The sequence below is a fragment of the Mesorhizobium sp. P160927 genome (assembly GCF_057766385.1).
On sequence record NZ_JBYMDW010000001.1, the window covers coordinates 3,739,783 to 3,794,789 of the forward strand.

The 55,007-nt window shown below is 62.4% G+C and carries 57 protein-coding genes and 1 pseudogene (2 of these 58 only partly in view); 30 read left to right on the plus strand and 28 right to left on the minus strand.

What is annotated here, in order from left to right:
* Window positions 1-2,829, plus strand: partial view of a YhdP family protein gene (locus tag AC3CB8_RS18130; protein WP_352726498.1) — the 3' portion only. The gene continues 552 nt to the left of window position 1, outside the view; the window shows 2,829 of its 3,381 coding nt (coding positions 553-3,381); its start codon lies off the left edge, out of view; its stop codon occupies window positions 2,827-2,829.
* A gap of 93 nt (window positions 2,830-2,922) precedes the next feature.
* On the opposite strand, the gene tyrS is transcribed toward AC3CB8_RS18130, so the two are convergent.
* Window positions 2,923-4,176 (minus strand): tyrosine--tRNA ligase, encoded by a 1,254-nt coding sequence (tyrS, locus tag AC3CB8_RS18135; RefSeq protein WP_023773206.1) that lies wholly within the window; start codon window positions 4,174-4,176, stop codon window positions 2,923-2,925.
* Window positions 4,177-4,519: 343 nt separating this feature from the next.
* On the opposite strand from tyrS, the gene AC3CB8_RS18140 reads away from it, so the two are divergent.
* Both AC3CB8_RS18140 and AC3CB8_RS18145 read left to right on the plus strand, forming a co-directional pair.
* Complete coding sequence (locus AC3CB8_RS18140) at window positions 4,520-6,163, plus strand: ArnT family glycosyltransferase (protein ID WP_352563116.1); 1,644 nt, start codon at window positions 4,520-4,522, stop codon at window positions 6,161-6,163.
* Window positions 6,164-6,404: 241 nt separating this feature from the next.
* Window positions 6,405-7,016, plus strand: coding sequence for a phosphatase PAP2 family protein (locus AC3CB8_RS18145; RefSeq protein WP_245273892.1), 612 nt, complete (start codon window positions 6,405-6,407; stop codon window positions 7,014-7,016).
* Window positions 7,017-7,105: 89 nt separating this feature from the next.
* Here AC3CB8_RS18145 and AC3CB8_RS18150 read toward each other — a convergent pair whose 3' ends face one another.
* Window positions 7,106-7,780: an alpha/beta hydrolase gene (locus tag AC3CB8_RS18150; protein WP_015318172.1), complete on the minus strand. Its 675-nt coding sequence runs from the start codon at window positions 7,778-7,780 to the stop codon at window positions 7,106-7,108.
* Between the two features lie 253 nt (window positions 7,781-8,033).
* Here AC3CB8_RS18150 and AC3CB8_RS18155 point away from each other — a divergent pair, with 253 nt between their 5' ends.
* From AC3CB8_RS18155 to sufA, 8 genes are all read left to right on the plus strand, one after another.
* Window positions 8,034-9,194 (plus strand): cysteine desulfurase family protein, encoded by a 1,161-nt coding sequence (locus AC3CB8_RS18155; protein ID WP_023773202.1) that lies wholly within the window; start codon window positions 8,034-8,036, stop codon window positions 9,192-9,194.
* Window positions 9,195-9,217: 23 nt separating this feature from the next.
* Window positions 9,218-9,367, plus strand: a complete 150-nt coding sequence (locus tag AC3CB8_RS18160) for a hypothetical protein (protein WP_023783858.1) — start codon at window positions 9,218-9,220, stop codon at window positions 9,365-9,367.
* A gap of 41 nt (window positions 9,368-9,408) precedes the next feature.
* Window positions 9,409-10,926: a Fe-S cluster assembly protein SufB gene (gene sufB / locus AC3CB8_RS18165; protein ID WP_352563118.1), complete on the plus strand. Its 1,518-nt coding sequence runs from the start codon at window positions 9,409-9,411 to the stop codon at window positions 10,924-10,926.
* 29 nt (window positions 10,927-10,955) lie between these two features.
* Entirely contained in the window at window positions 10,956-11,711 is a 756-nt protein-coding gene (gene sufC, locus AC3CB8_RS18170) for a Fe-S cluster assembly ATPase SufC (protein WP_023773200.1), read from the plus strand.
* Between the two features lie 40 nt (window positions 11,712-11,751).
* On the plus strand, window positions 11,752-13,020 hold the full coding sequence (gene sufD, locus AC3CB8_RS18175; protein ID WP_352563119.1) for a Fe-S cluster assembly protein SufD: 1,269 nt from the start codon (window positions 11,752-11,754) through the stop codon (window positions 13,018-13,020).
* A gap of 5 nt (window positions 13,021-13,025) precedes the next feature.
* Complete coding sequence (locus tag AC3CB8_RS18180; protein ID WP_023795090.1) at window positions 13,026-14,270, plus strand: cysteine desulfurase; 1,245 nt, start codon at window positions 13,026-13,028, stop codon at window positions 14,268-14,270.
* 5 nt (window positions 14,271-14,275) lie between these two features.
* Window positions 14,276-14,668 (plus strand): SUF system Fe-S cluster assembly protein, encoded by a 393-nt coding sequence (locus AC3CB8_RS18185; RefSeq protein WP_023773197.1) that lies wholly within the window; start codon window positions 14,276-14,278, stop codon window positions 14,666-14,668.
* A gap of 100 nt (window positions 14,669-14,768) precedes the next feature.
* Window positions 14,769-15,149: a Fe-S cluster assembly scaffold SufA gene (gene sufA / locus AC3CB8_RS18190; protein WP_023773196.1), complete on the plus strand. Its 381-nt coding sequence runs from the start codon at window positions 14,769-14,771 to the stop codon at window positions 15,147-15,149.
* A gap of 454 nt (window positions 15,150-15,603) precedes the next feature.
* Here sufA and AC3CB8_RS18195 read toward each other — a convergent pair whose 3' ends face one another.
* Complete coding sequence (locus tag AC3CB8_RS18195; protein ID WP_023773193.1) at window positions 15,604-16,101, minus strand: GFA family protein; 498 nt, start codon at window positions 16,099-16,101, stop codon at window positions 15,604-15,606.
* Window positions 16,102-16,191: 90 nt separating this feature from the next.
* Between AC3CB8_RS18195 and AC3CB8_RS18200 the strand changes: the two genes are divergently transcribed.
* The gene (locus AC3CB8_RS18200) at window positions 16,192-16,515 is read left to right on the plus strand and encodes a TfoX/Sxy family protein (protein ID WP_023783860.1); all 324 of its coding nucleotides are present in this window, start codon (window positions 16,192-16,194) and stop codon (window positions 16,513-16,515) included.
* Between the two features lie 186 nt (window positions 16,516-16,701).
* On the opposite strand, the gene AC3CB8_RS18205 is transcribed toward AC3CB8_RS18200, so the two are convergent.
* Both AC3CB8_RS18205 and AC3CB8_RS18210 read right to left on the minus strand, forming a co-directional pair.
* On the minus strand, window positions 16,702-17,619 hold the full coding sequence (locus AC3CB8_RS18205) for a pseudouridine-5'-phosphate glycosidase (RefSeq protein ID WP_023783861.1): 918 nt from the start codon (window positions 17,617-17,619) through the stop codon (window positions 16,702-16,704).
* Between the two features lie 77 nt (window positions 17,620-17,696).
* The gene (locus AC3CB8_RS18210) at window positions 17,697-18,641 is read right to left on the minus strand and encodes a carbohydrate kinase family protein (protein ID WP_023783862.1); all 945 of its coding nucleotides are present in this window, start codon (window positions 18,639-18,641) and stop codon (window positions 17,697-17,699) included.
* A 281-nt stretch (window positions 18,642-18,922) separates the two neighbouring features.
* On the opposite strand from AC3CB8_RS18210, the gene recA reads away from it, so the two are divergent.
* Both recA and alaS read left to right on the plus strand, forming a co-directional pair.
* Window positions 18,923-20,023, plus strand: coding sequence for a recombinase RecA (recA, locus tag AC3CB8_RS18215; protein WP_013895892.1), 1,101 nt, complete (start codon window positions 18,923-18,925; stop codon window positions 20,021-20,023).
* A gap of 271 nt (window positions 20,024-20,294) precedes the next feature.
* Entirely contained in the window at window positions 20,295-22,961 is a 2,667-nt protein-coding gene (gene alaS / locus AC3CB8_RS18220) for an alanine--tRNA ligase (RefSeq protein WP_352563120.1), read from the plus strand.
* 241 nt (window positions 22,962-23,202) lie between these two features.
* On the opposite strand, the gene AC3CB8_RS18225 is transcribed toward alaS, so the two are convergent.
* Both AC3CB8_RS18225 and AC3CB8_RS18230 read right to left on the minus strand, forming a co-directional pair.
* The gene (locus AC3CB8_RS18225) at window positions 23,203-23,826 is read right to left on the minus strand and encodes a glutathione S-transferase family protein (protein ID WP_352563121.1); all 624 of its coding nucleotides are present in this window, start codon (window positions 23,824-23,826) and stop codon (window positions 23,203-23,205) included.
* A gap of 16 nt (window positions 23,827-23,842) precedes the next feature.
* On the minus strand, window positions 23,843-25,054 hold the full coding sequence (locus AC3CB8_RS18230) for an NADP-dependent isocitrate dehydrogenase (RefSeq protein ID WP_352563122.1): 1,212 nt from the start codon (window positions 25,052-25,054) through the stop codon (window positions 23,843-23,845).
* 211 nt (window positions 25,055-25,265) lie between these two features.
* On the opposite strand from AC3CB8_RS18230, the gene AC3CB8_RS18235 reads away from it, so the two are divergent.
* Window positions 25,266-26,183, plus strand: a complete 918-nt coding sequence (locus tag AC3CB8_RS18235; RefSeq protein WP_352563123.1) for an RNA methyltransferase — start codon at window positions 25,266-25,268, stop codon at window positions 26,181-26,183.
* On the plus strand, window positions 26,176-27,045 hold the full coding sequence (gene murI / locus AC3CB8_RS18240; protein WP_352563124.1) for a glutamate racemase: 870 nt from the start codon (window positions 26,176-26,178) through the stop codon (window positions 27,043-27,045). Before AC3CB8_RS18235 ends, murI begins: the two co-directional genes overlap by 8 nt.
* Here murI and AC3CB8_RS18245 read toward each other — a convergent pair.
* Complete coding sequence (locus tag AC3CB8_RS18245; RefSeq protein ID WP_352563125.1) at window positions 26,989-28,371, minus strand: RNB domain-containing ribonuclease; 1,383 nt, start codon at window positions 28,369-28,371, stop codon at window positions 26,989-26,991. The genes murI and AC3CB8_RS18245 overlap by 57 nt on opposite strands.
* Before the next feature lie 159 nt (window positions 28,372-28,530).
* Between AC3CB8_RS18245 and AC3CB8_RS18250 the strand changes: the two genes are divergently transcribed.
* On the plus strand, window positions 28,531-28,713 hold the full coding sequence (locus tag AC3CB8_RS18250; RefSeq protein ID WP_015318153.1) for a DUF3008 family protein: 183 nt from the start codon (window positions 28,531-28,533) through the stop codon (window positions 28,711-28,713).
* 84 nt (window positions 28,714-28,797) lie between these two features.
* Here the strand turns inward: AC3CB8_RS18250 and AC3CB8_RS18255 are convergent, their stop codons facing one another.
* Window positions 28,798-28,992: a hypothetical protein gene (locus AC3CB8_RS18255; protein ID WP_352563126.1), complete on the minus strand. Its 195-nt coding sequence runs from the start codon at window positions 28,990-28,992 to the stop codon at window positions 28,798-28,800.
* Window positions 28,993-29,366: 374 nt separating this feature from the next.
* Here AC3CB8_RS18255 and rpsD point away from each other — a divergent pair, with 374 nt between their 5' ends.
* The 4 genes from rpsD to AC3CB8_RS18275 all read left to right on the plus strand — a co-directional run bounded on the left by rpsD (window position 29,367) and on the right by AC3CB8_RS18275 (window position 32,307).
* Complete coding sequence (gene rpsD, locus AC3CB8_RS18260) at window positions 29,367-29,984, plus strand: 30S ribosomal protein S4 (protein ID WP_023773182.1); 618 nt, start codon at window positions 29,367-29,369, stop codon at window positions 29,982-29,984.
* A 148-nt stretch (window positions 29,985-30,132) separates the two neighbouring features.
* Window positions 30,133-31,020, plus strand: coding sequence for a tRNA 2-thiocytidine(32) synthetase TtcA (ttcA, locus tag AC3CB8_RS18265; RefSeq protein ID WP_352551722.1), 888 nt, complete (start codon window positions 30,133-30,135; stop codon window positions 31,018-31,020).
* Complete coding sequence (locus AC3CB8_RS18270; RefSeq protein WP_023773181.1) at window positions 31,010-31,837, plus strand: inositol monophosphatase family protein; 828 nt, start codon at window positions 31,010-31,012, stop codon at window positions 31,835-31,837. The genes ttcA and AC3CB8_RS18270 overlap by 11 nt, the downstream gene beginning before the upstream one ends.
* 62 nt (window positions 31,838-31,899) lie before the next feature.
* Window positions 31,900-32,307, plus strand: coding sequence for a hypothetical protein (locus AC3CB8_RS18275; protein ID WP_352563182.1), 408 nt, complete (start codon window positions 31,900-31,902; stop codon window positions 32,305-32,307).
* Window positions 32,308-32,324: 17 nt separating this feature from the next.
* On the opposite strand, the gene AC3CB8_RS18280 is transcribed toward AC3CB8_RS18275, so the two are convergent.
* The 5 genes from AC3CB8_RS18280 to purL all read right to left on the minus strand — a co-directional run bounded on the left by AC3CB8_RS18280 (window position 32,325) and on the right by purL (window position 37,427).
* Window positions 32,325-33,611 carry a multidrug effflux MFS transporter gene (locus tag AC3CB8_RS18280; protein ID WP_023773179.1) on the minus strand — a complete coding sequence of 429 codons (1,287 nt, stop codon included), beginning with the start codon at window positions 33,609-33,611 and terminating at the stop codon, window positions 32,325-32,327.
* Window positions 33,612-33,757: 146 nt separating this feature from the next.
* Window positions 33,758-34,093 carry a Grx4 family monothiol glutaredoxin gene (gene grxD / locus AC3CB8_RS18285; protein WP_013895877.1) on the minus strand — a complete coding sequence of 112 codons (336 nt, stop codon included), beginning with the start codon at window positions 34,091-34,093 and terminating at the stop codon, window positions 33,758-33,760.
* A gap of 151 nt (window positions 34,094-34,244) precedes the next feature.
* Window positions 34,245-34,478 (minus strand): BolA/IbaG family iron-sulfur metabolism protein, encoded by a 234-nt coding sequence (locus tag AC3CB8_RS18290; RefSeq protein ID WP_015318146.1) that lies wholly within the window; start codon window positions 34,476-34,478, stop codon window positions 34,245-34,247.
* Between the two features lie 122 nt (window positions 34,479-34,600).
* Window positions 34,601-35,188, minus strand: a complete 588-nt coding sequence (locus AC3CB8_RS18295) for a hypothetical protein (protein WP_352563128.1) — start codon at window positions 35,186-35,188, stop codon at window positions 34,601-34,603.
* Between the two features lie 7 nt (window positions 35,189-35,195).
* A complete protein-coding gene (gene purL / locus AC3CB8_RS18300) occupies window positions 35,196-37,427 on the minus strand; it encodes a phosphoribosylformylglycinamidine synthase subunit PurL (RefSeq protein ID WP_352563129.1) in 2,232 nt (743 codons plus the stop codon).
* 246 nt (window positions 37,428-37,673) lie between these two features.
* Between purL and AC3CB8_RS18305 the strand changes: the two genes are divergently transcribed.
* The gene (locus tag AC3CB8_RS18305; protein WP_015318143.1) at window positions 37,674-37,838 is read left to right on the plus strand and encodes a hypothetical protein; all 165 of its coding nucleotides are present in this window, start codon (window positions 37,674-37,676) and stop codon (window positions 37,836-37,838) included.
* Between the two features lie 78 nt (window positions 37,839-37,916).
* On the opposite strand, the gene AC3CB8_RS18310 is transcribed toward AC3CB8_RS18305, so the two are convergent.
* Window positions 37,917-39,326, minus strand: a complete 1,410-nt coding sequence (locus AC3CB8_RS18310) for an aminotransferase-like domain-containing protein (protein ID WP_352563130.1) — start codon at window positions 39,324-39,326, stop codon at window positions 37,917-37,919.
* 94 nt (window positions 39,327-39,420) lie between these two features.
* Between AC3CB8_RS18310 and AC3CB8_RS18315 the strand changes: the two genes are divergently transcribed.
* Window positions 39,421-39,672 (plus strand): DUF1127 domain-containing protein, encoded by a 252-nt coding sequence (locus AC3CB8_RS18315; protein WP_352563131.1) that lies wholly within the window; start codon window positions 39,421-39,423, stop codon window positions 39,670-39,672.
* An 8-nt stretch (window positions 39,673-39,680) separates the two neighbouring features.
* Here the strand turns inward: AC3CB8_RS18315 and AC3CB8_RS18320 are convergent.
* From AC3CB8_RS18320 to purC, 6 genes and pseudogenes are all read right to left on the minus strand, one after another.
* A pseudogene (locus AC3CB8_RS18320) lies at window positions 39,681-40,353 on the minus strand (Pr6Pr family membrane protein).
* Window positions 40,354-40,360: 7 nt separating this feature from the next.
* On the minus strand, window positions 40,361-40,768 hold the full coding sequence (locus AC3CB8_RS18325; protein ID WP_023773174.1) for a hypothetical protein: 408 nt from the start codon (window positions 40,766-40,768) through the stop codon (window positions 40,361-40,363).
* Window positions 40,765-41,430, minus strand: a complete 666-nt coding sequence (locus AC3CB8_RS18330; protein WP_488377333.1) for a glutathione S-transferase family protein — start codon at window positions 41,428-41,430, stop codon at window positions 40,765-40,767. Before AC3CB8_RS18330 ends, AC3CB8_RS18325 begins: the two co-directional genes overlap by 4 nt.
* 64 nt (window positions 41,431-41,494) lie before the next feature.
* Window positions 41,495-42,163: a phosphoribosylformylglycinamidine synthase subunit PurQ gene (gene purQ / locus AC3CB8_RS18335; protein WP_015318137.1), complete on the minus strand. Its 669-nt coding sequence runs from the start codon at window positions 42,161-42,163 to the stop codon at window positions 41,495-41,497.
* A gap of 209 nt (window positions 42,164-42,372) precedes the next feature.
* Window positions 42,373-42,615, minus strand: a complete 243-nt coding sequence (gene purS, locus AC3CB8_RS18340) for a phosphoribosylformylglycinamidine synthase subunit PurS (protein WP_352563183.1) — start codon at window positions 42,613-42,615, stop codon at window positions 42,373-42,375.
* A gap of 42 nt (window positions 42,616-42,657) precedes the next feature.
* Window positions 42,658-43,452 carry a phosphoribosylaminoimidazolesuccinocarboxamide synthase gene (gene purC, locus AC3CB8_RS18345; RefSeq protein WP_013532127.1) on the minus strand — a complete coding sequence of 265 codons (795 nt, stop codon included), beginning with the start codon at window positions 43,450-43,452 and terminating at the stop codon, window positions 42,658-42,660.
* A gap of 275 nt (window positions 43,453-43,727) precedes the next feature.
* On the opposite strand from purC, the gene AC3CB8_RS18350 reads away from it, so the two are divergent.
* Both AC3CB8_RS18350 and AC3CB8_RS18355 read left to right on the plus strand, forming a co-directional pair.
* A complete protein-coding gene (locus AC3CB8_RS18350; RefSeq protein ID WP_015318134.1) occupies window positions 43,728-44,048 on the plus strand; it encodes a DUF1476 domain-containing protein in 321 nt (106 codons plus the stop codon).
* 110 nt (window positions 44,049-44,158) lie between these two features.
* Entirely contained in the window at window positions 44,159-44,932 is a 774-nt protein-coding gene (locus AC3CB8_RS18355) for an HpcH/HpaI aldolase family protein (RefSeq protein WP_023773170.1), read from the plus strand.
* Here AC3CB8_RS18355 and AC3CB8_RS18360 read toward each other — a convergent pair.
* Together AC3CB8_RS18360 and AC3CB8_RS18365 are read right to left on the minus strand one after the other, a co-directional pair.
* On the minus strand, window positions 44,839-46,137 hold the full coding sequence (locus tag AC3CB8_RS18360; RefSeq protein ID WP_352726495.1) for an acyltransferase family protein: 1,299 nt from the start codon (window positions 46,135-46,137) through the stop codon (window positions 44,839-44,841). The two genes, AC3CB8_RS18355 and AC3CB8_RS18360, sit on opposite strands and share 94 nt — an antisense overlap.
* Window positions 46,138-46,309: 172 nt before the next feature.
* Entirely contained in the window at window positions 46,310-46,858 is a 549-nt protein-coding gene (locus AC3CB8_RS18365) for an RBBP9/YdeN family alpha/beta hydrolase (protein ID WP_023773169.1), read from the minus strand.
* A 244-nt stretch (window positions 46,859-47,102) separates the two neighbouring features.
* Between AC3CB8_RS18365 and AC3CB8_RS18370 the strand changes: the two genes are divergently transcribed.
* Entirely contained in the window at window positions 47,103-47,915 is an 813-nt protein-coding gene (locus AC3CB8_RS18370) for a VOC family protein (RefSeq protein WP_023773168.1), read from the plus strand.
* Window positions 47,916-47,971: 56 nt separating this feature from the next.
* On the opposite strand, the gene purB is transcribed toward AC3CB8_RS18370, so the two are convergent.
* Genes purB through AC3CB8_RS18385 form a run of 3 tightly spaced genes read right to left on the minus strand, consistent with a single transcriptional unit; the run spans window position 47,972 to window position 50,586 of the window.
* Window positions 47,972-49,282 carry an adenylosuccinate lyase gene (gene purB, locus AC3CB8_RS18375; protein ID WP_352563133.1) on the minus strand — a complete coding sequence of 437 codons (1,311 nt, stop codon included), beginning with the start codon at window positions 49,280-49,282 and terminating at the stop codon, window positions 47,972-47,974.
* A gap of 60 nt (window positions 49,283-49,342) precedes the next feature.
* The gene (locus AC3CB8_RS18380; RefSeq protein ID WP_023783875.1) at window positions 49,343-49,807 is read right to left on the minus strand and encodes a hypothetical protein; all 465 of its coding nucleotides are present in this window, start codon (window positions 49,805-49,807) and stop codon (window positions 49,343-49,345) included.
* A 56-nt stretch (window positions 49,808-49,863) separates the two neighbouring features.
* Window positions 49,864-50,586, minus strand: coding sequence for a DUF2259 domain-containing protein (locus AC3CB8_RS18385; protein ID WP_023783876.1), 723 nt, complete (start codon window positions 50,584-50,586; stop codon window positions 49,864-49,866).
* 145 nt (window positions 50,587-50,731) lie between these two features.
* Between AC3CB8_RS18385 and AC3CB8_RS18390 the strand changes: the two genes are divergently transcribed.
* Window positions 50,732-50,986: a DUF2171 domain-containing protein gene (locus AC3CB8_RS18390; RefSeq protein WP_023773164.1), complete on the plus strand. Its 255-nt coding sequence runs from the start codon at window positions 50,732-50,734 to the stop codon at window positions 50,984-50,986.
* A gap of 17 nt (window positions 50,987-51,003) precedes the next feature.
* Here AC3CB8_RS18390 and AC3CB8_RS18395 read toward each other — a convergent pair whose 3' ends face one another.
* The gene (locus AC3CB8_RS18395; RefSeq protein ID WP_352563134.1) at window positions 51,004-52,026 is read right to left on the minus strand and encodes a P1 family peptidase; all 1,023 of its coding nucleotides are present in this window, start codon (window positions 52,024-52,026) and stop codon (window positions 51,004-51,006) included.
* Entirely contained in the window at window positions 52,026-53,099 is a 1,074-nt protein-coding gene (locus AC3CB8_RS18400; RefSeq protein WP_352563135.1) for a branched-chain amino acid ABC transporter substrate-binding protein, read from the minus strand. Before AC3CB8_RS18400 ends, AC3CB8_RS18395 begins: the two co-directional genes overlap by 1 nt.
* Before the next feature lie 178 nt (window positions 53,100-53,277).
* Between AC3CB8_RS18400 and AC3CB8_RS18405 the strand changes: the two genes are divergently transcribed.
* The 3 genes in view from AC3CB8_RS18405 to AC3CB8_RS18415 are tightly spaced (at most 4 nt apart) and all read left to right on the plus strand, a layout consistent with a single transcriptional unit that may run on beyond the window.
* Entirely contained in the window at window positions 53,278-53,805 is a 528-nt protein-coding gene (locus AC3CB8_RS18405) for a flavin reductase (protein WP_023773161.1), read from the plus strand.
* Window positions 53,802-54,731: an AAA family ATPase gene (locus tag AC3CB8_RS18410; protein WP_023795101.1), complete on the plus strand. Its 930-nt coding sequence runs from the start codon at window positions 53,802-53,804 to the stop codon at window positions 54,729-54,731. The genes AC3CB8_RS18405 and AC3CB8_RS18410 overlap by 4 nt, the downstream gene beginning before the upstream one ends.
* A 4-nt stretch (window positions 54,732-54,735) precedes the next feature.
* Window positions 54,736-55,007 carry the 5' end (the start) of a vWA domain-containing protein gene (locus tag AC3CB8_RS18415; RefSeq protein ID WP_352563136.1) on the plus strand. It continues 979 nt past the right edge of the window, so 272 of the gene's 1,251 nt are visible here — the first part of the coding sequence; its start codon is at window positions 54,736-54,738; its stop codon lies beyond the right edge, outside the window.

Below are 55,007 nucleotides of genomic sequence, written 5' to 3' on the forward strand. Positions count from 1 at the left end.
CTGTCGGACGCGGTGTTCGGCGACATCCATCGTGCGCTCGACGCCGTGCGGGAGGATTCGATGCGCCGGATCGATCTCAGCAATGTCGAGTTCGTGCTCCCCGACGCTGGATCGATCAAGCTGATCAAGATCGCCGACGCCACCGTGGTTCAGTCGGGGCCGGGTGGCATGGAGTTCACCTCCGAAGCCGACGTCGACGGCAGGACAGTCACCGTTGTAGCCTCCGCCACCCGTAATATCGCGGCGCACCGGGTGACGGCGTTGGATGCCAGCATCAATCTGGCGGATGCCGGCGCCACCGCTGCCGGCTCCGGCAAGCTTGGTGCCGTCGCGCTGAAGTTGACAGGATCGGAAGGGTCAGGTGCCACCGCATCACGCTTGACGGCCGCCCTTTCGTCCACCGGGTCCGTGCTGGATCTCGGCACACGCGGGCTGCTGCCGGCGGATGCCGATGTCAATGCGACGCTTGTCCATGGCTCCAACAAGATCCAGGTGGACAGGCTGCTCTTGAAAACCGGCAGGTCTTCATTCGATTTCGGCGGCTCGATCGGGCCAAAACCAGCAACCGGGGTGGCTGGTGAGGAACCCTCCTACCGTTACGATCTGACCAGCGACGGTTCGACCCTGGCTCCATCGGAATCGCCTGAGCCCGCGCTGATGTTCCTGGCGCGCATCGCCGGCATCTACCAGCCGCAAAGCCATAAACTGGTGGCCGAGCAGATCGCGGTTCGGTCCGCCGGGTCCGGCGAGGTGCTTGGCACCGCGGCCGTGGAATTCGCGGAGGGCAAGGCTCCCGGGATCAATCTGGCGCTCAACATCCATGACATGCCGGTCTCGCACGTCAAACAGCTGTGGCCGTGGTTTTCGGCGCGCAATGCGCGGCTCTGGGTGCTGAACAATCTGTTCGGCGGCCGCGTGGTCGACGGCAGCCTGCAGTTCCAGGTGGTGCCGGATCGCCTCGGCAATGGCGTGCCGCTTTCCGCCGACGAGGTCTTCGGCCGCTTCCAGATCGAAGGCGCGCGTTTCGACACTGCCGGCCGCATTCCGCCGATCCGCGACGCGGTGGGCGTGGTCGGATTCCACGGCAACGATGTCGACGTATCCTTGTCGTCGGGCACCGTCTTCATGCCGAGTGGCCGCACGGTGGCGGCCAGCAACGGCACGCTGACGGTCAAGGCCGCCAACCGTCCGCCGGTCATCGGCGCACTTGACATCGATGTCGAGGGGGAGGCGCCGGCCGTCGCCGAGCTTGCCTCCTACGAACCGATCAACGCCATGCGCCATGTCGGCATCCTGCCTGAGGATCTTTCCGGCAGCGTCACCGGCCACGTCAAGGCGGACATTCCGCTGCAGTCGGGCGTCGATACCGCGAAGCTCGATTGGCTGGTGTCGCTCGACTACACCGGCCTGTCCCTGGCCAAGCCGTTCGAGGGACAGGCCGTGACGGACGCGGACGGCTCGATCACGGTCGACCCGCAAAAGGCCGTCATTTCGGCCAAGGCATCGCTGAACGGCATTCCGGCCGAACTCGATCTCGTCGAGCCGTTGGCGGATGATGGACCGGCGCGCAGCCGCAAAGTCGCCCTTGTGCTCGACGACAAGATCCGCGCCGCCGCCATGCCCGGCCTGACGCCGCTGCTTGGCGGAACGGTGAAGGTCGCGATCGACAAGAGCGGCAACGGCAACCAGAACGTTTCGGTCGACCTGACCAATGCCAGGCTGGACATCCCCTGGGCTGGCTGGAGCAAGGGGGCGGGGGTTCCCGCCAGCGCCAACTTCGTCATGACCAAGTCCGGCGACACCACGACGCTGGCCGACTTCGACCTCGGTGGCAAGACATTCTCCATCGATGGCGGCATCGTGCTGGTCAACGGCGCGCTGTCGTCGGCCAAGTTCAGCAGGGTCACCCTGAACCGGGGCGATGATGTTTCCGTGTCGGTGAAGCGATCGGGCAAGGGCTATGCGGTCGGCATCAATGGCAATGCGCTTGATGCTCGTTCGCTGATCAAGCAGTTCACATCCGATGTGGACACCGCGACCAAAACGACAGGAACTGACAACATTTCGGTCAGTGCGGACGTCAATCAGCTCACCGGTTTCCACGACGAGCAACTCTCCAACCTGAAGCTCGACTACAGTGCGGCCGGTTCGCGGGTGAACGGACTGAAGGTCAGCGCGACGGCGAGTTCGGGCGCCGCCATCGCCATCAGCAACACCACCGGCGACGGCAGGCGTTCGCTCAATGTGCAGTCGGCGGACGCCGGCGCCATCCTGCGGTTCCTCAACATCTATGAGCACATGGAAGGCGGATCGATCACGCTGGCGCTGACCGGGGCCAGCGACGGGCCGATGAAGGGCAAGGTCGACACCACCAACTTCTTTGTCGTCAACGAACCCAAGCTCGCCTCCATCGTCTCGACCACGCCGGCCGGCGACAGCCGCAGCCTCAACCAGGCGGTAAAGGGCAAGCTCGACACGTCGCGGGTGAAGTTCGAGCGCGGCTACGCCGAAATCGACAAGGGCAGCGGCTATCTCCGGCTGACCAATGGCGTGCTGCGCGGCCCGCGCATCGGCACGACCTTCCAAGGCATCCTCTACGACCAGAACAACAATATGGATATGACCGGCACTTTCATGCCGGTCTACGGCCTCAACCGCATCTTTGGCGAGCTGCCCATCGTCGGCGCGCTTCTGGGCAACGGCCGCGACCGCGGCCTAATCGGCGTCACCTACCGCCTCAGGGGAAATGCGAACAAGCCGGTGCTCGACGTCAATCCGCTGTCGGTGATCGCGCCGGGGATATTCAGGTCGATCTTCGAGTACCGCTAGAGTAATTCCAGGAAAAGTGTGAACCGGTTTTCCGTCCGGAACTGCGCCAAGACAAATAGTGGGAGCCGTTTCCAGGAAACGGCTCCAAGGGCCTCATGCCGGCCTGACCAGGATGTGTTTTTTCCTGCCCAATGAAAGCTTTATGACGTTTTCCGGACTCAGATCCTGAAGCGTCACCATGCGGCGATCGTCGCTGACCGGCTGGTCGTTCAGGCGCACGGCGCCGCCTTGGATATGCCGCCGTGCCTCGCCATTGGATGATGCCAGCCCGGCGCTGACCAGTAGCGACAGGATGCCGACACCGGCTTCGAGCGCGGCCTTGTCCGCCTCGACGGTCGGCAAAGTGTCGGCCAGAGCGCCTTCCTCGAAAGTCTTTCGCGCCGTCTCGCTGGCCTGTTCGGCGGCCGCGCGGCCATGCAGATGGGCGGTGATCTCGGTCGCGAGGATCTTCTTTGCCTCGTTGATCTCGGAGCCGCCCAGTCGCTCGAGCCCTGCGACCTCGTCCAGCGGCAATGTGGTGTAGAGTTTCAGGAACCGGGCAACGTCGGCATCCTCGGTGTTGCGCCAGTACTGCCAGAACTCGTAAGGGCTCAGCATCTGCGGATCGAGCCAGACCGCACCCGACGCCGACTTGCCCATCTTGGCGCCGGACGAGGTGGTGAGCAGCGGCGTGGTCAGCGCATAGAGTTGCGCATCTTCCATACGGCGACCGAGATCGATCCCGTTGATGATGTTGCCCCATTGGTCGGAGCCGCCCATCTGCAGGCGGCAGCCGAGGCGCTTGTAGAGTTCGACGAAATCATAGGCCTGCAGGATCATGTAGTTGAATTCGAGGAACGACAGCGATTGCTCGCGATCGAGCCGCAACTTGACGGAATCGAACGCAAGCATGCGGTTGACGGAAAAGTGCCGGCCGACATCGCGCAGGAAATTGACGTAGTTGATCTCCATCAGCCAGTCGGCATTGTTGACCATGACCGCATCGTTCGGACCACTGCCGAATTTGAGGTAGGGCATGAAGTTGCGGCGGATGCCGGCAAGATTGTCGTCGATGTCTTGCGGCGTGAGCAGCTTGCGCGCCTCGTCCTTGAAGGAGGGATCGCCGATCATCGACGTGCCGCCGCCCATCAGGGCGATCGGCCGATGGCCGGTCTGCTGCAGCCAATGCAGCATCATGATCTGGATCAGCGAGCCGGCATGCAGGCTTCTGGCGGTGGCGTCGAAGCCGATATAGGCCGTCACCGTTTCCTTGGCGAAGAGTTGGTCGAGACCGGCATCATCCGAGGTCTGGTGGATGAAACCGCGCTCGCTCATGGTGCGCAGGAAATCGGATTTGAAGGCAGGCATGGTTTTTTCCCGAAAGCGTATGCCCGGTCCAGCCGGGCATATGTGAACGCGCGCGTTTAGCACCCAAGCGCGATCAGCAAAAGTGGAATCCGGTTTTGCGTCGGATCGCGCGCCAACAAGGAGCCCGCGATCAGCAAAAGTGGAATCCTGTTTTGCGTCGGATCGCGCGCCAACAAGGAGCCCGCGATCAGCAAAAGTGGAATCCTGTTTTGCGGCCGGCGCGGAGGGAATTTGCCAATCCTTGCCTCATCCATGCCGCTGGCGTAATGAGGCGCCGCGCAAGGGCAGCGCCCGCACGCCGCGACGGGGTCATCCCGCAGATCAGATCCGGAAAGCTCCCGCGATGAACAGAAACTACCTCTTCCTCTTCCTGTTCAGCTTGGTCATGAGTATCAGCGGCTTGGCGAGCCTTCCGCCGATCGACCGCGATGAATCCCGCTTTGTCCAGGCGACCAAGCAGATGGTCGAAACCGGCGACTATATCGACATCCGCTTCCAGGATGTCTCGCGCTACAAGAAGCCGATCGGCATCTACTGGCTGCAATCGGCTGCTGTCGCATTGAGCGGCGAGGGCGCGGCCGCGCCGATCTGGGTGTACCGCCTTGTCTCGATGCTCGGAATCGCGCTCGCTGTCCTGGGCATCGGCTGGACGGGCACAAAATTGTTCGGCGCCAATGCCGGCCTTGCCGCCGGCCTGATGATGGCGGCGATCTTCGCAACCGCGTTCGAGGGACGCGACGCCAAAACCGATGCCATGCTTCTGGCCTGTTGCGTGGCCGCGCAGGGCGCGATGGCACAAGTCTACCTTGCGTCGCGCCGCAACGAGCCGGTGGCCGGCCATCTGCCGTGGATATTCTGGTTCGCGCAAGGCGTCGGGATCCTCATCAAGGGGCCCGTGGCCCCGCTTCTGTCACTGCTGACGGCGGCCGCGCTGTTTGCTTTCGAACGCGACTGGCGCTGGCTTTTGAAGCTGAAGCTGGTGCGCGGCGTCGCGCTCGTTTTGCTCATCGTGCTGCCCTGGGTCGCTTTTATCGGCTGGAAGAGCGGCGGCGCCTTTTTTCAGGAAGCCGTCGGCAAGGATATGCTGAACAAGGTCGCGTCGGGCGAGGAATCGCACGGCCTGCCGCCTGGCTTCTACATGCTGACCTATTCGCTGTTCATGTGGCCGTTCGGCCTGATCGCGGTCGGCGCTGGCCTGCAGGCCCTCAACCGAGTGCGCGACGATTTCAGGCTGCGCTTTTGCCTGGCATGGTACATTCCGTTCTGGCTGGTGTTCGAACTCATCCCGACCAAACTGCCGCATTACGTCCTGCCGGCCTATCCCGGCATGGCGCTGCTGATCGGCTGGGTGCTGACGTTGTCGCCGCAGGACGCCAATGCGCCGCTCAAGCGCTGGCAGCAGTGGTTGTGGTGGTCGACCGCGTTCGGTCTGGTGGTGGTCAGCCTCGGGCTGGCGGCGGTTTGTGTCGGGGCACCGATCTACATTACGCACAGCTTCTCGTGGTGGAGCATTCCTGCGGCAGCGTCAGCACTCGGCGCCGGCTATCTCGCATTCTCCAGGCAGTTACAGGTGCCGCTGCCTCGCATCGGAGCCACCGCCGCCTGCGCGGGCATCACCTATGCCTTGCTGTTCGGGGTCATCGCGCCGTCGCTGAAACCGATGTGGCTGAGCCCGGCGATCAGGCAAGCCGTGCTTGCCAACCAGGCATGCGACACAACGGTGCTGGCCTCGGCGCGATATCAGGAGCCGAGCCTGGTGTTTCTGGTCGGCACGAAAACGGTGCTGACCGATGTCGGAGGCGTGGCGGAGCACCTGCTCGCCGATCCTGCCTGTGCCTTGGGGCTGGCCCCCATCGGGGATGAGCAGAAGCTCAATGGCATGCTGTCGGTGCGAGGCAAATCGGTGAACCGCGTCGCTGAAATCGATGGCCTCAACTATTCGTCGGGAGACAAACTGTCGCTCGGCCTTTATCGTGTAGCCCAATGACGGCTGGGTCGATGACAGAGTCCAGTTTCCAATGCTCGTGAAATCACGCCCACCAGTTACCAACTCCCCCCTCGGGATAGGACGCCGGTCCCTCGGCAATTTTCGCGACACCCTACGGATCGCAAGGCGGCGCCTCGCCGTTCGGCCCGCTCGCTATCCAAACATCTCATGGTGGGCGTGGGGACTGGTCTGGGTCTTTCTGACGGCAGCGGCCTTTGTTCGTCTCGATACGCCGGCGGGGGTGGCTCATGGCCAATGGTCGGCGGGTGCCGCCAGGCTTGCCGAATTCTTCACGCAGTTCGGGCTGGGCGGCTGGTATCTCATCCCGTCCGCGCTTCTGCTTGTCGCGGCCAATCTGACGGATTGGCGAAGCCTTCCGCGGCGCGCGCAGATGCTGGTCTACAGCTGGACTTGTCTGGCTTTTCTGGTGCTGAGCGCCGTTGGCCTGTCGGGCCTGACCGTCAATGTCCTGAAATATGCCATTGGCAGGGCGCGCCCGCTCTACTTCCAGGATTTTGGCGTCCTTGCACTGCACCCCTTTGCCTTCGATGCGCGCTTTGCTGGCTTTCCGTCCGGCCATGCCACGACGATGGGCGCCGTCTTCGGTATCCTGCTGCTTTTGTTTCCGCGGCGTTGGTACATCGCCCTGGTGGTCACCGGCTGCATCGCCTCGACCAGGATCTTCGTCGGCGCGCACTATCCGAGCGACACCGTCGCCGGCTTCGGCCTCGGCTGTGCCTTCGCGCTGGCGTGCGGACTGGTCTTTGCCAGGCTCGGTTTCATCTTCCGGCCGACAACTTCAGGTTTGCCGGTCCGCAAATCATCGTTCCGGCTTATTGCTCCAGAAAAATAAGTCGCTGCCGGACCGCGGCACGCCATGTGGCGAGGAGGCGGATATTGACCGCCCGCCCATACCCCCGCGAATACGCCCGGCCTGACGTCTTAACGCAGCCGCTTCGGCCTCGGATCGGACAATTCTCCCGCCAGCCGTCGATCGAGATAATCGGAGCATTCCTCGATCAAGAGATCGGCGTCGTTGGCGAAAAAGTGGTTGGCGCCGGGCAGGGTCTTCTGCGTGATGGTGATGCCCTTCTGCGTATGCAGCTTGTCGACCAGTCCTTGCACATCCTTCGGCGGCGCCACCTTGTCGGCGTCGCCATGAATGATCAGGCCCGAAGACGGGCAGGGCGCCAGGAAGGAAAAATCATAGGTGTTGGGCTGCGGCGCGATCGAGATGAAGCCCTCGATCTCGGGCCGGCGCATCAGGAGCTGCATGCCGATCCACGAACCGAAGGAATAGCCGGCGACCCAGCAGCTCTTGGAATCCGGATGCAGCGACTGCACCCAGTCGAGCGCCGCCGCCGCGTCCGACAACTCTCCGGTACCATGGTCGAACTCGCCCTGGCTGCGGCCGATGCCACGGAAATTGAAGCGCAGCGTGGTGAAATCACGCTTCTGGAACATGTAGAAGAGGTCGTAGACGATCTTGTTGTTCATCGTGCCGCCGAACTGCGGGTGCGGATGCAACACGATGGCAATCGGCGCGCTCTTTTCCCGCGAGGGCTGGTAGCGTCCCTCCAGGCGGCCGGCCGGACCGGTGAAAATGACCTCAGGCATGAAATACTCCACGTGACATACAAGTGCGCGGTGCCGGGAAACTCTTCCTCTGGCCCCGCTTGCACAGACCTTGACGCAGGGCGAGCGTCTTCATAGAAGCTAGTTTAGAACTGTTCAAAACTGGCTGGCCGAAACGCAATCGCCCGGTCGCGCTCGCCGCAAGCCGCGTAAATAGGACGGCTTGCCTTGGAATTTCAAGGAAATAACGCCATACGTCCGCGGAATGGCTTCTGACGGGAAGAACTGGACAAAAATGGCCGCGACACGCGCCTATCTCGACTATAATGCCAGTGCGCCGCTGCTTTCAGCGGCGCGCGAGGCCATGGTCGCGGCGTTTGATGCGGCCAACCCTTCTTCGGTGCATGCCGAGGGGCGCGCCGCACGCAGGCTTGTCGACAATGCCAGGCGCGACGTGGCGGCACTGGTCAACGGCAAGGCCGAACATGTCGTCTTCACTTCAGGTGCGACCGAGGCCGCCTCGACGCTTCTGACGCCGGACTGGCGGATGGGGCGCGGCGCCATTCGCATGAGCCGGCTCTACGTGTGCGAGGCCGACCATCCGTGCCTGCTGAATGGCGGACGTTTCCCGCCAAGCCAGGTAACGCGGATCGGTGTCGACGCCGATGGCATCCTCAACCTCGACGCCTTGACGTCGGCGCTCGCCGGTCACGACAAGGCCGATGGCTTGCCGTTGGTCGCGATCCACGCCGCCAACAACGAAACCGGCGTTATTCAGCCGATCGATCGCATTGCCGAAATCGTCAAGTCGGCGGGCGGCATTCTTGTCGTCGATGCCGTGCAGGCCGCTGGCCGCGTTTCGGTCGACATGGCGGCTGGATATGCCGACTATGCGATTGTGTCCTCACACAAGATCGGCGGCCCCAAGGGCGCCGGCGCCATCGTTGCCGCGGCCGACCTGATGATGCCGACGCCCCTGATCAATGGCGGCGGCCAGGAAAAAGGCCACCGTGGCGGCACCGAGAACCTGCTTGGCATTGCCGGGTTTGGCGCCGCTGCACGAGAAGCCCTGGCCGGACTGAAGGCCATCGGTGCTATGCGTCAGCGTCGCGACGAGGCCGAAGCCATCCTCAAGACGCTGGTGCCGGACGTGGAAATCTTCGGAACGGGCGCGCCAAGGCTTGCCAACACGACATTCTTCGCTATTCCCGGCATCAAAGCCGAAACCGCCCAGATCGCCTTCGATCTGGCAGGCGTAGCGGTTTCCGCCGGCTCCGCCTGCTCGTCGGGCAAGGTCGGGCCGAGCCATGTGTTGAAAGCCATGGGGCACGGCGACAGCCTTGGCGCCATGCGCGTCTCGGTCGGTGCCGCGACCGGCGCCGAGGACATCGAACTGTTCCGCACCGCGCTGGCAAGCATTGCCGCGCGTCGGGCGGGTAGAGAGAAGGCCGCCTAGGGGGCATCGGACCGGAAAATCCGATGCTTGAGAAAAAAGGATTTGGGCCCTTTGGCCCGGTCGAGCCGTGCGTTTCATGCTGGCCGGGTGAATTTCCGGTCGAGGCGCACTATATTGAACTTACGCTGCCGCGGATGCTGCTCGGGCGTCCTTTTGGCGGTGCCATAGTTTGAAAACTGTCGGGCCTTGACCCCGGCGTGGATGGAGAACGCATATGCCTGCTGTGCAGGACACGATCGATCGGGTCCGAAAGATCGACGTCGACCAATACAAATACGGATTCCAGACCGAGATCGCCGTCGACAAGGCTCCCAAGGGCCTGAGCGAAGACATCATCCGTTTCATTTCGGCCAAGAAGGACGAACCGTCCTGGATGCTGGAATGGCGCCTCGAAGCCTATCGGCGCTGGCTGACGCTGGAAGAGCCGACCTGGGCGCGCGTCAACTATCCCAAGATCGATTTCCAGGACATCTACTATTACGCGGCGCCCAAGAGCACGCCCGGACCGACTTCGCTCAGCGACGTCGATCCTGAGATCTTGAAGGTGTACGAGAAACTCGGCATTCCATTGAAGGAGCAGGAGATCCTCGCAGGCGTCCAGAAGACCGACGCCTCGGAGTTCGAGGAAGCGAGCGACAATGTCTACAAGTCGGGCCGGGTTGCCGTCGACGCTGTGTTCGATTCCGTGTCCGTCGTCACCACCTTCAAAAAGGAACTGGCACAGGCCGGAGTCATCTTCTGCTCGATCTCCGAAGCCGTGCGCGAGCATCCTGAACTGGTGCGGAAATATCTCGGCTCGGTCGTGCCGACCTCCGACAATTACTACGCCACACTGAATTCGGCCGTGTTCACGGATGGGTCCTTCGTCTTCGTGCCGAAGGGGGTGCGCTGCCCGATGGAGCTATCGACCTATTTCCGCATGAACGAGAAGAACACCGGACAGTTCGAGCGCACGCTGATCATCGCCGAGGAGGGGGCTTACGTCTCCTATCTCGAGGGCTGCACGGCGCCGCAACGCGACGAGAACCAGCTTCATGCGGCGGTGGTCGAACTGGTCGCGCTCGACGATGCCGAAATCAAATATTCGACGGTGCAGAACTGGTACCCCGGCGACTCCGAGGGCAAGGGCGGCATCTACAATTTCGTCACCAAGCGTGGCGATTGCCGTGGCGACCGTTCGAAGATTTCGTGGACGCAGGTCGAGACCGGCTCGGCAATCACCTGGAAGTATCCGAGCTGCATCCTGCGCGGCGACGATTCGCAAGGCGAGTTCTATTCGATCGCCGTCTCGAACGGGTACCAGCAGGTCGATAGCGGCACCAAGATGATCCATCTTGGCAAGAACACGTCGAGCCGCATCATCTCCAAGGGCATCGCCGCCGGCTTCTCGCAGAACACCTATCGCGGCCAGGTCTCGGCGCACCGCAAGGCGACCAATGCCCGCAACTTCACCAACTGCGATTCATTGCTGATCGGCGACCAGTGCGGCGCCCACACCGTGCCCTACATGGAAGCCAAGAACTCGACGGCGCAGTTCGAGCACGAAGCGACGACGTCGAAGATTTCCGAGGACCAGAAATTCTACGTCATGCAGCGCGGCATTCCCGAGGAGGAAGCCATTGCGCTGATCGTCAACGGCTTCGTCAAGGACGTCATCCAGCAGCTGCCGATGGAGTTCGCCGTCGAGGCGCAGAAGCTGATCGGCATCTCGCTGGAAGGTTCCGTGGGCTGACGCCCAGATAAATATTCAGGAAACAAAGAATGCTTGAGATCAAGAACCTGCACGCCCGCATCGTCGATGACGGCACCGAGATCATCCGCGGCCTGAACCTGACGGTGAAAGCCGGCGAGGTCGCCGCGATCATGGGCCCGAACGGCTCCGGCAAGTCGACGCTGTCGTACATCCTCGCCGGCCGCGAGGACTATGAGGTGACCGAAGGCGACATCCTCTACAACGGCCAGTCGATCCTCGAAATGGATCCGGCCGAGCGCGCTACATCGGGAATTTTCCTCGCCTTCCAGTATCCGATGGAGATACCGGGCGTCGCGACCATGGAATTTCTCAAGGTGGCCATGAACGAGCAGCGCAAGGCGCGTGGTGAAGAGCCGCTGAAAATCCCGGAATTCCTCAAGCGCGTGAAGGAAGCCGCCGCCTCGCTCAACATGGACATGGCGATGCTGAAGCGGCCGCTCAATGTCGGTTTTTCCGGCGGGGAGAAGAAGCGTGCCGAGATCCTGCAGATGAAGCTTCTGGAGCCGAAACTCTGCGTGCTCGACGAGACCGATTCCGGCCTCGACATCGATGCGCTGAAGATCGTCTCGGACGGCGTCAACGCGTTGCGCGCGCCGGACCGGGCGTTCCTGGTCATCACCCACTACCAGCGCCTGCTCGAGCACATCGTGCCCGACAGCGTGCACGTGCTCTACAAGGGCCAGGTCATCAAGTCGGGCGACAAGTCCCTGGCGCTCGACCTCGAAGCCAATGGCTATGCCGGTGTGATCGGCGAAGCCGCGTGAGATGCCAGGTCATTTTGTGCCAAAAGACGGGGCAAAGCTGATGAATATGCATTCACAACCGCAGCGCACACCGGCCGAGACCGCGTTGATCGACGCGTTCGGCGACAGGCTGTCGCTGTTGCCGGGCGACGGCGCGGTAATGCTGAAGCGCGACGACGCCATCGAAACGATCAAGCACGGCTTGCCGACGAGACGCATCGAATCCTGGCATTATACCGACCTGCGCCGCCTTTTGAGCGCGGTGCCGGAGTTCGACCCGGCCGCGGCGGCGAAAGCGATTGCGCCAATCGTTGAAGGTTCGACGGTTCTGAGCCTGTTGAACGGCGTATCGAGCGCCAAGGCGCCGGTTGTCGAGGGCGTCAGCGTCCAGCGCCTGTCGGAAAAGCTGATTGACGGCAGCATCGCGCCGGGCCTGGATCCCTATGGCAATGACGATGCCATCGGTGCGCTGAACACGGCTTTCGTCGCCGACGGTTACTTCATCGACATCGCCGATGGCGCCGAACTGGAAAAGCCGTTCGAGCTGCAGAATTTGCAGGCCGGCGGCCAGACCCATGTGCGCTTGGCCGTTGGCGCCGGCGCCGGCGCCAAGGCCGTCATCGTCGAGCGTCAGGCAGGTGATGGCGCGGCGCTGGTCAGTTCTGTCAGCCAACTCGTGCTCGGCGAAGGCGCCGAGGTAACGTGGCTGATCGTGCAGGAGCAGCCGGAGACGGCGACGCATCTGGCACAGTTCAAGGCCCATATCGGCAAGAACGCGAAACTGACGCTGTTCGTCATGAACGCCGGCGGCAAGCTTGTGCGCCAGGAGATCATGGTCAGGACGACAGGCGAAGGCGCCGACTTCCAATTGCGCGGCATCAACCTGCTCGCCGGCGACACCCACACTGACGTGACCATGGTGCTCGACCACGCCGTGCCGCACACGACCTCGACGGAGATCGTCCGCAATGTGGTGACCGGCAAGGCGCGTGGCGTCTTCCAGGGCCGCATCAACGTCCATCAATATGCGCAGAAGACCAACGCTAAGATGGCCTGCAACACGCTGTTGCTGTCGGACGACGGCGAGTTCTCGACCAAGCCCGAACTCGAGATTTTCGCCGACGACGTCGTCTGCGGCCACGGCGCGACGGTGACCGAGATCGACCACGACCATCTGTTCTACCTGATGGCGCGCGGTGTCGACGAAAAGAGCGCGCGCGGTCTGCTGGTCAAAGCCTTCGTCGCCGAGGTGATCGAGGAACTGGACGACGAGACGATTGTCGAGGCGCTGGAAGCGAAGCTCGATGAGTGGTTTGTGACGCACGGGTGAAGCTGATGAACGCACCGGGCAAGATTGGAGATTTCTACGACGTCGAGGCGATCCGCCGCGACTTCCCGATCCTGTCGCGGGAAGTCTATGGCAAGCCACTGGTCTATCTAGACAATGGCGCCTCCGCACAAAAGCCGCGGGTAGTGCTCGACACGATCCAGCACGCCTACAGCCAGGAATACGCCAACGTCCACCGCGGCCTGCATTTCCTGTCCAATGCCGCCACCGACGCGTACGAAAAGGCGCGGGAAACGGTGCGCCGTTTCCTCAACGCGCCAAGCACCGATAACATCGTCTTCACCTCCAACACGACGTCGGCCATCAACACCGTCGCCTATGGCTATGGCATGCCCAATATCGCCGAGGGCGATGAGATCGTGCTGTCGATCATGGAGCACCATTCCAACATCGTGCCCTGGCACTTCATCCGCGAGCGGCAGGGCGCCAAGCTGGTCTGGGTGCCGGTTGACGATCTCGGCGTCTTCCATATCGAGGAATTCGAGAAACGGCTGACCAGCCGCACCAAGCTCGTCGCCATCACGCAAATGTCGAACGCGCTGGGCACGGTGACACCGATCAAGGAGATCGTGCGCATCGCGCATGCGCGTGGAATTCCGGTGCTTGTCGACGGCAGCCAGAGCGCGGTGCACATGGCCGTGGACGTCCAGGATCTCGATTGCGATTTCTTCGTCTTCACCGGCCACAAGGTCTATGGTCCCTCGGGCATCGGTGTGCTCTACGGCAAGAAGGATAGTCTCGCCGGCATGCGGCCCTTCATGGGCGGCGGCGAGATGATCGAGGAGGTGACGGAAGACATCGTCACCTACAACGACCCGCCGCATCGCTTCGAGGCCGGCACGCCGCCGATCGTCCAGGCGATCGGGTTGGGCGCCGCGCTCGACTACATGGACTCTGTCGGTCGTGAGCGCATCGCCGCGCATGAGGAAGACCTCAAGACCTACGCCCACGAACGCCTGCGCGCCATCAACTCGCTGCGCATCTTTGGCGACGCACCCGGCAAGGGCGCCATCATCTCCTTCGAACTAAGGGGTATTCATGCTCATGACGTGTCGATGGTGATAGATAGGCAAGGCGTGGCGGTCCGTGCCGGCACCCATTGCGCCCAGCCGCTGTTGAAACGCTTTGGCGTAACCTCCACATGCAGGGCATCGTTCGGCATGTATAATACCAGGGCCGAAGTCGACGCTTTGGCCGAGGCGCTTGAAAAAGCGCGCAAATTCTTCGGATGACGACCATGGATGATGTGAGCACCACCACCGAAGCTACGCCGGAAGCCGCCGGCAACAGCGTCGTTTCCGCCTCGGCCATCCCCGCCGATGAGCTGGCACGGCTGACCGACGACATCGTCTCGGCGCTGAAGACGGTCTACGACCCGGAAATCCCGGCCGATATCTACGAGCTTGGCCTCGTCTACAAGATCGACGTCGAGGACGACCGCTCGGTCAAGATCGACATGACGCTGACCGCGCCCGGCTGCCCTGTGGCCGGCGAAATGCCTGGCTGGGTGGAAAATGCCGTCGGCGCCGTCGAGGGCGTCTCCGGCGTCGAGGTCAATATGACCTTCGACCCGCCCTGGACGCCCGACCGCATGTCGGAAGAGGCGCAGGTGGCGGTGGGCTGGTACTAGCGCCGAACCTGGCACACTTGCGCCAGTGGTAAAACTTCACCATTTTAGGTGAGGAATCATTCGGCAGGCCTTGAACCTGCATGGAATGGAGAAGGAAAACATGGGACGCTTTGCCGTCATCACGATGACCGATAAGGCCGCCGACCGGGTGCGCGAGATCGTCGCCACGCGCGAAAACGCGCATGGCATCCGCCTTGGCATCAAGAAGGGCGGCTGCGCCGGCATGGAATATACGGTCGACCTGGTGACCGACCCCAACACCAAGGACGACCATATCGAGCGCGATGGCGCCCATGTCTATGTGGCGCCGGAAGCCGCCCTTTTCCTGTTCGGCACCGAGATGGATTTCGAGCAGACGACGTTGCGCACCGGCTTCACCTTCCACAACCCTAACCAGAGTTCGGCCTGCGGCTGCGGCGAATCCGTCGAACTGAAGCCGGCCGATCTCAAAGCGCTGGCCGAGGCGCGCGCCACGGCCTGAAGCGCGGCCAGCGCACCATTGTATAATTTGCCGGTGTCAGAATTTGATGGCTTTTGAGGCGAATTTCCATGGACAGCCAAATCGTACCACTGGTTTTCGCATCGCTATTAATAATGGCGTTTGCCTATTTCGCGTACCACCGTGTTTACCGATACGCTAAGCGTAATCTATTTTTGGACATGAATTTGAGTAACAGAGAGATACGGATGTCTCTTGATTTACATATATTGTGTAAACCTATACCAGTAAATATTATGCTCATGTACGTTGCGTTCGAGTTGTGTATTCCAGCCGTTACCGGTTTGTTTGGAATTTACGCGTTCAAGGCAGATAGAATCGATATGGCTGTACTGCTTGGAATTTCAACCATTTTTGGTTTGATAGCCGCTTTTGGCGGGCTCTACAGGATGATCAAAGCGCTCTAGGAACATGATTCTTCTTGTAGTGGAAATCGCTACTCAACCCACATGCCGGTCCGCTTGTGCCAGTCGGCGATCGATTCCTCGGGATAGACCTCGAACACCTTGTCGCTCGGTCCGACATCAGGCTCGACCCAGTTCGCCTTGTATTTCAGCATCAGATGCACCTTCTCCGGCGGCTTGGGCAGGTCGATGTCGATCGCCGACGCGAAGGGATGCACCAGCTCTGGCCAGGTTGGGTCGTAGAGCCAGAGCGCCGACCCGCATTTGCGGCAAAAATTGCGCTCCCCGGTCGAGATCTCGCAGTGGGGATGCTCGTCATCCTCGATCTCGGCGCGATAGACGCCGAGATTGCTCTTGCCTCTGATGTTCAGCGTGTCGTTGACGGCGCCGAGATTGATGGCGAAGCCGCCGCCGCCCTGCTGCTTGCGACAGATCGAGCAGTAGCACAGCATGAATGGCACGGGTGTGTGGCTTTCCACCTCGAAACGCACGGCGCCGCAGCGACAGGACCCCTTGAGCAGCACAGGCATGGCAAAAACTCCGACAGGATAGTCACAACCTGTCAGCATGATTTTGGTTGCGGCGATGACAAGGCCAAATGCCGGTGACATGATCGCGGCATGGACAATGAGCGCATAGCAGAACTGTTCGACGGCCTCGGTCCGGTCAGCATCCGAAAACTATTCGGCGGCAAGGGCATCTATTTCGACGGCGTCATCGTCGCCATCGTGCTGCGCGGCGAATTGCTGCTGAAAGCCGACGAGCAGAGCGCATCGGAGTTCCAAGCCGCGGGCTGCCGGCAATGGACCTACACCGGCTCTCGCCACGGCAAGCTTGTCGCAATGCCCTATTGGAGCATTCCCGACAGCGCTTTCGACGATCCCGACGAAATGACGGTGTGGGCGCGACGCGCCTATGAGGCTGGGCGGCGGGCGGGGAAGTAGGCTCCCGCCAGCGCGAGGCCACCCCCTCATCCGGCCGCTTCGCGGCCACCTTCTCCCCGCCGGGAGAAGAGGTTTGCGTTGAAGCTGCAAGCTCCTCTCCCCTCGGGGAGAGGTCGGATTGCCCCGAATTGCTCCCGGTAATTCGACCTTGGCAAACCGGATGAGGGGGGACTTTCTTGGCAGACCCTACAGCGCCTTGGCGATCTCAGCCGCCAGCCTTGCATTGTTCTCGACCAGCGCGATGTTGGTCTTCAGGCTGCGGCCGCCGGTGAGTTCGAGGATTTTTCCCAGCAGGAACGGCGTCACGGCCTTGCCGGTGACGTTGAGGGCTTCGGCCGCCTTTTGGGCGGCTTCGATGTAGCCCGCCATTTCTTCAGCGGGGATTTCGTGGGATTCCGGCACGGGATTGGCAATCAGCATGCCGCCGCCCGAGCCCAGAGCGAGGCGTGTCCGGTAGAAATGCGCGATATCTTCCGGTCTGTGCAAGGTCAATGGCGCCCGGAACGGTGACTGCCGCGACCAGAAGGCCGGCATCGTCTCGCAGCCATGGCCGACCACGGGCACGCCGCGGGTCTCCAACACTTCCAGCGTCTTTTCGATGTCGAGGATCGCCTTGGCGCCGGCCGAGACGACGATGACCGGTGTACGCGCCAATTCATCGAGGTCGGCCGAGATGTCGAAGCTCTTTTCCGCCCCCTTGTGCACGCCGCCAATGCCGCCGGTGGCGAACACCTTTATCCCGACCATATCAGCGGCGATCATGGTAGCGGCGACGGTGGTGCCACCGGTGCGGCCTTGCGCGACGGCGAAGCCGAGATCGGCGCGCGACAGCTTCATGGCGTCACCGGTCATCGCCAGCGATTCGCGTTCGCCGTCCGAAAGCCCGATCTTGATGCGGCCGTTGACCACCGCGATGGTTGCAGGCACCGCGCCGCCGTCAGAGATGATCTTTTCGACATTGGCCGCCATGGCGCCATTGTCGGGGTAGGGCATGCCATGGGTGATGATGGTACTTTCGAGCGCCACCACCGGGCGCCCGGCGGCCAGGGCCTGCGCCACCGGTACGTGGATATCGATGAAGGGGCGAGCGGTCTCTGGCGTCATTCTCTGATCTCCAATCCGGAGTGCGGCGCATCCATCAGGAAAGCGTGGCTTCGATGCGCGTTATGAATTTGCCGGTCTCATGCCACTTCCCTGGCATCCGGCACAAGGGCCAGCGCTTCCGCGAAGCTCGCCGCGGTGAATTCGGGCACTGCATTGGCGCTTTCGATGGCCAGCGTTGCCGCGGCGACGCCCTCGCGCACGGCCTGGCGCAGTGGCAGGCCGCGCAGCAGTGCTGCGACCGTCGCACCTGCCAGCGCGTCGCCGGCGCCGGTGACATCGGCGACTTTTCTGGGGACAGGCGGCAGGATCGAAAAGGCGCCTGCCTCGTCGAAACCCAGCACAGGGCCGTTACCGGCCGTGACCACGCCGCGGGCAAGGCCGCTGCACCGCAACCCATCGACCATTTCCCGCTCGGCGGCCCCTGCATTGACGCCTGCCAGCACGACGGCCTCTCGCCGGTTCATGAAGAGCTGGGCCAGCCCGCCGAGAACCGGTATCAGCCGCGTTACCTTCGCCGGCGAAATCGCGATGGCGAAAACCGGTTTGCCGGCGGCGAGCGACAGCAGCCGCTCCAGGGCGGCCGACGGCAAATTGGCGTCGCACAGGATGGCATCGGCGGCGGCCACCTCCTGGCGTATCTTGGAACGCCTGATCTGTTTGGGAAAAGCCAGGTCATACAGCGCCATGTCGGCAAAGCCGACGATCAATTCGCCCTCGCGATCGATCAATGCCGTGTAGCTCGGCGTGGTACGGTCGAGGAACACCGCCGAAAGATCAGCGATGCCTGCCTCGGCGATGGCCCGTGAAACCGTATCGGCCGACGCATCGCCGCCCCGCATCGACAACAGGGAGGCCGACACGCCGCGCCGCACCATGCTGCGCAACGCATTGAAGACGCCCCCGCCGACATCCTCGCGCATCGTGCCGGGGTTGGAGGCGGCCGGCACGTAGGGACCGTACACCTGGCCACGCCGGTCGATATGGGCGCCGCCCACGGCTAGTATCTTCGGGGATTTCACCATGGCGGCGATATGACCTTTGTTGTTGCAGCCGCACAAGCGCTAGAGTGCGCGACAGAGCTCCGCATGCGGGTCGGCGATTCGGCCGGGCGATACGATCGAGCCGTCTGGCCCAATGCGCAGCCCGTTCATGCCCGGGATTGCGAGACAAAAAAAGAACAAATCGCAATATCGCTTGTTTTTCAGTTGGTTGTCACCCCTTGCCAAATGAGAACAAAAAAGGTACAAAATGGCAGGGATTACGGATTGTCCGGCCTTCATTGACGACCAAGGGGTGATGTATCATGGCTCAGAATTCTTTGCGGCTGGTAGAGGATAAGGCAGTGGACAAATCAAAGGCTCTGGATGCGGCGCTGTCGCAAATCGAGCGGGCTTTCGGCAAGGGCTCGATCATGCGGCTCGGCGCCAACGAGCAGGTCGTCGAGATCGAGACGGTGCCGACCGGCTCGCTCGGTCTCGACATCGCGCTCGGCGTCGGTGGCTTGCCGCGCGGCCGTATCATCGAGATCTATGGGCCGGAAAGCTCCGGTAAGACGACCCTGGCCCTGCACACCGTGGCTGAAGCCCAGAAGAAGGGCGGCATCTGCGCCTTCGTCGATGCCGAACACGCGCTCGATCCGGTCTACGCCCGCAAGCTCGGCGTCGATCTTGAAAACCTGCTGATCTCGCAGCCCGACACCGGCGAGCAGGCGCTGGAGATTTGCGACACGCTGGTGCGTTCCGGCGCCATCGACGTGCTGGTGGTCGATTCGGTGGCGGCGCTGACGCCGCGTGCCGAGATCGAGGGCGAGATGGGCGATTCGCTGCCGGGCCTGCAGGCCCGCCTGATGAGCCAGGCGTTGCGCAAGCTGACCGCCTCGATCTCGCGCTCCAACACCATGGTCATCTTCATCAATCAGATTCGCATGAAGATCGGCGTCATGTTCGGTTCGCCCGAAACCACGACCGGCGGCAACGCACTGAAATTCTACGCTTCGGTTCGCCTTGACATCCGCCGTATCGGCTCGGTCAAGGATCGCGACGAGGTCGTCGGCAACCAAACCCGCGTCAAGGTGGTCAAGAACAAGCTGGCGCCGCCCTTCAAGGTGGTCGAGTTCGACATCATGTATGGCGAGGGCGTCTCCAAGACCGGCGAACTGGTCGATCTTGGCGTCAAGGCCGGCGTGGTCGAGAAATCGGGCGCCTGGTTCTCCTACAATTCGCAACGTCTCGGCCAGGGCCGCGAGAATGCGAAACTGTTCCTGCGCGACAATCCCGACACCGCGCGCGAGATCGAGCTGGCGCTCAGGCAGAATGCCGGATTGATCGCCGAAAAATTCCTCGAAAATGGTGGCTCCGAGGGCAATGGCGACGACGGTTTTGAGGACGAAGCCGGCGCGATGTAGGCAACGGCCGGAGTTTGGCCATAAATCCAGCCTATTACCCGATGCTTAAGTAACAGAGTTCTGTAGTAACGCGTTCCAAACCGCCGGCCATCGCGCTGGCGGTTTTCGTTTGGGCGGCCCCGCAAGTGCCGGTGCAAAGCGCGAATTGGCTTAATTCCGTGTTTCTGGACAGGGTCAAGAGCTACGGCTAAAAGGCCAACTCCATCTTCTAGAAAATACAGAGCCATCTCCCGCCGGTCCGGCCGGCGGCTCTCTTGAAAAGGCAGTATCCATGAGTGGCGTCAACGAGATCCGGTCGACCTTTCTCGACTATTTCCGCAAGGAGGGCCACGAGGTCGTGGCCTCGAGCCCGCTGGTGCCGCGCAACGATCCGACATTGATGTTCACCAATGCCGGCATGGTGCAGTTCAAGAACGTCTTCACCGGTTTGGAGAAGCGACCCTATTCGCGTGCCACCACAGCTCAGAAAAGCGTTCGCGCCGGCGGCAAGCACAACGATCTCGACAATGTCGGCTATACCGCGCGCCACCTGACCTTCTTCGAGATGCTGGGCAATTTCTCTTTCGGCGATTACTTCAAGGAGCGTGCCATCGAGCTTGCCTGGAACCTCATCACCAGGGAGTTCGGGCTGAAGAAGGACAAGCTGCTGGTCACCGTCTATCACACGGACGACGAGGCGGCCGGCTTCTGGAAGAAGATCGCTGGTTTCTCCGACGATCGCATCATCCGCATCCCGACCTCGGACAATTTCTGGGCGATGGGCGACACCGGTCCTTGCGGACCATGCTCGGAAATCTTCATCGATCGTGGCGGGCACATCTGGGGTGGGCCTCCCGGCAGTCCCGAGGAAGACGGCGATCGCTTCCTTGAATTCTGGAACCTGGTGTTCATGCAGTACGAGCAGGTGACGAAAGAGGAGCGGGTCGACCTGCCGCGCCCTTCGATCGACACAGGGATGGGCCTGGAGCGCATGGCATCCATCCTGCAAGGGGTGGAGAGCGTCTTCGAGACCGACCTGTTTCGTCATTTGATCGATGCGGCGTCCTCGGCACTTGGGCGCGCGCCCGACGCCGAAACGGTCGCGTCCTACCGCGTCATTGCCGACCATCTGCGCTCGTCCTCCTTCCTGGTCGCCGACGGCGTGCTGCCGTCGAACGAAGGCCGCGGCTATGTGCTGCGCCGCATCATGCGCCGCGCCATGCGCCATGCGCAGTTGCTGGGGGCGAACGAGCCGCTGATGTGGAAGCTGGTGCCGGCGCTGGTGCGCGAGATGGGCCAGGCCTATCCCGAACTGGCACGCGGCGAAACGATGATTGCCGAGACCCTGAAACTCGAGGAGACCCGCTTCCGCAAGACGCTGGTGCGTGGCCTCGGGCTGCTCTCCGAGGCGACGGAGAAGCTCGGCGCCGGCGACATGCTCGATGGCGAAACGGCGTTCAAGCTCTACGACACCTATGGTTTCCCGCTCGACCTGACGCAGGATGCGCTGCGACAGCGCGGCATCTCGGTCGACCTTGCCGGTTTCACCAATGCGATGGAGCAGCAGAAGGCGGAGGCGCGCAAGCACTGGGCCGGGTCCGGCGAGGCCGCCACCGAGACGGTTTGGTTTTCCGTGCGTGAAAAGACCGGCGCCACCGAATTCCTCGGCTACGAAACCGAGCAGGCGGAAGGCCTCATCGAGGCGCTGGTCAAGGATGGCAAGACCGTCGACAGCGCCGGCAAGGGCGATGCGGTCGCCGTGGTCGTCAACCAGACGCCCTTCTATGGCGAGTCCGGGGGCCAGATGGGTGACACCGGCATGATCTCGGGCGAGGGCTTCTCGATCGAGGTTTCCGACACGCAGAAGAAGGCCGATGGCCTTTTCGTGCATCTCGGCAAGGTGGTCGCAGGCATGGTCAGGGCGGGTGCCGCGGTCGAACTGAAGGTCGATCATGCCAGGCGCTCCAGGCTGCGCGCCAACCACTCCGCGACGCACCTGATCCACGAGGCGTTGCGCGAGGTGCTGGGCACCCATGTCGCGCAGAAGGGCTCGCTGGTCGCACCCGAGCGTCTGCGCTTCGACATCTCGCACAACAAGCCGATCTCCGCGCAGGAGCTGGAAGAGGTCGAGCGCATGGCCAACGAGATCGTCGTGCAGAATGGCCCGGTGACCACGCGCCTGATGTCGGTCGACGACGCCATTGCCGAGGGCGCGATGGCGCTGTTCGGCGAGAAGTATGGCGATGAGGTGCGCGTCGTGTCGATGGGCACGGGCTTGCATGGCGCCAAGGCCAACCGGCCTTATTCGGTCGAGCTCTGCGGCGGCACGCATGTCAGGGCGACCGGCGATATCGGCCTGGTGCGCATCGTCTCGGATGGTGCTGTCGCCGCCGGCGTGCGCCGCATCGAGGCGTTGACCGGCGAAGCCGCGCGCAGGCATCTCGATGAGCAGGACCGACGCCTGAAGACCACGGCGGCGACGCTTAAGATATCGCCCGCGGATGTGCCAGCGCGCGTCGAAGCGCTGCTCGAGGAGCGCAAGAAGCTCGAGAAGGACTTGACCGAAGCGCGCAAGAAGCTGGCGCTGGGCGGCGGGTCGCCTGCCGATGCTCCTGCCGCCAACGAGATTGTCGCTGGCGTCGGCTTCCTCGGCAAGGCGGTGTCAGGTGTCTCGCCGAAGGACCTGAAACCGTTGGCCGACGCGGGCAAGACTTCGTTGGGCTCTGGCGTCGTCGTGTTCGTTGGCGCCGGCGAGGACAACAAGGCGAGCGTCGTGGTCGCAGTCACCGATGATCTCGTCAGCCGCTTCAGCGCCGTCGACCTTGTTCGCGTGGCCTCCGCCGCATTGGGCGGGCAGGGCGGCGGCGGCCGCCCCGACATGGCCCAGGCCGGCGGCCCGGATGCGTCGAAGGCCGATGATGCGATCGCGGCAGTGAGGGCGGCGCTGGAAGCAGCGTAGCTACCCACGCGTGGGGCTAGGCGAAATCCTTTCTCTTAGGGCAGCGCCGCCCCTCGTCTGGCTGCCGCCATCTTCTCCCTGTTGAACGGGGAGAAGGGCGCTTTCGTCGCGGCCTTCGCCAATCGCCCTCGTTGCAGGAGAGCGCCGGCAATGCGACCAGCCTCTTTCTCCCCGTTCACGGAGAGAAAGGCCCGGCAGGGCAATGAGGGGCGGCGCTGACGTGGAGGAAGCTCACCTCGAATTACGCTTTTTCGGTACGCACGAAGCTCAGGCGGCCAGCCATTCGCAAATACAAATCCCAGATGCCTGCAAACTGCGTCAGCAAGTTGTGCCCTTCTGGAACCTTGACGAAGTAGGCGATGATCGGCGCCGCGTGCAGATCGGCAAGCGTCAGCTGGTTGCCGAGCAACCATGGGCCTTGTGCCTTCAGTGACGTCAACACCTTGAGCACCGTCTCGGCTTGCCGAAGGCCATTGGCGATCAAAGCCACGTCCGGCTCCGTCTTCTGCAGCCGCTCGACGGCGACGTCCCATACCATCGCCCTGTAAGCATAGGCGTCGAGTATGCCGATGATCTGGTTCATGGTTGCGCGGGCGAGCGGATCGGTCGGCTGGAGAGCAGGGCCCGCAAAACCCTCGTCGACGTAGCGAGCGATCGCGCTCGCCTCGAACAGGCGGAAAGTATCATGCTCGAAGGCCGGGATGCGGCCGAAGGGATGGTGTTTGCCGTACCATTCCGGCACGCCACCTTCTGCAAAGATGTCGACCGGCACTATGTCGTAGGCAATGCCTTTCTCCTCGAGCGCAAGCCGGACGATGCGTACATAGACGCTGTAGTCCGCGCCGTAGACGACCGGCTTGCCCATTTGTCCTCGAGGTGGGTTAGGCCATCGCTTTCTGCAAATTCTCGTCGATCTTGTCGAGGAAGCCGGTGGTCGAGAGCCAAGGCTGATCGGGGCCGATCAAGAGCGACAGGTCCTTGGTCATGAAGCCGCTCTCGACAGTCTGGATGCAGACCTTTTCCAGCGTCTCGGAAAAACGCTTCAGTTCGACGTTGTCGTCGAGCTTGGCGCGGTGCGCGAGGCCTCGCGTCCAGGCGAAGATCGACGCGATCGAATTGGTCGAGGTTTCCTCGCCCTTCTGATGCTGGCGATAGTGGCGCGTCACGGTGCCGTGCGCGGCTTCGGCTTCCACCGTCTTGCCATCCGGCGTCATCAGCACCGAGGTCATCAGGCCGAGCGAACCGAACCCTTGCGCCACCGTGTCGGACTGGACGTCGCCGTCATAGTTCTTGCAGGCCCAGACATAGCCTCCCGACCATTTCAGGCTCGAGGCCACCATGTCGTCGATCAGGCGGTGCTCGTACCAAAGCTTCTTCGACTTGAACTCGGCCTCGAATTCAGCCTCGTAAACTTCCTGGAAAATATCCTTGAAGCGGCCGTCATAGGCCTTGAGGATGGTGTTCTTGGTCGACAGGTAGACCGGATAGTTGCGCAGCAGGCCGTAGTTCAGCGACGCCCGGGCGAATTCGCGGATGGAATCGTCGAGATTGTACATGGCCATGGCGACACCGGCGCCGGGCGCGTCGAACACGTCGTGCTCGATGACCTGGCCGTCCTGGCCGACGAACTTGATCGTCAGCTTGCCCTTGCCGGGAAAGCGGAAATCAGTGGCGCGATACTGGTCGCCGAAGGCGTGGCGGCCGACGATGATCGGCTTGGTCCAGCCGGGCACCAGGCGCGGCACGTTCTTCATGATGATCGGCTCGCGAAAGATGGTGCCGCCCAAAATGTTGCGGATGGTGCCGTTCGGCGATTTCCACATCTTCTTCAGCTTGAATTCCTCGACGCGCTGCTCGTCGGGGGTGATGGTCGCGCATTTCACGCCGACACCGTATTTCTTGATGGCGTTGGCCGAATCGATGGTCACCTGGTCGTTGGTGGCGTCGCGATGCTCGACGCCCAGGTCGTAATATTCGAGCTTGAGGTCGAGATAAGGGTGGATCAGCTTGTCCTTGATGAACTGCCAGATGATGCGGGTCATCTCGTCGCCGTCGAGTTCGACGACCGGGTTCGCCACCTTGATCTTCGCCATGGAAAGAATGCCTCGTTGCTGGGAATGGGACGGCCTTGCCCGCGTGGCGTCGGCCGGGGATGCCGCCCGTATATCAAAGCGCTTTTGGCCACGCAAACGGCGACGGTCACGAATGTGAGGCCACGGCGCCGTCATTTGCGAATGCTTCATTTTCGCGGCCGAATATGGCAGGGGACGCTGAAATGCCGCAAACAGCAGTTCATTGACAACCATGCCCATCACCAAAGACCCCGATAGCACCGCAGCCGCCGGCCCGGCGATCATCCTTGTCGAGCCGCAGCTCGGCGAGAATATCGGCATGGTCGCCCGCGCCATGGCCAATTTCGGACTGTCGGAACTGCGTCTGGTCAATCCGCGCGATGGCTGGCCGAGCGAGAAGGCGCGTGCCGCCGCCAGCCGTGCCGACCACGTCATCGATGCCGTCAAGGTTTTCGACGATCTGGCCTCGGCACTTGCCGACCTGAACTTCGTCTTCGCCACCACCGCCAGGCAACGCGACGGCTTCAAATCCGTGCGCGGCCCAGTGGAAGCGGGCAGGATGCTGCGCGCCCGTCACGGAATGGGGCAGCGCACCGGCATCCTGTTCGGTCGCGAGCGCTTCGGCCTCTACAATGACGAGGTTGGCCTCGCCGACGAGATCGTCACTTTCCCGGTCGATCCTGATTTCTCCTCGCTCAACATCGCCCAGGCGGCCTTGCTGATGTCCTACGAGTGGATGAAGTCGGGCCTGGAGGACGAGACCAGGACGAACTTTACCGGCCCTGACATGAAGCCGGCCAGCAAGGAAGAATTGCACGGCCTGTTCGCCTATCTCGAAGGCGCGCTCGAGGCGCGCGGATATTTCAGGCCGGCGCCGAAGAAGCCGAAAATGGTCGACAATCTGCGCGCCGTGCTGACGCGGGCAGGCTTTGCGGAACCGGAGCTCAAGGTGCTGCGCGGCATAATCTCTTCGCTCGACCGGTTCTCACCGGCGATGCCGCGCGGCGATGGGTCACCTGGCGATGACCCGAGGCGTTTGCCCGCGGCCGCCGCGCGCGCCCGCAAGGCGGAGGCGGCTGGCCGGGCACCGGACGCTGGCGACGACACGGACACGCCGCCGCTGGGCGGCAAGGGAACCGACAATGACTGACCAGCCGATCCTGATGTTCGATTCCGGCGTCGGCGGTCTGACCGTTTTGCGCGAGGCACGCGTCCTGATGCCCGACCGGCGCTTCATCTATGTCGCCGACGATGCCGCTTTTCCTTTTGGCGCCTGGGAGGAGCCGGCCCTAAAGGAGCATATACTCGGCCTATTCGCCAAACTGCTCGACCGGTTTGCGCCGGCTATATCAGTTATCGCCTGCAACACCGCCTCGACACTGGTGATCGACGCGCTGCGCGAAAGATTTCCCGGCCATCCCTTCGTCGGCACGGTGCCAGCGGTCAAGCCGGCGGCCGAGCGCACGCGCTCCGGGCTGGTCTCGGTGCTGGCGACGCCGGGCACGGTGAAGCGCCAGTACACGCGCGACCTGATCAGCAAATGGGCGCAGAAATGTCATGTCCGCCTGGTCGGCAGCGACAGGCTGGCTGGCCTGTCCGAAGCCTATATGCGCGAGGGCTTCGTCGACGAGGAGGTCGTGCGCGCCGAGATCGCGCCATGCTTCATCGAGCGGGACGGCAGGCGCACCGACATCGTCGTGCTGGCCTGCACGCACTATCCCTTTCTGGTCAATCGCATGCGCAAGACCGCCCCCTGGCCGGTCGACTGGATCGATCCGGCCGAGGCGATCGCACGGCGCGCCCTTTCGCTGCTGCCGCCCATCGATGGCGCGCTGCCGCAAACCGAGCCTGACATCGCGGTTTTCACCTCGGGCAAGGCGGACTTTGCAGTCAGCCGCCTGATGCAGGGGTTCGGGCTGACCGTGCACTTGGACAGTGGCAAAACCGCCCGCCACTCAAACAGGTTCGAAGACGATGCTGCGTTGATCCGGATCGGCCAGGACCAGCCTTAGCGTCAGACCATCGCCCTGTCTGAGCCCCGAGGCCTTCACGGTGGCAACGACAGCCATGTCGGCAAGCTGAATGCGCATGCCATGGTCGACGAAGTCGGTGACGACGGCTTTGAACGTCTCGCCCTCGCGCCCCTCCAGCATTACCGCCTCGGCAAGGTCGATGGCCGCGTGGTTGATCTGCGAAGCGCGACTATCCGCACGTCCCATCGCCTTCGGCAATCTGGCGAACGCCTCGGTGACAGGCTGGGGCACGGGCTGGCCGTTGGCGATAGCCAGCGCACAGCGAACGACATAGCGGTCGCCAAGGCGCCTTAGAGGCGCCGTTGCGTGGGCATAGGTCGCGGCCATCGCCTCATGCCAGGGGACAACGCCGTCCTGATACGGTTGATAAGATGCGCCGGGGCTCGCATGGCGGATTTCCAGCATCAGCGCCGCCTGATGCGGATCGGTCGGATCGAGGGTTCGCTGATAGTCCCTCAAGTTGGCGGAAGCCGGCCAGGACAATCCGAGAGCCTGTGCGGCGTTGCGCAGCCTTTGAACCTTGAAGGAATCCGGCCCCGACATCACCCGAAACAGGCCGGTATGATGCGCAAGCATGGCATTGGCAATCGCCATGTTGGCGGCCAGCGAAAGCGCGGCGTTGTCCTGCTCGGATTGCAGCAGTGGTCTGAACGAAAGCCGGAATGTGCCGTCGGCGAGCCTTTCCACCTCCTGCTCGGGTGGGTCGACGCGGGAAGCCCCACGGCGCTGTTCGTTCGCGGCCATGCGCCGCGCCATTTCGGCGAAGCCGGCCGGGACATCCGAGGCCTTCACCCTGTCATAGGCGAGCTTCGCGCGGCTTTGAATGATTGCCCGCTCCGCGCCGTCCAGCTTCGTCGCGCCGTCCTGCGCAACCCGAACCGTGAAGATGACAGCCGGACGGGGTCCATCCGGCAACAGGCTTGCCGCGCCCTCGGCAATCACCGGCGGGTAGAGCCCGGCCTTGCCGTCCGGCAAGTAAAGCGTCTCGCCCCGCGTCCAGGCTTCGCGATCGATCGCGTCGCCGTCCTCGACGAACCAGGCCACGTCGGCGATGGCGTAATGCAGCAGAAGATCGCCACCGCTCGCCTCGATCGAGAACGCCTGGTCAAGATCGGTGGAAGCAGCCGGATCGAGCGTGACGAACGGCATATCAGTCCGATCGGCATGCTGGTTGGGCACACGTATGGCCGCCGCCTCCGCCGCGGCAAGCACATCAGCCGGAAATCCGTCCGGCACGTGGAATTCGGCGCGTATTTTCGTCAGTCCAGTGGCGAGAACCTGTGAGGGATCGGTCAGGGATTTCATTTAGCCGTCCTACACTGGGGCTCCGGACACGGGAAGGATGCTGACGAAAATCGCCGAGCGGGGCCTCGGACTGGCACCAAGTGGACCGGGAGCCGCGCCGCTGGCGCTGGAACCGCTGCCGAAGCATGGCGTTTCTCCTGACAGCAAAGGAGACCCGCCATGCCAGCCACTTCGAAAGCCCAGCAGAAAGCCGCCGGCGCCGCACTCTCCGCCAAACGCGGCGAGACCAAGAAAAGCGAACTCAAGGGCGCCTCCAAGGGCATGTATGAATCGATGAATGAAAAGCAGCTCGAGGAATTCGCCGAGACGAAGCGCAAGGGACTACCGGAGAAAAAATCCTAGGATTGAGCGCTTCGAGCCAGACTATCCTGGAATGAAAAAGGGCCAGCGACGTTCGCTGGCCCGAGATTGTGGCGTTGAACATCCCTACCAGCGGCAGCGCCGTACTCTCTCGACGATCACTCTGCGATGGCCATGCCGCCACACCACACGCTTCTTCACGATGACGCGGCAAACCTGCTTGTGGCCGTGCCAATGACGCGCCATGGCCGGCTCAGGCGCCACCGCCATCGCCCCAGCAAGCACCGCGGCGCCTGCCAGGGTAAGGAAAAACTTCTTCATGCAATTAAGCTCCTCTAGCTCCAGTCCCTTCCTGGTGCCGCTGGCGCAAAACCTCCCGCCGCATCGGCATCGCATCAACGCCTTGGACGCTATAGGGTTGCGTTGTGCCGCGCCACTCACAAGCTTGACATCGGTTAAATCTCGGTTTAACCAGCCGCCAACGCCGGGCAGCGATGTCCGGTGTTTGTTTTGTATACGCAAGATCTGTCACGACAATCGTTTCCGATCCTGTTTGAACTGACGTGTCCCGTGGGTTTTCCGCCGCGTTGCGTGGGAAAACCCTGTCAGGTCTCGAAAACGGAGGCCAGAGGAGGGCGCGTTTCCTTCACCCGGACCATGAGGTGCCGGGTGTGTTGTTTTTGAAAGGGAATGCGATGAGCAAGCGCGAATCCGCGAAATACAAGATCGACCGCCGTCTCGGCGAAAATATCTGGGGCCGCCCTAAGTCCCCGGTCAACAAGCGTGAATACGGCCCCGGCCAGCATGGCCAGCGCCGCAAGGGCAAGCTTTCCGACTTCGGCCTGCAGCTCCGTGCCAAGCAGAAGCTGAAGGGCCACTACGGCGACGTGTCGGAAAAGCAGTTCCGCAAGGTCTATGAAGAGGCCGATCGCCGCAAGGGCGACACTTCGGAGAACCTGATCGGCCTGCTCGAATCGCGTCTCGACGCGGTCGTCTACCGCTCCAAGTTCGTGCCGACCATTTTTGCCGCCCGTCAGTTCGTCAACCACGGCCACGTCAACGTCAACGGCAAGCGCGTCAACATCGGCTCGTATCGCTGCAAGCCGGGCGATGTCGTCGAAGTGCGCGAAAAGTCGAAGCAGCTGGTGATCGTCCTTGAATCGGTCGGCCTCGCCGAGCGCGACGTGCCGGACTACATCGAAGCCGATCACAACAAGATGGTCGCGACCTTCTCGCGCATCCCGGGCCTGGCGGACGTTCCGTTCGCCGTGCAGATGGAACCGAACCTGGTCGTCGAATTCTACTCGCGCTAAGCGAACGCTTTTTTGCGATACCGGAAGGCCGCCCTCGTAGGCGGCCTTTTGTTTTGGGCACCCGCTTTGCGGTGTGTCGCTAAAATCAATTTCGATTTTCCGGACAATGCGCTAAGCCGGGCGCAAGTCACATCCGGGGCGTCGCGCCATGAACATGCAGCCTGACATCGAAACACTTGAACCGGCCGCCGAAGGCGGCTCTCACCCGCTGTTCGCCGATGTACCGTCCTCGGTCGAGTTCAACAAGCTGCGCAAGCGACTGCTGCGGCTGACCCGCCAGGCGATCGAGGATTTTTCGATGGTGAAGCCGGGCGAGCGCTGGCTGGTCGCGCTATCGGGCGGCAAGGATTCCTACGGTCTGCTGGCCATGTTGCTTGATCTCAATTGGCGCGGGATGCTGCCAGTCGAGTTGCTGGCCTGCAATCTCGACCAGGGCCAGCCGAATTTCCCCAAGCATATCCTGCCCGAATATCTCCACACCAACGGCATAGCGCACCGCATCGAATACCGGGACACCTATTCGGTCGTCACCGACAAGCTCCCTGAAGGCAGCACCTATTGCTCGCTCTGCTCGCGGCTGCGGCGCGGCCATCTCTATAGGATCGCTCGCGAGGAAGGCTGCTCGGCCCTGGTCCTCGGCCATCATCGCGAGGACATCCTCGAAACCTTCTTCATGAACCTGTTCCATGGCGGCCGGCTTGCCGCCATGCCGCCAAAACTGCTCAACGACGAAGGCGACGTCATGGTGTTGCGGCCGCTGAGCTACTGTGCCGAAATCGATCTGGAGAAATTCGCTGCCGCGATGCGGTTCCCGATCATCCCTTGCGATCTCTGCGGCAGCCAGGAAGGGCTGCAGCGCAACGCCATGAAGGCGATGCTCGAGGACATCGAAAAGCGCATGCCCGGCCGCAAGGACACCATGATTCGCGCTCTGTCCAACACCAGGCCGTCGCATTTGCTCGACCGAAAGCTGTTCGATTTCGCCGCCCTCAATGAAACCCTCGCGATCAGGCAAGACATTTCCGATGACATTTGACGACACCGCGATCGACTGGCTGGCCGGCATTCTGGCCGAGGCAGCCCAAGCAGAAATCATGCCGCGCTTTCGCCGACTGGGCGACGGCGACGTCAGGCAGAAGACTTCCGCCGCCGACCTGGTGACGGAGGCCGATGTCAACGCCGAGCGGCTGATCACCGCCAGGCTGCGCGAGCGTTATCCCTCTGCCATGGTGGTGGGCGAGGAGGCCTGCTCCGAAGATCCGGCGCTGCTCGACGGCTTGGGCGAGGCCGAACTGGCGTTCACCGTCGACCCGGTCGACGGGACCTTCAATTTCGCGTCCGGCGTGCCGCTGTTTGGGGTCATGCTGGCGGTCGTGGTCAGGGGGGAGACGGTCGCGGGCATCATCCATGATCCGGTGGGCAAGGACTGGCTTATCGCCGCCAGGGGCGCCGGAAGCCATATCAGCCATTCCAATGGCAGCCTGGAGAAAGTGCATGTGGCGCCGCCCGTGCCGATCTCGCGGATGACCGGCGCGGTCTCCTGGCAATATCTCGACGAACCGGAGCGCTCGCGCCTGGCGCGCAACCAGACCAAGGCACTGTCGCAGTTCGCCTACCGCTGCGCTGCTCACGAATATCGCCTGCTGGCGAGCGGGCATGCGCATTTTGTCGTCTACAACAAGCTGATGCCCTGGGATCATCTGCCCGGCGTGCTGATCCATCAGGAGGCCGGCGGCCATGCCGCTCGGATCGACGGCAGCGCTTATCTGCCTTCGCATGTCGATGGCGGTCTCCTTGTCGCGCCGGACCAGGACAGCTGGCAGGAACTGCGCCGCGAGCTGTGGGCGGAATAGGACAATTCCTGTGGCTTGAACCGTTGTATGATCGAGCCGGGCGTTTTGGCGGAGGCTCCCGGATGAAACCTCGGTTCGCAATTTTTGCGGCGGCTCTTGCCGGAGTGCTGTTTGCGAACTCCTGCGCGGCAATCGCGCAAGAACGCCCCTGTCACAGTCACGATCCCATCGACACCATCAAGGAGATGTCGGACGCTATCCATGCCTGTTGGACGCCGCCACCCGGAACCGCGGGCATGTCATTGACCATGCGGTTCTCGCTTCGTCGCAATGGCACCCTGATCGGGACGCCTCGCGCCACCTATTCCGATCTGGGGGCCGATCCGCGGCTCAGCCGAGCCTTCCTGGCGTCCATCCTCAAGGCGCTGGACGACGCTCTGCCGTTGCCCTTTTCGGATGGCATGGGCAGAGCGATCGCGGGGCGGATGCTCTCTCCTCGCTTCACGGCGGCGCTTGAAGGCGCATCCTGACCACCAGCAAACGAAAATCAGTGCAGGTCGGTGACGTGGCCTGAAACGGGGGCGTTCTGCGGCTGGAACATCTTGCCGCGCTCGGCAAACAGGATCATCAGCAGCGCGGCGACCGAGACGCTGCAGAAACCGGCGGCCAGCGGCGTCACCGTGCCGTTGAAAGCCTGGCCGATCAGCGTGCCGAGAATGCCGCCGAGAAAAGTCTGCATGAAACCCAGGATGGACGACGCCGTGCCGGCCAACTGGCCAAGCGGCTCCATGGCCAACGCATTGAAATTGGCTCCAAGACAGCCAAACGGCAGCATGGCACTGGCAAAGAAGGTGATGAACAGCCAGAGCGGCATCTTCGTTTCCAGTGAAACCACCAGCCAGGCCAGGCTGATCACCAGAAACAGCAGTAGCGCGCTTTGCGACAGGCGGCGCATGCCGACGCGGCCGACGAGGCGCGAGTTCAGATAGTTGGAGAAGGCGAGTACGCCCGCGACACCGGCGAAGATGACGGGAAACATCTCGCCGACGTCGAAGATGTTGACGTAAATCTGCTGCGCCGAGGCAATGAAGCCGAACATGGCGCCGAAGATGAAGGTGCTGGCGAAGGCATAGCAGAGCGCGATGCGGTTGGTGAGAACGATGCGGAAACCGCCGAGGATGGATGAAACCGTCAGTGGCCGGCGATATTCGGGATGCAGCGTCTCGGGCAGGCGCAGCAGCGACCATGTCGAGACAATCATAGCTCCGACGGCCATGGTGACGAATATCCAATGCCAGGTCGCGAATAGCATGATGAACTGGCCGATGCCTGGAGCCACGACCGGGATCGCCATGAACACCATGAAGATCAGCGACATGACCTCGGCCATACGCCGGCCGTCGAATGTATCACGCACGATCGAAACCGCTATGACGCGCGTGGCTGCCGCGCCAAGGCCTTGCACGGCGCGGCATATCAAGAGCGTTTCGAAGCTCGGCGCGATGGCGGCCGCGGCGGCCGCCGCCACATAGATAATCAGGCCGGCGACAAGCGGCGAGCGGCGCCCGAACCGGTCCGAGATCGGCCCGAAGAACAGTTGTCCGCCGCCGAAACCCAGTATGTAGGCGGTGACAACATATTGCCGATGATTTTCGTTCTCGACCCCGAGCGAAGCGCCGATCTGCTGCAGCGCCGGCAGCATGATGTCGATGGCTAGCGAATTGAGCGCCATCAGCGCGGCGCAGAGCGCAATGAACTCCCAGCGCGGAATCGGCAATTGGCCTGCCCGGGGCAAGGTGCTTGCCCCTTGCGGCGCTGATTTCTGCTGGTCCACGGCAAGTCCGATCTCTCAAACGAAAACGCGCCGGCGGGCCGGCGCATTTGGCTCGTCTTGGTCCCGGGATCCGGGCTTGTAAAATTGCCGAGGTGGGGCCGCCTCGGTGGCCTGGGCATGTCGAAATCGACATGCCTGAACGGAAGTCAGGCGGCGCCTTTGACGCTCACGCCCTTCTCGACCAGGAAGGTCTGCAACTCGCCGGCCTGGAACATTTCGCGAATGATATCGCAGCCGCCGACGAATTCGCCCTTGACGTAGAGTTGCGGGATTGTCGGCCAGTTGGAATAGTCCTTGATGCCCTGGCGCAGTTCGGCGGAGTCCAGAACGTTCACGCCTTTGTAGTCGGCGCCGATATAGTCGAGGATCTGGACGACCTGGCCAGAAAATCCGCATTGCGGGAAGCCGGGCGTGCCCTTCATGAAAAGGACGACGTCGTTGCCCTTCACTTCATTGTCGATGTAGTCGTTGATGCCGCTCATGGAATATCCTTTCACGCCTGTGGGAGTCAGGCTCGAAACATGTCCCTCAAATAAACCCATAGGTTGCCCGAAACAAGACTTTAACCGTGCCATCACCCGAATGGCGCAAAGAATGGGCGGTTTTGGGCCAAGCGTGTCGGGTGGAAATGCCTCAGTCGGGAACGCTGGTCTGCAGCGCCAGCGCGTGCAGCACGCCGCCCATATTGCCCTTCAGCGCGTCATAGACCATCTGATGCTGCTGAACGCGGCTTTTTCCGCGAAAGCTCTCGGCCACGACCTCAGCGGCGTAGTGGTCGCCGTCACCGGCGAGGTCGCGAATCGTCACACGGGCATCCGGTATGCCGTCCTTGATCAGTTTCTCGATGTCGTGGGCATCCATTGCCATTGCGGAAATTCCTGTTTCGGGAGGGCGGCGGCGCGGCGGCCCCTGCGATGAGAGTCGGGCAAGCCTAGAGCCTTTCCAATCCGGATTGAAGCGGTTCTGTCCAGTGTCCGTTCTGCTGGTGTTCAGGCGATGCTTTCACCCGGCCCCTGCGCCGGCTCATCCTCGCGCATCGAGAAGGCGCGGCCAAGGCTGAAGACCAGCACGTAGAGCGGGATGTTGACCGCCATGTTGGCGATCGGCAGATAGCTGGTCATTCGCCAGGCAGGCGAGAAGAACGGCTGGCCATAACCATCGCAGACAAGCGAAGAGCCGTACTCCCACAAGGCCCCCAAGACGGCCGAGACGGCGAAAAGCTTGATGCAGGTGACGACGTGTCTTGTCCGCGCCTGGTCCGGCAGAAGCCGATTCCAGAGCACCAGGCAGACGATCGGAACCGCATAGATGAGGTTCTGCAGGACAAGCATCGGAAGCGTGCCGTTGGCCGCGGCGAGGAATTCTCCGCGCGTTTCCAGCCTGGGACAAACCTCGCTCGATGTCGTCGAGAGCAGGAAGAAGACGAATGGCCCGAGGCACCAGAAGAAAAACAGCGACGGCCAGAATACGACTGCAAGCAGCGCCCGGACGGCCAGTTTCTTGTGATTGAGCGGGATCTCTGGACAAAACGGTTTTCCGTTTGTCCGAGAAAACGGGGTTCCACTTTTCGGGATCATGCTCTGGTCAATTGGCCTGATCCATGAAGCGCGGGAACCAGCCTTCATGGGCGGCGGTCAAGTCGCTGACAGGGATTGCCCTGGCATCGCCCAGCTTCAGCGCGGCGCCCCCCGTCGAGCCGATCCACGGCGCGAAAATGCCGAGTTCGCCCTGCTGCTTGCGGATGGCGTCCCATTCATCGCCATGCGGATCGATCGATAGCGTCAGCAGATAGCGGCCCTGGTCTTCGCCGAACCAGACCGGGATCGGATCGGTACCGACAAGCCCTGGAACAGTCGCGCCGACGCCCGACGCCATCGCCATTTCGGCCAGCGCCACCGCAATGCCGCCATCGGAGACGTCATGCGCGGCAGTGACGATGCCGGATGCGATCAACGAGCGTACATGGTCGCCGACGCGCTTCTCGTGTTCGAGGTCGACCGGCGGCGGCGGGCCGTCGGTTCGGCCGTGGACATCCCTGAAATAGACGGACTGGCCAAGATGCGTTCCCCAGGAAGCCGGTGCGCCGACCAGCAGGATCATCTGGCCCTCCGCGGCGAAACCGATCCGCGCCATCTTCGACCAGTCTGATATCAGGCCGACGCCGCCGATGGTCGGTGTCGGTAGGATGCCCTGGCCGTTGGTCTCGTTGTAGAGCGAGACATTGCCCGACACGATCGGGAAACCAAGCGCCCGGCAGGCGTCGCCGATGCCTTTCACCGCGCCGACCAGTTGGCCCATGATCTCAGGCCGTTCGGGATTGCCGAAATTGAGATTGTCGGTGGCGGCGAGCGGCAGCGCGCCGGTGGCGGTCAAGTTGCGCCAGCATTCGGCCACCGCCTGCTTGCCGCCCTCATAGGGGTCGGCCTCGCAATAGCGCGGCGTCACGTCGGAGGAGAAGGCCAGCGCCTTGGTCGGATGGCCCTCGACCCGCACCACGCCGGCATCACCGCCCGGAAGCTGCAGCGAATTGCCCTGGATCAGCGTGTCGTACTGTTCCCACACCCAGCGGCGCGAAGACAGGTCTGGTCCGCCAAGCAGCTTCAGCAGCGCATCGGCGAGGTCGGCCCGCGGGATATCGTTGGCGGCAAGCGGCGCCGGCTTCTTCGGCTCGACCCAAGGGCGATCGTATTCGGGAGCCTTGTCACCGAGATCCTTGATCGGCAGGTTGGCGACCTCGTTCCCCTGGTGCCGCACGCGGAAGCGCAGATCGTCGGTGGTCTTGCCGACGATGGCGAAGTCGAGGCCCCATTTGTGGAAGATCGCCTGGGCTTCCTTCTCTTTTTCGGGGCGCAGCACCATCAGCATGCGCTCCTGGCTTTCCGACAGCATCATCTCGTAGGCGCTCATGCGCTCCTCGCGCACCGGCACCTTGTCGAGGTCGAGTTCGATGCCGAGGTCGCCCTTGGCGCCCATTTCGACCGCCGAACAGGTGAGGCCGGCAGCACCCATGTCCTGGATGGCGATAACGGCGCCCGAAGCCATCAGTTCGAGAGAGGCCTCCAGCAGGCATTTTTCGGTGAAGGGATCGCCGACCTGCACGGTCGGGCGCTTCTCGTCGATCTTGTCGTCGAATTCGGCCGAGGCCATGGTGGCGCCGCCGACGCCATCGCGGCCGGTCTTGGCGCCGAGATAGACGACCGGCAGGCCGACGCCCTTTGCCTCGGACAGGAAGATGGCATCGGTCTTGGCAAGGCCCGCGGCAAAGGCGTTGACCAGGATGTTGCCATTGTAGCGGGCGTCGAAATTGACCTCGCCGCCGACCGTCGGCACGCCGAAGGCATTGCCGTAGCCGCCGACGCCGGAAACCACGCCCGCGACCAGATGCCTCGTCTTGGGATGGTCGGGCGCGCCAAAGCGCAGCGCGTTCATCGCCGCGATCGGCCGCGCGCCCATGGTGAAGACGTCGCGCAAGATGCCGCCGACGCCGGTCGCCGCACCCTGATAGGGTTCGATGAAGGAGGGGTGGTTGTGGCTTTCCATCTTGAAGACGACGCAGTCGCCGTCACCGATGTCGACCACGCCGGCATTCTCGCCTGGGCCCTGGATGACCTGCGGTCCGGTCGTCGGCAAGGTGCGCAGCCATTTCTTCGAGGATTTGTAGGAGCAGTGCTCGTTCCACATCGCCGAGAAGATGCCGAGTTCGGTGAAGCTCGGCTCGCGCCCGACCAGATCGAGGATGCGCTGATACTCGTCCGGCTTCAGCCCATGCGAGGCGATGAGGTCTGGTGTGATCGGGACGGAATTGGAAATGGTCATGGGCGGCGATTTATGTCCATGGAGCGGGGATTTTGAGTCTCCTCTTATCGCAAGCCTTGCGGCCGATACACCCGTCGGCTGAGGAAAAAGGCAGAAAGCAACAGGGGTGACGACCGCGACAGACCGCGGCGGGCCTTTTGGTGAACAGCGATAGGCGTCCCCCAGCTTTCAATTGCCCGCAAAACCAAAATTGGGAACGCTCTGATGCCCCGGTCGTTAGGTCGCTATCACCCGAGGAGACAGACCATGGCTACCAAGCAAGGCAAGAACGACAATCGCCTCTCGGACAAGGAAGCTCTCCATATCGCGGAGACCACCGACGTTTCGCCGCGGCAGGCCAAGGAATTGGCTGAGAAGCACGGCAAGGAAAAAGCCGAGAAGGAAGCCAAGAACTTCAAGGCCGAAGGCTGATCCGGGTCCGGTTCCGACAAGTCCCGGTTTCACACGGCGGCGTCTCGAGGCAAGCAGGGAAGCGTGGCCGCGAACGGTTCAGGAAAAACTGTCGTAGCCCGCGCGGCCCTCATCCAGCAGCCGCCTGATCACGCCGACGCCGCCGGCAATATCCTCGCGCCGGTTCGGCTGCGAGACGCCGAAGCGAACCCCATGGAAAACCCGCTCCGAGCGCCCCGCCTTGAACTCATCCTCATCGTCGATCAGCACGCCATGCCCCAGGCAGGCATTCTTGAACGTACCGGAAAGCCATGGGTCGGGCAGGGTGAGCCAGACGAACGGCACTTTGTCGTGCGATTTGAATGAGAAGCCCGCCAAACTTTCTCGCACTATGGACATGCGGGCGCTGATCTCAGCGATGCTGCGCTTGCGGATTTCGCTGGCCTGACCGGAAAGCACAAGCCGGGCATTCACCTCCGCCAACAGGAATGGCATGCCGCCCGTCATCATTTTGTGGGCGACCCGGATGCGATGGCGATAGGCGGGCGGGCAGGAGAGCCAGCCGCCACGCAGTCCGGCGGCGACCGATTTCGACAGGCCGCCGGCGATGATGGTGCGTTCGGGCGCAAATTCGGCAAGCAGCGGTGTCGGGTCGTCGGTCAAATGCCCGTAGAGGTCATCCTCGATCAGGATGACGTTGTAATCACGGGCGACACGCGCGATCGCCTCGCGTCGCGCCGACGACAAGGTCACCAAGGTCGGATTCTGCGCCGTCGGTATCAGAAAGATCATCTTGGGGTGCTTTTGCGCGCAGACACGTTCGAAATCCGCCGGGTCGAGGCCCTCATCGTCCGATGCCACCAGCGCGGTGCGCCGGCCGATCAGGCCGGCGCTGCGGGAAATCTGGGAGTAGGTGAGGTGCTCGAAGGCGACGTAGTCGCCGGGCGTGGTCAGGGCCGCGATCGCCGCCATCACCGCGGCATGGGTACCAAGGGTGGGGACGATTGTATCAATCGTTGGCCGGAAGGCATTCCGGGACAGCCACCGGGCGCCGGCTTCGTACCAGCGATCCGGGAAGTCGCGCGTGTAACTTGAAATCTCATGCGGATGGTCCTGTGCGGTGCGCGACAGGACGTCGGCTACAACGGCGCCCTGGCCAATATCAGGTGCGGCCGTGCTGTCGAACCGCAACTTGCCCTTGGGGGCATCGACATAGCGCGTGCCCTCCACGCTTGTGTCGGGCGCTTCCGGCTTCGTAACCCCGATGTTTTGACTGAGCACATAGGTACCGCGTCCGACTTCGCCGCTGACGAGACCGCGCTCGCGCAGCAATTGATACGCCCGCCCGACAGTGCCGACCGTGGCGCCGATGTCGTAGGCAAGGTCGCGCTGCGGCGGCAGCTTCGCCCCCGCGCCGATCACTCCTCGGTCGATATCGGTCTCGATGGAATCCGCGAGACGCTGATACAGCGGTCCTGAACCGGTGAGATCTGGAATCCAATTTGTCATGGTGACAATTTTCTATATTGCACCGTTTTGGGAGTCAATACATATCAGTAGCGCACCAAACCAAGGGTGCAATTGACATTTGGGCAGAAAGAAAATGAATACAATCGAAACATTTCGCCGCTCCGGAACCCAATTGCTCGGCCAGCCTGCTCGCCCCTCCGGGCAGCGCGGCTTCGCCGGCCGGGTTGTACAAGTGGTCAGCTCGCTGGCGAAATGGATCGACCATCTGCTTGAGCGCCGGCGCGGCCGGCTGGCGCTGCTGGAGATGACCGACGATCAACTCAAGGACATCGGCATCTCACGCTGCGACGCTCACCGCGAAGGCATCAAGCCGCTCTGGGAATAGTGGCCAATCTATCGGGCGTCTTCGCTCCCGAGGCGCCCGATCGCATGGTCGACGAAAACGGCGACGACGCATATCACCAGGAAAAGTAGGGTTATGGCGAGCGCGGCCACGGCGACGCTCTCAACGCCGTTCCTGGTGACATCGAGGAAGGGGTAGGGCATTTCGCCCGCCAGCGACGCGCGCATCAGCGCATAGGCCAGATAGGCGATGGGCCAGATAGGCGATGGGCCAGATAGGCGATGGGATAGAGCACCCACCAGGAGATGTCGCTCCATCGCGTCCTGCCATCGACGCCCGATATCAGCCACCACAGCACGAACAGCACCGGCGTCACGTAGTGCAGCAGGACGTCGCAGAGCAGGAACAGGCCTTGCGGCTGCCAGAGCCGCGCCAGAACCGTGGCATAGACAATGAAGACAGGGTGATCGAAGCCGCGACGCCCGCGCGCATCCGCGGTCCGGCAAAGGCCGGCAGCCATGCATGGAAGCTGGACGACAACAGCGAGGCGTGCACCAGCACGGCGCCAATGTTGGTCAGAATGGCGAAGGAGCTGAAATAGAACACGATTGAGCCGAGCACGCCGCAGCCCGCTTACATCGAAGCCGGAATGGTGATCGAGAACTGCAAAGCGAGCGCTATCAGGCCAACAGCCAATCCCGCGATCTGCAGGAACCGGCCCATGGCTGGCTCAGGCGGTGGCCGCGCAGGCCGGATTGCCCGCCTGCCAGCGCGCGATATCAGAGCTGATGCGTGCGCCAAGCGGGTCGTTCATCAACGGTCCGAAGACGTCGACACGGCTTGAATTGCCCTGTGCCTGCACGACCAGCAACGGTTTGCCGCCATAGTGCTTGGCCGGCACCAGAAGGAAGCGCGGCGTGCCGCTGAACGAGTTCAGCTCATTGGCCATCTGATATTGCTTGAAGGCCGGATCCTTGCTGGCGATCCAGCATTTGTGGGCCGATATCGCCACCTGTTCCATGGACAGCAGCGCGGCGCTCTTGCCCGACGGCACGGGGGTAATCTTGGGGCTCGATTGACAAGATGCCAAGGCAAAGCCTGACACGGCGATCAGGGCGATCGTCCTGTTCTTGATCAAGCGGCACCCATTTCGAGTTCGGACAGAAAGTTTTTCAGGCCGTCGGTCATCTCGCCCCACACCCTGGACAATGCCGGATGCTGCGAGGCGATCTGCTCATAGGCATCGAATTTGGGATAGGCGTCGAGCAGGTCGTGGCGGCCGGTCATGGCTCGGCAATTGTTGAAGATGAACCGCGTCGGCGTCAGCCAGGCATCGGCGAAACTGATGTCGCTGCCGAGCGCGAAGGGGCCTTGCGCCATGCGTGCCTCGATGGCGGCCAGCCCATGGTGTAGACGGACGAATTGGGCGTCGATCTCGGCAGTGTTGCGCTTCGGCACGAAATGCAGTTCGAAAAGCTTCATCGTCGGTGTGAGCACGTCGAGATCGACGATGCGGGCAAACATGCGCACCAGCGCGCGGTCCTTCGAATCGGACGGCAACAGCGCCGGTTCGGGAAACCGTTCCTCGAGGTATTCGGCGATGACCACCGATTCGACGATCGTTTCGCCCGAGCCGGTGATCAGAACCGGAATCCGGTTCATTGGCGAGATGGCGCGAAACGCCTCGGGGATCGGAAAACCGGGCGGCGGCGCGATGATCTTGATCGGCACATCCTTGATATAGGCCAGCGCCCGCACGATCGACGAGTAGGGCGACAACGGCCGCGAATAGAGTTTCATGACCGTCTCTCCCTCACGCTATGACCTTGAATTGCCGCAATTCTTAAGTTTGCGGTCGCAAACTTCAAGCGGCAATGCCCAAGGCGCCTTCGAACAGCGCTCTGCCGTCATTGCCGCCATGAGCTGCTTCTATCAGATTCTCGGGATGCGGCATCAGGCCGAGCACATTGCCTTGTTCGTTGACGATGCCGGCAATGTCGTTGATCGAGCCGTTGGGATTGGTGCCTTCGGCATAGCGGAACACCACCTGGCCTTCGCCTTCGAGACGGGCAAGTGTGTCGGCGTCGGCAAAGTAATTCCCGTCGTGATGCGCCACCGGTGAGCGGATGATCTGGCCCGGCTGGTAGCGACGCGTGAACATGGTGTTGGCGTTGGCGATCTCGAGCTTGACCTGCCGGCAGACGAATTTCAGCGAGGTGTTGCGCATCAGCGCACCTGGCAGCAGACCGGCCTCGACGAGAATCTGGAAACCGTTGCAGACGCCGATGACCATGACGCCCTTCGCAGCCTTTTCGGCGACCGCCCGCATGACCGGCATGCGTGCCGCGATCGCGCCGCAGCGCAGATAGTCGCCGAAGGAAAAGCCGCCGGGGATGGCGATCAGGTCGACATCGGGAATTTCGGTGTCGGTCTGCCAGACGGTTGCCGGCGCCTGTCCGGAAATCTTGGTCAGCGCCGCGATCATGTCGCGGTCGCGGTTGAGGCCAGGGAGAAGGACGACAGCTGATTTCATTTTGGTTCGTAAGGCCTTTGTGCTTCGGCAAGCTCGCGCGGGCCGAGACGGCGTTCTATGCGTTCAAGTCGATCAACCTGGCGGGTGAGAATGCCATGATGTTATGGACTTTGCGTTGCCACCAAGTGACCCGCATCACATTCAATTCCCGTTTCATCTCGGAACATCAACTCATCGGTGACTTCGGGCATACTGCCTCCGGCACAACCTCAGGTAAGCATCACACTATAATTCTCAATCACCGTGTTCGCCAGCAGCTTGTCGCACATGGCTTTCAGGTCGGCCTCGGCCTTGGCCTTGTCGCTTTCCGCCAGTTCGACGTCAAACACCTTGCCCTGCCGTACCGCGCCGACGCCATCGAAGCCCAGCCCCGACAGCGCGTGTTCGATCGCCTTGCCCTGCGGGTCGAGCACACCATTCTTGAGGGTGACGGTAATGCGGGCCTTGATCACGCTGGACATGCTCCTGTTATGAAGTTGGGGCGCAAGCCGCTGTCAGTGCGGCTTGCCTTTGAGGCCGTCGGTCGAGGCGACAAGCACCGGACCGGTGGGACGCGGCGGCTCGTTCTCGTTCATGATACCGAGGCGGCGGGCGACTTCCTGATAGGCCTCGACGAGGCCGCCCATGTCGCGGCGGAAACGGTCCTTATCGAGCTTATCCTGCGTCGCCACATCCCACAGGCGGCAGGAATCCGGCGAAATCTCGTCGGCCACGACGATGCGCATCATGTCGCCCTCGAACAGGCGACCGCACTCGATCTTGAAGTCGACGAGCTGGATGCCGACCCCCATGAACAGGCCCGAGAGGAAATCGTTGACGCGGATGGCCAGCGCCATGACATCGTCGATCTCCTGCGGGCTTGCCCAGCCGAACGCCGTGATGTGTTCTTCCGAAACCATCGGATCGTCGAGCGCGTCGGCCTTGTAGTAGAATTCGATGATCGAACGCGGCAGGACGGTGCCTTCCTCGATGCCGAGGCGCTTGGATAGCGAACCGGCGGCGACATTGCGCACCACCACCTCGAGCGGGATGATCTCGACTTCCTTGATCAGCTGCTCGCGCATGTTGAGCCGGCGGATGAAGTGGGTCGGGATGCCCATGCGGTTCAAATGGTTGAAGATGTATTCGGAAATGCGGTTGTTGAGCACACCCTTGCCGTCGATGACCTCGTGCTTCTTCTTGTTGAACGCGGTTGCGTCATCCTTGAAGAATTGGATCAGCGTGCCCGGCTCGGGACCTTCATAGAGGATCTTGGCCTTGCCTTCATAAATGCGGCGGCGATTTTTCATTTGAATTTTTCTCTGGATTTGCGGGCAGGCGGCAAGCGACCACTTCCTGTCCGTCCGCCTGAACTAATGCGGCGACGGTGACGTTCAATGCCGGGTCTATCCCAATCACACCGTTTGCTCAATCGGCAATTCCTTCCAATCAACCGCTTTCGGGACTGAAATGCCGCAGCGCAGCATATGACGAAGCATATTGACCGGCCCGCGACCTTTTGGTTTGTGCTTCGGCAACACACATATCCATTGCCAACGAATCGGATTTGACCCGGAGGGACGCCATGAGCAGCATGAAAGACCGCGAAGAGGGCTTCGAACGCAAATTCGCATTCGACGAGGAGCTTCGGTTCAAGGCTTCGGCGCGGCGGAACAAGGCGCTTGGTCTGTGGGCCGCCGAAAAGCTCGGAAAATCCGGCGCCGATGCCGACGCCTACGCCAAGGAAGTCGTTGTTTCCGACATCGAGGAAGCCGGCGACCACGACGTGTTCCGCAAGATCCGCAAGGATTTCGATGCCGCCGGCGTCGAGCAGTCCGATCACCAGATCCGCCGCACCATGGACGAAATGATGGCGCAGGCGATCGAGCAGATCAAGAACACCTGATCCGGCCCTTATCTGGACCAATGAACCGCCCGGCCGATCCGGGCGGTTTTTCTTTGCCTTTGCGGCGGTTTCCGGCTGAAACTGCCGACGTCAACGAGGAAAGAGATTAGATGTCCCTAAAGTCCCGTCTTGCCGCGGATGAAACGCTGGTAACCGCCTGGTCGGGCGTGCCGGACGCCTTGACCGTGGAGATCCTTGCCAGGCAGGACTTCGATGCCGTCACCCTCGACATGCAGCATGGCGGCCATCACGAGGACAGCGTCCTGCGCGGCCTGGCACCGGTACTAGCCCTGGGCAAGCCGGCGCTGGTGCGCATTCCCGTTGGCCGTTTCGACATGGCCAGCCGTGCTCTCGATTTCGGCGCCGAGGCGGTCATTGCGCCGATGGTCAACTCCGTGGCAGATGCAAAGCTGTTCGCAGCGGCCATGAAATATCCCCCACTCGGCGAGCGCTCGTGGGGTCCGACCTATGCCTTTCCCCGCCATGGCAAGGGCGACTATGCCGAATGGCTGCGCGACACCAATCAGCGCACCATGGCTTTTGCGATGGTCGAGACGCGCGCTGCGCTCGACGCGCTTGGCGGCATCCTCGACACGCCCGGCATCGACGGCATTTTCCTCGGGCCGTCCGACTTCTCAATCGCTTGGACCAACGGTGCCACGGTCAATTCCACGCTGGAAAGCATGATGGAGACGGTGGCCTCGGTTGCCGAGCGCACCCGCAAGGCCGGCAAGCATGCGGCGATCTACGTCGTCGAACCGGCTATCGCCGGCCGCGTCGTGTCGATGGGCTACCGCCTGCTCGCCACGGGCTCCGAGCACGCGCTGATTTCATTGGGAGCAAAGACCCTGCTCAAGGACATGCGGGACTCGATCGGATCCTGAAGCAGCGGACTGCTGTCGCCAGCGTGTTTGCTCAGGCCTTTGCCACGGCGAGCGCCGTGGCGGCCGATCCGCCGCGTCTGATTTTTGTCGAACAGAGCGCCGAGCGCCTGGACCCACCAGTTGTTGAAAGCCATCAGCGGCAATGCCGCGAGGATCGACCCAGATATCGCGGCGGCAGCGCCGAGTGCGGCGGAGTCGCTTGCCAACAGGACCCATGATCCCAACGAGCAGATAACGGGTACATGCACGAGGTAGAGCGGGAAAGACAGGTCGCCCAGGAAACGTGCGGCCTTGCCGGAGAGCCATGACGGTGGGTCATCCATGCTCAGCATGGCGTAAACCAGCATGATGCTTGCCGGGATGGCCACGCAAGCTTGCCGCAAACCGATATCGGAAGCTGCAAAATCGAGCACGGCGAAGGGCCGGTATATTCCGACAGCGTCTCCTGCATAGCCCAGCAGCGCCACGGAAACCGTGATCATCGCACCTCTCACCCATCGATTGGGACGAAACTCCATGGCGAGAAGAGAATAGAGCAGGAGACTGGCCGGAAAGGCGCAAACCAGGAAGCTGAATTGCAATGCCAGGAATGTGCCTGCGGCCACGCCGAACCATGACAGCAGCATCCAGCGGCCCTGGAGGGAGAAGATGATCGGGGCGAGGGCGAAGGTCATCATGCTCCCCCAGAACTCGACCGTCATGGTCCACAGGCTACTGTCATAGGATTTGTCGCCATAGATGAATGTCCGCCACGCCCCTTCCATGAACGCGTCGGCGAAGCTCGCGGTCTCCGGTGAAAGCAGCTTTGGAGCATTGCCGAATCTGCTCAGCCACGTGGATTGGGTAACGGCGGCGGCATCGCTGAAAAAATACAGATCGAGCTTGAAGAGGATACAGGATGACAGAACCGCAACCAGCACGGGGCCGGCCAGACGAGGTAGGCGCTTTATCGCTCCTAGCAACAAATCTTCTGCTTTGCGGGATTGAAAATAGCGCTTCACAAGCACGTACGAGGACAGGACGAAGAACAAATAGACGGCAGAGCCGCCATTGAAAACAACGAAAGCAAGACCCCTCTTCAGGGATTGCGCAGCCTGGTCTCCGTCACCTTCCGCTAACGGCGCAAAAGCTCTCAAAAGATGGCCGTTCAGAACGACGAGCGCCGCGACACCTCTCAGAAATTCGAGTGAAGCGTCCTTGCGCAAGCATTGGCCTCTGTTTCAAGAGCGAAGAATTGGCAGCCCGGTTCAAGCACAGATCATCATTCGGAAGCACTTTCCGCTGCCTCTGAATAATTAATGCTAGCCCTCTTAAATTATCATTTATTCGAGTCCCGCAGTTCGATCGAATGCCATCGTGCGTTGATTTTGGCGCGCCTCACAGGTCCGTCAGGAATTTGGCGAAGGTCATGGATCCCTCGGGCCAGGGGCCAAAGCCTGAATCCTCGCTGAGATGGCCGGTTTCTCCGGCATCGATGAACAGCGAGCCCCAGGCACCGGCGATGTCCTCGGCGACATCGAAGGGGCAGAAGGGGTCGTTGCGGCTGGCGATCACGATGGAGGGAAACGGCAGCGGTTCGCGAGGATAGGGGCCGAAGGTCATCAGATGTCTCGGCTTGATCTTGGGATTCGCGACGTCCGGCGGTGCCACGAAGAAGGCGCCGGCGACCGGCTTCCGGAACTGCGGAATGGCTTGCACGGCCGCGGCCACTCCCAGTGAGTGAGCGACGAGAACGACAGGTCTTTCGGCCTCGTTGACTGCCTTGGCGACGCTCGCCGTCCAGTCCTCGCGCAGCGGCTTCGACCACTCGGCCTGCTCCACGCGACGCGCCGTCGACAGTTTCGATTGCCAGCGGGTCTGCCAATGCTCAGGCCCCGAATTGGTGTATCCGGGAATGATCAGAATATCTGCGTCCTTGACTTTCATGGCGCTCAGATAGCGAGCGCGATTGCCTCATGCAACCTTCGATGGGCAGGCTTCCGGTCGTAACGGTGAACAACATGTTCGCCTTTCGCTGTCTTGTGTGAACGATGAAGATCGACGATCTCTGTCGGCAGAGAAACAGCCGTGGAGCACCGGGACTTTGGGGCTGAGACGACGTAAAATGATCGGCGCTGCCGGGCTCCTGGCTTTGGGAGCTTCGCGAAACGTCGCCGCAACGGAGACAATGATGAGCGAACTGCCATTTGCCGCCACCACGCCGGTGAGCGTCGCCCGCGTCGGACTGAAGGCGCGCGATGCCGAAAGTCTTGCCGCCTATTATCGTAAAGTCGTCGGACTGCGGGAATTGAGCCGCGCCGACGGCGCGATCACGCTCGGCGCCGGCAGCCGTCCGCTGATGGTGCTTGAGCCGGACAGTTCTGCCAAACCGGACGATCCGCGCAGCGCCGGCCTGTTCCATACGGCTTTCCTGCTGCCCAGCCGTGCCGATCTCGGACGCTGGATCAACCACGCCATCTCAGACAAGATCACTATCGAGGGCGCTTCGGACCATCTGGTCAGCGAAGCGCTCTACCTGACCGACCCCGAGGGCAACGGCATCGAAATCTATGCCGACCGCCGCCCGCAGGATTGGAAATGGAACGGCGACAAGATCGCCATGGCGACCGAGCGGATGAACATTCCGTCTGTCGTTGCCGAAGTGCCGGCCGGCGATGCGGGATGGCAAGGCGCGCCGGAAAACAGCATTGTCGGCCATGTCCACCTGCGCGTCGGCAGGCCGGAAGAGGCAGAAGCCTGGTGGAACCAGGAATTCGGCTTCGACACAGTCGCCAAATATCGCGGCCAGGCGGTGTTCCTGTCGTCGGGGCATTATCACCACCACATCGGCGCCAATGCCTGGCAAAGCGCCGGCGCCGGCCGCCGCGACCCCTCCCGCTCGGGCCTTGCCTGGGTCGAGATGCGTTCGGACAATGTGAGCAGCGAAACGACCCGTGAGGATCCTTGGGGCACGGTGATCAGGACCGTGCCGGGTAAGGCTTGATTGGCGGAGGCGTCTGCGGGAGCGTTTTTCTCCCCGTATGGTGACGGGAGAAGAAGCTAACTCACCCCTCCGAACACCCGCTTGAAGATCGTGTCGACGTGCTTGGTGTGGTAGCCTAGGTCGAATTTCTCGCGGATTTGCGCCTCCGGCAGCGCGGCTGTCACTTCCTTGTCGGCCAGAAGTTCCTCAAGAAAATCAGCGCCTTGTTCCCACACCTTCATGGCGTTGCGCTGCACCAGCCGGTAGGATTCCTCGCGTGACAGGCCGGCCTGCGTCAGCGCCAGCATGACGCGTTGCGAATGCACAAGACCGCGAAACTTGTTCATGTTGTTCAGCATGTTCTCGGGATAGACGACCAGCTTGTCGACCACGCTGGTCAGGCGTGACAGCGCGAAATCGAGCGTCACGGTGGCGTCCGGGCCGATCATGCGCTCGACCGAGGAGTGCGAGATGTCGCGCTCGTGCCAGAGCGCCACGTTCTCCATCGCCGGCAGCGCCATGGAGCGCACCATGCGGGCAAGGCCGGTGAGGTTTTCGGTCAGCACCGGGTTGCGTTTGTGCGGCATCGCCGACGAGCCTTTCTGGCCCGGCGAAAAATACTCTTCCGCTTCCAGCACTTCGGTGCGCTGCAGATGCCGGACCTCGGTCGCCAGCCGCTCGATCGAGGAGGCGACGACGCCGAGGGTCGCGAAGAACATGGCGTGGCGGTCGCGCGGAATCACCTGCGTCGACACCGGTTCCGGCTTCAGTCCGAGCTTTGCCGCCACATGTTCTTCGACATAGGGCTCGATGTTGGCGAAGGTGCCGACCGCGCCCGAAATCGCACAGGTGGCAATGTCTTCGCGCGCGTGCACCAGCCGCTCGCGGCAGCGCGAGAATTCGGCATAGGCCTGCGCCAGCTTGATGCCGAAGGTCGTCGGCTCGGCATGAATGCCGTGGCTGCGGCCGATGGTGACGGTGTCCTTGTGCTCGAAGGCGCGGCGCTTGAGCGCTGCAAGCAACGTATCGATGTCGGCCAGCAAAATGTCGCTGGCGCGGGTGAGTTGCACAGCAAAGCAGGTGTCGAGCACGTCCGAAGACGTCATGCCCTGATGGATGAAGCGCGCGTCGGGCCCGACGAATTCGGCAAGATGGGTGAGGAAGGCGATAACGTCATGCTTGGTGACGCGCTCGATCGCGTCGATCTTCTCGACATCGAATTCGGCCGCGCTTCCCTTTTCCCAGATCGTTTTGGCCGCTTCCTTGGGGATGACACCCAGTTCGGCCAGCGCGTCGCAGGCATGGGCCTCGATTTCGAACCAGATGCGAAACCGGGTTTCGGGCGACCAGATGGCGACCATTTCCGGCCGGGAATAGCGAGGGATCATCGGTCATTCCTGATGTATCGGAGGGATCTGTCCGCGTCCTAACAGAGGCGGACCAAATGCTCAACGCTGCTGCCGTGCAAACCAGAAGCTGACGGCGAACAAGGCGATGAAACCAAGCGGGAAATAGAGCCGGATGCCCAGCACAACGAACTGGTAGGACGCCACCGCCATCGTGAAGGCGAGCTGAAAGCCCCAGGTGAGGGTGAATACGGGCGCATGCCATTCGGCATAATAGGAGCGGTATTGCAGGGCATACAGCAGGGCGGTGAGGCCGATCGTTGCGGCAGCAAGCCCTACGAATGTCGCCGCGAAGGCGACCTCCCGGCCCCTTCCGAGCGAAACCAGTCGTGCGGCAAACAGGCCAACCGGAAAGGCCAGGGCGCCGCCGACGGCAAACAGCAGGAACACGGTGCCGATCTTGCCCGGCGTCACCCAATTGTCCAGCACCAGGTTGACGAGTGCGCTGGCGCCCGTGGTGGCGGCCCACAGCAGGGCGCCGAGAAGCGCTGCACGCAGTGTCGGCATGGCATCGCGAAGGTGGTGCAGGGCGCGATTGCGCCTGACGGGTTGGACAAGCTCTGTCACAGGCGGCCGGTCACGGCGATCCAGCGAAAGTCCGGCCCTTCGAAGCCATACTGGCGCACCGCGATCAGCACCGCGTAAGCGCTGAGGCTGTCCATCGAGAACGTCTGCACTGCGCCGATGCGGTAGCCGTTCGGGCAGCCCCGGCTCTTGGGGATCGCTTTGTCCTCGTGCAGCAATTTGGTGGTGCCGCCATCCCGCGCCTCGATACGCAGCAGCCGGAAGCCATTGATCTCGCCCTGACTGGCGCAACCTTCGGTGTCATTCATGCCGATCTCGTCGAGCCGGAACTCGAGCGGCTGGTCGACAAGGGAGAAGATCGGCCGCGGATTGACCACTATGCGATGCGGATCGGCCGAAAGCTCGGTCACCGGGTTGGAGCCGGCGGTGATGCCGCGGTTGGCACTCAACTCGGCCTGGCTGACAATGGCCTCGCCCTTTTGCCGGGCCTGAAGGCGGGCAGCGTCGAGAGTTGCGTTCTCGTCGTCGAGCCGGATCCTGACCGGCGTGCCCTTGACAAAGCTGTCGTTGCTCGTGTCGATGTAATAGCGGTTGGCATAGGGAAAGCCCGACCCGTCCTGGATGCCGTACTCCTCGAAGGCGAACACGCCGCCATCCCGGGTGAAGCCCAGGATTTCGAGCTCCGCGACATCGCCGGCCTGGGCGATCGACGCCGCGAACTGCGTGGCCAGGCAAACGGCAAACAGGAAAAGCGTCCGCATTGTCATCGCTCCTTCGGCCTGATCGCTTCAATCCTAGCACGACGAGATCAAAACGTCGTGCGGACCAAGGCCGATGCATCCAAACCGCTCGTCATTTGTTATTGTCGGCAGTCCCATGGAGACCCACCCCAACGGAGAAGCTAACATGACCGACACCAGCAAAATTCGTGAGCACATGGAAGTCGTCGGCGCCGATGGCGTGCATATCGGCACCGTCGACAAGGTCGATGGCCAGCGCATCAAGCTGACCAAGGCCGACAGCGGCGAGGGGGCTCACAAGGGCCATCACCATTATATTTCCCTGGCCCTGGTTGCCGAGGTCGATGGCAAGAAGGTGTGGCTGTCCGCGAATTCCGATGTCGCGGTGACGTTCGAGGAAGAAAAATCCGATCCGGTTTGATCAAAGCTCTAGCCAGCCTAGTGACGTGACGACCAGACGGGAAACAGGTCGTTGTCGGCTGGCGTCGCTGCAAACACGCCACGGCTGATGGCGCGCGCCATAGTGGCGCCGGCGGCGGCGTAGAAGTCGATTGCCGCGTCGGCCGTCAGCTCGAGCCCGCTCTTGCCGGTGGCCAGCGCGAACACCAGATCCCCGTCGGCCGGCGTATGGGTCGGCCAGATGGCGCGCACGAAGCCGTCATGCGCCGAAATCGCCAGGCGTTTGGCGGCGGCCTTGGTGAGAACCGCGTCCGTGGCAATGACCGCGATCGTCGTGTTGCCGCCGCTGTCCATCTTCCGACCGTGATCCTTGTCGCGGTATTTCAGCAAAATCCGCTTCGCGTCCGCGGGCATCGGCGAGGGATAACCAAGCCCGCCTAATTCATCGCCGATTTCGAAGGGTGCCGCCCAGAAATGACGGGTGCGGCCGACGGTTACCGAGCCGGTCGGGTTGACGGCGGCCAGCGCGCCGATGGTGATCCCATTGTCCAGCAGTGTCGAGGCCGAACCCAGGCCACCCTTCAGCCCCGATGTCAGTGCACCCGTCCCCGCGCCCGCCGTGCCAAATTGGAAATCGACTGCGGCAGCCTGAACCGACTCGTAGCCGAGGTCGCGATAGGGGGGATAGCGGCCCCAGTCCTTGTCGCCGCCGTTGCGCAGGTCGAAGAGGATCGCCGCCGGTACGATCGGTACGCGGAAGCCGCCAACCTCGAAGCCGATGCCGCGTTCGCGCAATGCGGCCTGCACGCCGGAGGCAGCATCGAGGCCGAAAGCCGAACCGCCTGACAGCACCACGGCATGGATCGTCTCCACCAAATTGTGCGGTTCCAGCAGATCGGTCTCGCGGGTGCCAGGCGCGCCGCCAAGAATCTGGACTCCCGCGACCGCCGGCTCGTCGCAAAGGACCGTCGTCACGCCGGACTTCACCCTGGCGTCGGAAGCATTGCCAACGCGCAGGCCCATGACATCGGTGATGAGATTGCGTGGACCGGTGCGGAACATCAGTTGTTTTCCAAGGGCACGAAGCGGGTGCCGTCGAAGCGGAAGACACGGTAGAGACTCTGGCTGAGATCGCCCTTGTCGTCGAAGCGGACCGGTCCGATCGCCGTCGTGAAATCATGCCCGGTGAGTGCCTCGGCCAGCGGCCCGCCGGAGCCTGCTGCGTCCGAGGATGCCGCCTTGGCGATCTCGACCGCCGCATAGGCCGGCAGGGTGTAGCCGTCCGGCACGATCTTGTGCGCGGAGAAGCTTTCCAGCACTTTGGGATCCGCGACATCGGCCCATTCGGGTGGCGCGATCATCAGGGTGCCGGTCGCGTAAGGCACGTCGCCGGGTGGCGTGCGCAGGTTTTCGCCGCCGGCAAAGATGATGCCCGTCTGGAGCTGGGCGGCATCGCGCCCCATAATGGCGATGTCGTCGCCGTCGCCGCCGGCAAAGACATGCGTGGCGCCGGCCTTTTTCAACCGTCCCACCAGGCCGATCTGGTTGTCGAGCTGCGGCCGGAACGTGTCGACGAAGACCGGTTTCAGTGCCGCCTGCTCGGCAGCGGCACGAAATGTCTCCGCCATCTCACGGCCATAGATGGTGCCGTCGTCGATGATCGCGAACAGCTCGTTCTGCCATAGCCGGGTGAGGGTAGAGGCGACGGCGTTGCGCTCGTCGTCGCCGCGCGGGCCGAGGCGATAAACCGGCCAGCCGGTGTTGGCGCGTCGGTCGGTCAGGCTTTCGGTTCGCACACCAACGGTGATGACAGGAATATTGGCGTCCTTAAGGACAGGCATCGCCGCCTCGATCGCCTCCGTGCAGAGGAAGCCGATCACGACATTGACCTTGGCTGCCACGAATTCCCTGGCCGCCGCGGCGCCGCCGTCTCCGGTGCAAGCGTCATCAACGGTCTTGAGTTGGATGCCGTCCACCTCTGCCGCGACCCCGGCGCCAGCCTCGATCTGCTTGCCGAGTATGGCCGATGGTCCCGACAGGGGTGCTGCGACACCGATCGTGAGCGTCTGTGCGCTGGCGGCGCCGGCCATGAACAGCCAGGCCAGCGCTGCGGTAATAGTTGCCCCGGATCGCATGCTGCCGAAGAATCCTCCAAGCCGGCGACGTCGCGCAGGCGTCAAATTCCCGCCAAGACCTAAAGGCTGCCCGGCCTTGGTGCAACACGCGAATTCGGGATATGGGCCAAGCACTTCGCTTGTGGCATGTGATGTCTGGCCATATATGTCAGGTGAACAATGGCCATGGAATCTTCAAGTGCTGAAGAAGAACGATATTGGACCGCAAGCCTATCGCGACGCGATGAGCCATTTTGCCGGTCATGTCCATGTGGTGACCACCGACGGACCCGCCGGAAAGCGCGGGACGACGGTGATCGCGGCATGTTCTGTGTCGGATACGCCGCCGACCATCCTGGTCTGCCTCAATCGTGAAAATGCCAAGAATGAGCTGTTCGTGAAGAACGGCAAATTTGCCCTGAACACGCTGGCTTCGCACCAGGAGCCGCTGTCTATTGGATTTTCCGGCATGACTGGACTGCCGGTCGAAGAGCGCTTCGCGCTCGGCGAATGGGATGCGATTTCCACCGGCGCGCCGACGCTGAAGGGCGCGCTCGCCGTGTTCGACTGTGAACTGATCGACACCAAGGACCTGGCCACCCATCGTGTGCTTTTTGGCAAGGTGACAGGTCTGCGTATGGGCGATAATTTGCGGCCGCTGATCTATCACGCCCGCGGCTACCACATCCTGGAAAGTGGGGCCGCCGCACCCACGGAGAAGGAATGAGCGACTTGAACCCGCGCCCCGTGCCGCGGACGATCGACGAAACGCTCGATCTCCTGACCGGCGCGGACTACATCGCGGACCGGTCGCTGGCAACGGTGCTTTTCCTGTCTCTGCGCATGAGACGGCCGCTTTTCCTCGAAGGCGAGGCCGGCGTCGGCAAGACCGAGATCGCCAAGGTGTTGGCCGAGGCGCTTGGCCGCCGGCTGATCCGTCTGCAGTGTTATGAGGGGCTTGACGTCTCCTCCGCCGTTTATGAGTGGAATTACGCCGCGCAGATGATCGAAATCCGCATGGAAGAGGCCGCCGGCAAGGTCGACCGCTCCGCAATGGAGCGTAACGTTTTCTCCGAAAAGTACCTGATCCGCCGGCCGGTGCTCGATGCGCTGACCGGCAAGGCGGGCGCAGCCCCGGTTTTCCTGATCGACGAACTCGACCGCACCGACGAAGCCTTCGAAGCCTTCCTGCTCGAAATCCTCTCCGACTTCCAGGTGACTGTGCCTGAACTCGGCACGATCAAGGCGGAAGAGCCGCCGATCGTCATCATCACCACCAACCGCACCCGCGAAATCCACGATGCGCTGAAGCGGCGCTGCCTTTATCACTGGGTCGACTACCCCAATGCCGAGCGCGAACTGGAGATCGTGCGCCGCAAGGTGCCTCGGGCCAACCAGCGGCTTTCGGCCGAAGTGGTGTCCTTCATCCAGAAGCTGCGTCAGATCGAGCTGTTCAAGGTGCCGGGCGTCGCCGAAACCATCGACTGGGCCGGCGCGCTGACCGAACTCGACAAGGTGGCGCTCGATCCGGAGACCGTGTCCGACACGATCGGGGTGCTGCTGAAATACCAGGACGACATTGCCCGCATCGGCGCGGGCGAGGGCCGGCGCATCCTCGACGAGGTCAAGACCGAGCTCGCGGCGGCGGAGTAGGGTGGTGAAGGCGTCCCGACCCGACCCTGGAGAGGCGACGGCGGACGGCCGGATCGCCGACAACATCGTCTATTTCGCCCGCACCTTGCGCAAGGCCGGCATGCGCGTCGGGCCCGCTTCGGTCAAGGACGCGATCGAGGCGGTGCTCGTCGCCGGCATCGGCTCGCGTGATGACTTTTACTGGACCTTGCACGCCGTTCTGGTCTCGCGGCATGAGGATCATGCCACCTTCGACGAAGCTTTCCGGCTGTTCTGGAAATCGCGCGAATTGATCGA

Excerpts from the sequence above, each read along its gene's own strand:
- tyrS (WP_023773206.1), bottom strand. The coding sequence starts at position 4,176 with ATGCCTGCCTTCAAATCCGATTTCCTGCGCACCATGAGCGAGCGCGGT.
- AC3CB8_RS18140 (WP_352563116.1), top strand. The coding sequence starts at position 4,520 with ATGAACAGAAACTACCTCTTCCTCTTCCTGTTCAGCTTGGTCATGAGT.
- AC3CB8_RS18150 (WP_015318172.1), bottom strand. The coding sequence starts at position 7,780 with ATGCCTGAGGTCATTTTCACCGGTCCGGCCGGCCGCCTGGAGGGACGC.
- AC3CB8_RS18155 (WP_023773202.1), top strand. The coding sequence starts at position 8,034 with ATGGCCGCGACACGCGCCTATCTCGACTATAATGCCAGTGCGCCGCTG.
- AC3CB8_RS18160 (WP_023783858.1), top strand. The coding sequence starts at position 9,218 with ATGCTTGAGAAAAAAGGATTTGGGCCCTTTGGCCCGGTCGAGCCGTGC.
- sufB (WP_352563118.1), top strand. The coding sequence starts at position 9,409 with ATGCCTGCTGTGCAGGACACGATCGATCGGGTCCGAAAGATCGACGTC.
- sufC (WP_023773200.1), top strand. The coding sequence starts at position 10,956 with ATGCTTGAGATCAAGAACCTGCACGCCCGCATCGTCGATGACGGCACC.
- sufD (WP_352563119.1), top strand. The coding sequence starts at position 11,752 with ATGAATATGCATTCACAACCGCAGCGCACACCGGCCGAGACCGCGTTG.
- AC3CB8_RS18180 (WP_023795090.1), top strand. The coding sequence starts at position 13,026 with ATGAACGCACCGGGCAAGATTGGAGATTTCTACGACGTCGAGGCGATC.
- AC3CB8_RS18185 (WP_023773197.1), top strand. The coding sequence starts at position 14,276 with ATGGATGATGTGAGCACCACCACCGAAGCTACGCCGGAAGCCGCCGGC.
- sufA (WP_023773196.1), top strand. The coding sequence starts at position 14,769 with ATGGGACGCTTTGCCGTCATCACGATGACCGATAAGGCCGCCGACCGG.
- AC3CB8_RS18195 (WP_023773193.1), bottom strand. The coding sequence starts at position 16,101 with ATGCCTGTGCTGCTCAAGGGGTCCTGTCGCTGCGGCGCCGTGCGTTTC.
- AC3CB8_RS18200 (WP_023783860.1), top strand. The coding sequence starts at position 16,192 with ATGGACAATGAGCGCATAGCAGAACTGTTCGACGGCCTCGGTCCGGTC.
- AC3CB8_RS18205 (WP_023783861.1), bottom strand. The coding sequence starts at position 17,619 with ATGACGCCAGAGACCGCTCGCCCCTTCATCGATATCCACGTACCGGTG.
- AC3CB8_RS18210 (WP_023783862.1), bottom strand. The coding sequence starts at position 18,641 with ATGGTGAAATCCCCGAAGATACTAGCCGTGGGCGGCGCCCATATCGAC.
- recA (WP_013895892.1), top strand. The coding sequence starts at position 18,923 with ATGGCTCAGAATTCTTTGCGGCTGGTAGAGGATAAGGCAGTGGACAAA.
- alaS (WP_352563120.1), top strand. The coding sequence starts at position 20,295 with ATGAGTGGCGTCAACGAGATCCGGTCGACCTTTCTCGACTATTTCCGC.
- AC3CB8_RS18225 (WP_352563121.1), bottom strand. The coding sequence starts at position 23,826 with ATGGGCAAGCCGGTCGTCTACGGCGCGGACTACAGCGTCTATGTACGC.
- AC3CB8_RS18230 (WP_352563122.1), bottom strand. The coding sequence starts at position 25,054 with ATGGCGAAGATCAAGGTGGCGAACCCGGTCGTCGAACTCGACGGCGAC.
- AC3CB8_RS18235 (WP_352563123.1), top strand. The coding sequence starts at position 25,266 with ATGCCCATCACCAAAGACCCCGATAGCACCGCAGCCGCCGGCCCGGCG.
- murI (WP_352563124.1), top strand. The coding sequence starts at position 26,176 with ATGACTGACCAGCCGATCCTGATGTTCGATTCCGGCGTCGGCGGTCTG.
- AC3CB8_RS18245 (WP_352563125.1), bottom strand. The coding sequence starts at position 28,371 with ATGAAATCCCTGACCGATCCCTCACAGGTTCTCGCCACTGGACTGACG.
- AC3CB8_RS18250 (WP_015318153.1), top strand. The coding sequence starts at position 28,531 with ATGCCAGCCACTTCGAAAGCCCAGCAGAAAGCCGCCGGCGCCGCACTC.
- AC3CB8_RS18255 (WP_352563126.1), bottom strand. The coding sequence starts at position 28,992 with ATGAAGAAGTTTTTCCTTACCCTGGCAGGCGCCGCGGTGCTTGCTGGG.
- rpsD (WP_023773182.1), top strand. The coding sequence starts at position 29,367 with ATGAGCAAGCGCGAATCCGCGAAATACAAGATCGACCGCCGTCTCGGC.
- ttcA (WP_352551722.1), top strand. The coding sequence starts at position 30,133 with ATGAACATGCAGCCTGACATCGAAACACTTGAACCGGCCGCCGAAGGC.
- AC3CB8_RS18270 (WP_023773181.1), top strand. The coding sequence starts at position 31,010 with ATGACATTTGACGACACCGCGATCGACTGGCTGGCCGGCATTCTGGCC.
- AC3CB8_RS18275 (WP_352563182.1), top strand. The coding sequence starts at position 31,900 with ATGAAACCTCGGTTCGCAATTTTTGCGGCGGCTCTTGCCGGAGTGCTG.
- grxD (WP_013895877.1), bottom strand. The coding sequence starts at position 34,093 with ATGAGCGGCATCAACGACTACATCGACAATGAAGTGAAGGGCAACGAC.
- AC3CB8_RS18290 (WP_015318146.1), bottom strand. The coding sequence starts at position 34,478 with ATGGCAATGGATGCCCACGACATCGAGAAACTGATCAAGGACGGCATA.
- AC3CB8_RS18295 (WP_352563128.1), bottom strand. The coding sequence starts at position 35,188 with ATGATCCCGAAAAGTGGAACCCCGTTTTCTCGGACAAACGGAAAACCG.
- purL (WP_352563129.1), bottom strand. The coding sequence starts at position 37,427 with ATGACCATTTCCAATTCCGTCCCGATCACACCAGACCTCATCGCCTCG.
- AC3CB8_RS18305 (WP_015318143.1), top strand. The coding sequence starts at position 37,674 with ATGGCTACCAAGCAAGGCAAGAACGACAATCGCCTCTCGGACAAGGAA.
- AC3CB8_RS18310 (WP_352563130.1), bottom strand. The coding sequence starts at position 39,326 with ATGACAAATTGGATTCCAGATCTCACCGGTTCAGGACCGCTGTATCAG.
- AC3CB8_RS18315 (WP_352563131.1), top strand. The coding sequence starts at position 39,421 with ATGAATACAATCGAAACATTTCGCCGCTCCGGAACCCAATTGCTCGGC.
- AC3CB8_RS18330 (WP_488377333.1), bottom strand. The coding sequence starts at position 41,430 with ATGAAACTCTATTCGCGGCCGTTGTCGCCCTACTCGTCGATCGTGCGG.
- purQ (WP_015318137.1), bottom strand. The coding sequence starts at position 42,163 with ATGAAATCAGCTGTCGTCCTTCTCCCTGGCCTCAACCGCGACCGCGAC.
- purC (WP_013532127.1), bottom strand. The coding sequence starts at position 43,452 with ATGAAAAATCGCCGCCGCATTTATGAAGGCAAGGCCAAGATCCTCTAT.
- AC3CB8_RS18350 (WP_015318134.1), top strand. The coding sequence starts at position 43,728 with ATGAGCAGCATGAAAGACCGCGAAGAGGGCTTCGAACGCAAATTCGCA.
- AC3CB8_RS18355 (WP_023773170.1), top strand. The coding sequence starts at position 44,159 with ATGTCCCTAAAGTCCCGTCTTGCCGCGGATGAAACGCTGGTAACCGCC.
- AC3CB8_RS18365 (WP_023773169.1), bottom strand. The coding sequence starts at position 46,858 with ATGAAAGTCAAGGACGCAGATATTCTGATCATTCCCGGATACACCAAT.
- AC3CB8_RS18370 (WP_023773168.1), top strand. The coding sequence starts at position 47,103 with ATGAGCGAACTGCCATTTGCCGCCACCACGCCGGTGAGCGTCGCCCGC.
- purB (WP_352563133.1), bottom strand. The coding sequence starts at position 49,282 with ATGATCCCTCGCTATTCCCGGCCGGAAATGGTCGCCATCTGGTCGCCC.
- AC3CB8_RS18380 (WP_023783875.1), bottom strand. The coding sequence starts at position 49,807 with ATGCCGACACTGCGTGCAGCGCTTCTCGGCGCCCTGCTGTGGGCCGCC.
- AC3CB8_RS18385 (WP_023783876.1), bottom strand. The coding sequence starts at position 50,586 with ATGCGGACGCTTTTCCTGTTTGCCGTTTGCCTGGCCACGCAGTTCGCG.
- AC3CB8_RS18390 (WP_023773164.1), top strand. The coding sequence starts at position 50,732 with ATGACCGACACCAGCAAAATTCGTGAGCACATGGAAGTCGTCGGCGCC.
- AC3CB8_RS18395 (WP_352563134.1), bottom strand. The coding sequence starts at position 52,026 with ATGTTCCGCACCGGTCCACGCAATCTCATCACCGATGTCATGGGCCTG.
- AC3CB8_RS18400 (WP_352563135.1), bottom strand. The coding sequence starts at position 53,099 with ATGCGATCCGGGGCAACTATTACCGCAGCGCTGGCCTGGCTGTTCATG.
- AC3CB8_RS18410 (WP_023795101.1), top strand. The coding sequence starts at position 53,802 with ATGAGCGACTTGAACCCGCGCCCCGTGCCGCGGACGATCGACGAAACG.